The sequence below is a fragment of the Caballeronia choica genome (assembly GCF_001544535.1).
GTDB classification, from domain to species: domain Bacteria; phylum Pseudomonadota; class Gammaproteobacteria; order Burkholderiales; family Burkholderiaceae; genus Caballeronia; species Caballeronia choica.
Window position 1 is genome coordinate 1 of the sequence record NZ_FCON02000009.1, and the last position, 57671, is coordinate 57671.

Annotated in this window: 53 protein-coding genes and 2 pseudogenes (1 of these 55 running past the window's edge); 26 read left to right on the plus strand and 29 right to left on the minus strand. The window is 61.2% G+C overall.

The features are described 5' to 3' along the window. Together AWB68_RS05945 and AWB68_RS05950 are read left to right on the plus strand one after the other, a co-directional pair. Positions 1 to 395: IS4 family transposase (locus AWB68_RS05945; protein WP_268810917.1), on the plus strand; the 395-nt coding region annotated here is incomplete at its 5' end. A gap of 11 nt (positions 396 to 406) precedes the next feature. Beyond that, positions 407 to 1447, plus strand: coding sequence for an MFS transporter (locus AWB68_RS05950; protein ID WP_087643431.1), 1041 nt, complete (start codon positions 407 to 409; stop codon positions 1445 to 1447). A 6-nt stretch (positions 1448 to 1453) separates the two neighbouring features. Here the strand turns inward: AWB68_RS05950 and pdxR are convergent, their stop codons facing one another. After that, positions 1454 to 2932, minus strand: a complete 1479-nt coding sequence (gene pdxR / locus AWB68_RS05955) for a MocR-like pyridoxine biosynthesis transcription factor PdxR (protein ID WP_087643432.1) — start codon at positions 2930 to 2932, stop codon at positions 1454 to 1456. A 139-nt stretch (positions 2933 to 3071) separates the two neighbouring features. On the opposite strand from pdxR, the gene gabT reads away from it, so the two are divergent. Beyond that, positions 3072 to 4355: a 4-aminobutyrate--2-oxoglutarate transaminase gene (gene gabT / locus AWB68_RS05960; protein ID WP_087643524.1), complete on the plus strand. Its 1284-nt coding sequence runs from the start codon at positions 3072 to 3074 to the stop codon at positions 4353 to 4355. 16 nt (positions 4356 to 4371) lie between these two features. Next, the gene (locus AWB68_RS05965) at positions 4372 to 5820 is read left to right on the plus strand and encodes an NAD-dependent succinate-semialdehyde dehydrogenase (RefSeq protein ID WP_087643433.1); all 1449 of its coding nucleotides are present in this window, start codon (positions 4372 to 4374) and stop codon (positions 5818 to 5820) included. A 46-nt stretch (positions 5821 to 5866) separates the two neighbouring features. Here the strand turns inward: AWB68_RS05965 and AWB68_RS05970 are convergent, their stop codons facing one another. Further along, positions 5867 to 6466, minus strand: coding sequence for a hypothetical protein (locus AWB68_RS05970; protein ID WP_087643434.1), 600 nt, complete (start codon positions 6464 to 6466; stop codon positions 5867 to 5869). 284 nt (positions 6467 to 6750) lie between these two features. Between AWB68_RS05970 and AWB68_RS05975 the strand changes: the two genes are divergently transcribed. Next, positions 6751 to 7905, plus strand: a complete 1155-nt coding sequence (locus AWB68_RS05975; protein ID WP_087643435.1) for a metallophosphoesterase — start codon at positions 6751 to 6753, stop codon at positions 7903 to 7905. A 301-nt stretch (positions 7906 to 8206) separates the two neighbouring features. Here the strand turns inward: AWB68_RS05975 and AWB68_RS05980 are convergent, their stop codons facing one another. From AWB68_RS05980 to msrB, 3 genes are all read right to left on the minus strand, one after another. Continuing rightward, on the minus strand, positions 8207 to 8683 hold the full coding sequence (locus AWB68_RS05980; RefSeq protein WP_087643436.1) for a hypothetical protein: 477 nt from the start codon (positions 8681 to 8683) through the stop codon (positions 8207 to 8209). Between the two features lie 336 nt (positions 8684 to 9019). Next, positions 9020 to 9601, minus strand: a complete 582-nt coding sequence (locus AWB68_RS05985) for a hydrolase (RefSeq protein ID WP_087643437.1) — start codon at positions 9599 to 9601, stop codon at positions 9020 to 9022. Positions 9602 to 9659: 58 nt separating this feature from the next. Further along, positions 9660 to 10169, minus strand: coding sequence for a peptide-methionine (R)-S-oxide reductase MsrB (gene msrB / locus AWB68_RS05990; RefSeq protein ID WP_200828641.1), 510 nt, complete (start codon positions 10167 to 10169; stop codon positions 9660 to 9662). Positions 10170 to 10457: 288 nt separating this feature from the next. Between msrB and AWB68_RS05995 the strand changes: the two genes are divergently transcribed. Then, positions 10458 to 11222, plus strand: a complete 765-nt coding sequence (locus AWB68_RS05995; protein ID WP_087643438.1) for a potassium channel family protein — start codon at positions 10458 to 10460, stop codon at positions 11220 to 11222. On the opposite strand, the gene AWB68_RS06000 is transcribed toward AWB68_RS05995, so the two are convergent. Next, entirely contained in the window at positions 11212 to 11973 is a 762-nt protein-coding gene (locus AWB68_RS06000; protein WP_087643439.1) for an ABC transporter permease, read from the minus strand. The genes AWB68_RS05995 and AWB68_RS06000 overlap by 11 nt on opposite strands. Beyond that, the gene (locus tag AWB68_RS06005) at positions 11970 to 12944 is read right to left on the minus strand and encodes an ABC transporter ATP-binding protein (protein WP_087643440.1); all 975 of its coding nucleotides are present in this window, start codon (positions 12942 to 12944) and stop codon (positions 11970 to 11972) included. The genes AWB68_RS06000 and AWB68_RS06005 overlap by 4 nt, the downstream gene beginning before the upstream one ends. A 106-nt stretch (positions 12945 to 13050) precedes the next feature. Between AWB68_RS06005 and AWB68_RS06010 the strand changes: the two genes are divergently transcribed. Together AWB68_RS06010 and AWB68_RS06015 are read left to right on the plus strand one after the other, a co-directional pair. Continuing rightward, positions 13051 to 13521: a 2,4'-dihydroxyacetophenone dioxygenase family protein gene (locus tag AWB68_RS06010; RefSeq protein ID WP_087643441.1), complete on the plus strand. Its 471-nt coding sequence runs from the start codon at positions 13051 to 13053 to the stop codon at positions 13519 to 13521. A gap of 64 nt (positions 13522 to 13585) precedes the next feature. Continuing rightward, positions 13586 to 14584 (plus strand): AraC family transcriptional regulator, encoded by a 999-nt coding sequence (locus AWB68_RS06015; RefSeq protein ID WP_235028227.1) that lies wholly within the window; start codon positions 13586 to 13588, stop codon positions 14582 to 14584. Positions 14585 to 14599: 15 nt separating this feature from the next. Here the strand turns inward: AWB68_RS06015 and AWB68_RS06020 are convergent, their stop codons facing one another. Beyond that, positions 14600 to 16219, minus strand: coding sequence for a 3-(methylthio)propionyl-CoA ligase (locus AWB68_RS06020; protein ID WP_087643442.1), 1620 nt, complete (start codon positions 16217 to 16219; stop codon positions 14600 to 14602). Positions 16220 to 16525: 306 nt separating this feature from the next. On the opposite strand from AWB68_RS06020, the gene AWB68_RS06025 reads away from it, so the two are divergent. Both AWB68_RS06025 and AWB68_RS06030 read left to right on the plus strand, forming a co-directional pair. Beyond that, the gene (locus AWB68_RS06025; RefSeq protein WP_087643443.1) at positions 16526 to 18316 is read left to right on the plus strand and encodes an acyl-CoA dehydrogenase; all 1791 of its coding nucleotides are present in this window, start codon (positions 16526 to 16528) and stop codon (positions 18314 to 18316) included. 107 nt (positions 18317 to 18423) lie between these two features. Continuing rightward, positions 18424 to 19272, plus strand: coding sequence for a 3-hydroxybutyryl-CoA dehydrogenase (locus AWB68_RS06030; RefSeq protein ID WP_087643444.1), 849 nt, complete (start codon positions 18424 to 18426; stop codon positions 19270 to 19272). An 898-nt stretch (positions 19273 to 20170) separates the two neighbouring features. Here AWB68_RS06030 and AWB68_RS06035 read toward each other — a convergent pair. Then, positions 20171 to 21259: a calcium:cation antiporter gene (locus AWB68_RS06035; RefSeq protein ID WP_087643445.1), complete on the minus strand. Its 1089-nt coding sequence runs from the start codon at positions 21257 to 21259 to the stop codon at positions 20171 to 20173. Positions 21260 to 21576: 317 nt separating this feature from the next. Here AWB68_RS06035 and AWB68_RS06040 point away from each other — a divergent pair, with 317 nt between their 5' ends. Further along, the gene (locus AWB68_RS06040; RefSeq protein WP_087643446.1) at positions 21577 to 22560 is read left to right on the plus strand and encodes a GGDEF domain-containing protein; all 984 of its coding nucleotides are present in this window, start codon (positions 21577 to 21579) and stop codon (positions 22558 to 22560) included. Between the two features lie 81 nt (positions 22561 to 22641). On the opposite strand, the gene AWB68_RS06045 is transcribed toward AWB68_RS06040, so the two are convergent. Then, positions 22642 to 23073 (minus strand): OsmC family protein, encoded by a 432-nt coding sequence (locus AWB68_RS06045; RefSeq protein WP_087643447.1) that lies wholly within the window; start codon positions 23071 to 23073, stop codon positions 22642 to 22644. A gap of 406 nt (positions 23074 to 23479) precedes the next feature. On the opposite strand from AWB68_RS06045, the gene ald reads away from it, so the two are divergent. After that, a complete protein-coding gene (ald, locus tag AWB68_RS06050; protein ID WP_087643448.1) occupies positions 23480 to 24595 on the plus strand; it encodes an alanine dehydrogenase in 1116 nt (371 codons plus the stop codon). 247 nt (positions 24596 to 24842) lie between these two features. Here the strand turns inward: ald and AWB68_RS06055 are convergent, their stop codons facing one another. Further along, positions 24843 to 25547, minus strand: a complete 705-nt coding sequence (locus AWB68_RS06055; protein ID WP_087643449.1) for a GntR family transcriptional regulator — start codon at positions 25545 to 25547, stop codon at positions 24843 to 24845. 198 nt (positions 25548 to 25745) lie between these two features. Here AWB68_RS06055 and AWB68_RS06060 point away from each other — a divergent pair, with 198 nt between their 5' ends. Next, positions 25746 to 27020: a glucarate dehydratase family protein gene (locus AWB68_RS06060; protein ID WP_087643450.1), complete on the plus strand. Its 1275-nt coding sequence runs from the start codon at positions 25746 to 25748 to the stop codon at positions 27018 to 27020. Between the two features lie 193 nt (positions 27021 to 27213). Here the strand turns inward: AWB68_RS06060 and AWB68_RS51325 are convergent, their stop codons facing one another. Then, positions 27214 to 27339, minus strand: a complete 126-nt coding sequence (locus tag AWB68_RS51325) for an NAD(P)-dependent oxidoreductase (RefSeq protein WP_374729555.1) — start codon at positions 27337 to 27339, stop codon at positions 27214 to 27216. Positions 27340 to 27542: 203 nt separating this feature from the next. Between AWB68_RS51325 and AWB68_RS06070 the strand changes: the two genes are divergently transcribed. The 6 genes from AWB68_RS06070 to AWB68_RS46335 all read left to right on the plus strand — a co-directional run bounded on the left by AWB68_RS06070 (position 27543) and on the right by AWB68_RS46335 (position 33101). After that, complete coding sequence (locus tag AWB68_RS06070; RefSeq protein WP_087643451.1) at positions 27543 to 28262, plus strand: FadR/GntR family transcriptional regulator; 720 nt, start codon at positions 27543 to 27545, stop codon at positions 28260 to 28262. A gap of 104 nt (positions 28263 to 28366) precedes the next feature. After that, positions 28367 to 29134: an SDR family oxidoreductase gene (locus AWB68_RS06075; RefSeq protein WP_087643452.1), complete on the plus strand. Its 768-nt coding sequence runs from the start codon at positions 28367 to 28369 to the stop codon at positions 29132 to 29134. An 81-nt stretch (positions 29135 to 29215) separates the two neighbouring features. After that, positions 29216 to 30508 carry an MFS transporter gene (locus AWB68_RS06080; protein ID WP_087643453.1) on the plus strand — a complete coding sequence of 431 codons (1293 nt, stop codon included), beginning with the start codon at positions 29216 to 29218 and terminating at the stop codon, positions 30506 to 30508. Positions 30509 to 30552: 44 nt separating this feature from the next. Further along, positions 30553 to 31800 (plus strand): enolase C-terminal domain-like protein, encoded by a 1248-nt coding sequence (locus tag AWB68_RS06085; protein ID WP_087643454.1) that lies wholly within the window; start codon positions 30553 to 30555, stop codon positions 31798 to 31800. A 452-nt stretch (positions 31801 to 32252) separates the two neighbouring features. Beyond that, on the plus strand, positions 32253 to 32633 hold the full coding sequence (locus AWB68_RS06090) for an NUDIX hydrolase (protein ID WP_087643455.1): 381 nt from the start codon (positions 32253 to 32255) through the stop codon (positions 32631 to 32633). A 141-nt stretch (positions 32634 to 32774) separates the two neighbouring features. Next, complete coding sequence (locus AWB68_RS46335; protein WP_125482882.1) at positions 32775 to 33101, plus strand: hypothetical protein; 327 nt, start codon at positions 32775 to 32777, stop codon at positions 33099 to 33101. On the opposite strand, the gene AWB68_RS06095 is transcribed toward AWB68_RS46335, so the two are convergent. Beyond that, entirely contained in the window at positions 33074 to 34369 is a 1296-nt protein-coding gene (locus tag AWB68_RS06095) for an MFS transporter (protein ID WP_235028228.1), read from the minus strand. The two genes, AWB68_RS46335 and AWB68_RS06095, sit on opposite strands and share 28 nt — an antisense overlap. Before the next feature lie 518 nt (positions 34370 to 34887). Between AWB68_RS06095 and AWB68_RS06100 the strand changes: the two genes are divergently transcribed. Continuing rightward, a complete protein-coding gene (locus tag AWB68_RS06100; protein WP_087643456.1) occupies positions 34888 to 35106 on the plus strand; it encodes a hypothetical protein in 219 nt (72 codons plus the stop codon). Positions 35107 to 35333: 227 nt separating this feature from the next. On the opposite strand, the gene AWB68_RS06105 is transcribed toward AWB68_RS06100, so the two are convergent. The 4 genes and pseudogenes from AWB68_RS06105 to AWB68_RS06115 all read right to left on the minus strand — a co-directional run bounded on the left by AWB68_RS06105 (position 35334) and on the right by AWB68_RS06115 (position 38316). After that, positions 35334 to 36158, minus strand: a complete 825-nt coding sequence (locus AWB68_RS06105) for a GntR family transcriptional regulator (RefSeq protein ID WP_087643457.1) — start codon at positions 36156 to 36158, stop codon at positions 35334 to 35336. A 242-nt stretch (positions 36159 to 36400) separates the two neighbouring features. After that, positions 36401 to 36721, minus strand: a pseudogene (locus AWB68_RS46340) (TauD/TfdA dioxygenase family protein); the annotation flags it as partial. 63 nt (positions 36722 to 36784) lie between these two features. Further along, complete coding sequence (locus AWB68_RS06110) at positions 36785 to 37159, minus strand: BON domain-containing protein (protein ID WP_087643458.1); 375 nt, start codon at positions 37157 to 37159, stop codon at positions 36785 to 36787. 35 nt (positions 37160 to 37194) lie between these two features. After that, entirely contained in the window at positions 37195 to 38316 is a 1122-nt protein-coding gene (locus AWB68_RS06115) for a porin (RefSeq protein ID WP_087643459.1), read from the minus strand. A 470-nt stretch (positions 38317 to 38786) separates the two neighbouring features. Here AWB68_RS06115 and AWB68_RS06120 point away from each other — a divergent pair, with 470 nt between their 5' ends. The 3 genes from AWB68_RS06120 to AWB68_RS06130 all read left to right on the plus strand — a co-directional run bounded on the left by AWB68_RS06120 (position 38787) and on the right by AWB68_RS06130 (position 41329). Then, a complete protein-coding gene (locus tag AWB68_RS06120; protein WP_087643460.1) occupies positions 38787 to 39068 on the plus strand; it encodes a 3-keto-5-aminohexanoate cleavage protein in 282 nt (93 codons plus the stop codon). Further along, entirely contained in the window at positions 39055 to 40113 is a 1059-nt protein-coding gene (locus tag AWB68_RS06125; protein WP_087643461.1) for a beta-keto acid cleavage family enzyme, read from the plus strand. Before AWB68_RS06120 ends, AWB68_RS06125 begins: the two co-directional genes overlap by 14 nt. Before the next feature lie 235 nt (positions 40114 to 40348). Beyond that, positions 40349 to 41329 (plus strand): quinone oxidoreductase family protein, encoded by a 981-nt coding sequence (locus AWB68_RS06130; RefSeq protein WP_087643462.1) that lies wholly within the window; start codon positions 40349 to 40351, stop codon positions 41327 to 41329. Between the two features lie 5 nt (positions 41330 to 41334). Here AWB68_RS06130 and AWB68_RS06135 read toward each other — a convergent pair whose 3' ends face one another. The 3 genes from AWB68_RS06135 to AWB68_RS06145 form a co-directional block, all read right to left on the minus strand. Continuing rightward, a complete protein-coding gene (locus AWB68_RS06135) occupies positions 41335 to 41535 on the minus strand; it encodes a hypothetical protein (protein ID WP_235028229.1) in 201 nt (66 codons plus the stop codon). Positions 41536 to 41604: 69 nt separating this feature from the next. Further along, positions 41605 to 41802, minus strand: a complete 198-nt coding sequence (locus AWB68_RS06140) for a carboxymuconolactone decarboxylase family protein (RefSeq protein ID WP_235028230.1) — start codon at positions 41800 to 41802, stop codon at positions 41605 to 41607. Positions 41803 to 41861: 59 nt separating this feature from the next. Continuing rightward, on the minus strand, positions 41862 to 42947 hold the full coding sequence (locus AWB68_RS06145) for an NmrA family NAD(P)-binding protein (protein ID WP_235028231.1): 1086 nt from the start codon (positions 42945 to 42947) through the stop codon (positions 41862 to 41864). A gap of 129 nt (positions 42948 to 43076) precedes the next feature. Between AWB68_RS06145 and AWB68_RS06150 the strand changes: the two genes are divergently transcribed. Then, positions 43077 to 43952, plus strand: a complete 876-nt coding sequence (locus AWB68_RS06150) for a LysR family transcriptional regulator (protein WP_087643463.1) — start codon at positions 43077 to 43079, stop codon at positions 43950 to 43952. Positions 43953 to 44198: 246 nt separating this feature from the next. Here the strand turns inward: AWB68_RS06150 and AWB68_RS50765 are convergent, their stop codons facing one another. The 3 genes and pseudogenes from AWB68_RS50765 to AWB68_RS06160 all read right to left on the minus strand — a co-directional run bounded on the left by AWB68_RS50765 (position 44199) and on the right by AWB68_RS06160 (position 46424). Further along, positions 44199 to 44324: a hypothetical protein gene (locus AWB68_RS50765; protein WP_268810918.1), complete on the minus strand. Its 126-nt coding sequence runs from the start codon at positions 44322 to 44324 to the stop codon at positions 44199 to 44201. Between the two features lie 107 nt (positions 44325 to 44431). Further along, a pseudogene (locus AWB68_RS51330) lies at positions 44432 to 44713 on the minus strand (hypothetical protein); the annotation flags it as partial. Between the two features lie 487 nt (positions 44714 to 45200). Further along, the gene (locus AWB68_RS06160; RefSeq protein ID WP_087643464.1) at positions 45201 to 46424 is read right to left on the minus strand and encodes an acyl-CoA dehydrogenase family protein; all 1224 of its coding nucleotides are present in this window, start codon (positions 46422 to 46424) and stop codon (positions 45201 to 45203) included. A 317-nt stretch (positions 46425 to 46741) separates the two neighbouring features. Here AWB68_RS06160 and AWB68_RS06165 point away from each other — a divergent pair, with 317 nt between their 5' ends. Further along, complete coding sequence (locus AWB68_RS06165; protein ID WP_087643465.1) at positions 46742 to 47461, plus strand: TetR/AcrR family transcriptional regulator; 720 nt, start codon at positions 46742 to 46744, stop codon at positions 47459 to 47461. A gap of 254 nt (positions 47462 to 47715) precedes the next feature. Here AWB68_RS06165 and AWB68_RS06170 read toward each other — a convergent pair whose 3' ends face one another. After that, positions 47716 to 48258 (minus strand): flavin reductase family protein, encoded by a 543-nt coding sequence (locus tag AWB68_RS06170; protein ID WP_087643529.1) that lies wholly within the window; start codon positions 48256 to 48258, stop codon positions 47716 to 47718. Between the two features lie 356 nt (positions 48259 to 48614). Here AWB68_RS06170 and AWB68_RS06175 point away from each other — a divergent pair, with 356 nt between their 5' ends. Further along, on the plus strand, positions 48615 to 49331 hold the full coding sequence (locus AWB68_RS06175) for a TetR/AcrR family transcriptional regulator (RefSeq protein ID WP_087643466.1): 717 nt from the start codon (positions 48615 to 48617) through the stop codon (positions 49329 to 49331). A gap of 79 nt (positions 49332 to 49410) precedes the next feature. Here AWB68_RS06175 and AWB68_RS06180 read toward each other — a convergent pair whose 3' ends face one another. From AWB68_RS06180 to AWB68_RS06200, 5 genes are all read right to left on the minus strand, one after another. After that, positions 49411 to 50481, minus strand: coding sequence for a porin (locus AWB68_RS06180; protein ID WP_087643467.1), 1071 nt, complete (start codon positions 50479 to 50481; stop codon positions 49411 to 49413). A gap of 307 nt (positions 50482 to 50788) precedes the next feature. After that, the gene (locus AWB68_RS06185; RefSeq protein ID WP_235028233.1) at positions 50789 to 51901 is read right to left on the minus strand and encodes an ABC transporter permease; all 1113 of its coding nucleotides are present in this window, start codon (positions 51899 to 51901) and stop codon (positions 50789 to 50791) included. Next, positions 51817 to 54294, minus strand: coding sequence for an ATP-binding cassette domain-containing protein (locus AWB68_RS06190; RefSeq protein WP_087643469.1), 2478 nt, complete (start codon positions 54292 to 54294; stop codon positions 51817 to 51819). Before AWB68_RS06190 ends, AWB68_RS06185 begins: the two co-directional genes overlap by 85 nt. A 938-nt stretch (positions 54295 to 55232) precedes the next feature. Continuing rightward, a complete protein-coding gene (locus AWB68_RS06195) occupies positions 55233 to 56342 on the minus strand; it encodes a Gfo/Idh/MocA family protein (RefSeq protein ID WP_087643470.1) in 1110 nt (369 codons plus the stop codon). 308 nt (positions 56343 to 56650) lie between these two features. After that, positions 56651 to 57671, minus strand: partial view of a homogentisate 1,2-dioxygenase gene (locus tag AWB68_RS06200; RefSeq protein WP_087643471.1) — the 3' portion only. 26 nt of this gene lie beyond the right edge of the window; 1021 of the gene's 1047 nt are visible here — the last part of the coding sequence; its start codon lies beyond the right edge, outside the window; the stop codon is at positions 56651 to 56653.

Genomic DNA, 57671 nt, shown 5'->3' on the forward strand with positions numbered 1-57671 from the left:
TGTTCAACGTTCTGAAGAACGGCTGTCAGGTCGAAGAGCTGCAGTTGGGCACGATTGAACGACTCGAGCGTGCGTTGGCGCTGTTTCTTGTGGTGGCTTGGCGTGTGACCTATCTGATGCGGCTGGGCCGGACCTGTCCTGATTTGGACGCGCATCTGTTCTTCGATCCCGATGAAATTCGGGCCGCCCACTTGCTCACGAAAACGCGTATGCCTGTGCAACCCAAGCTCAACGAAGTGTTGCGCTTGGTCGCTCGCCTCGGCGGTTTCCTCGCTCGCAAGGGCGATGGCGAACCCGGCGCGGAGACAATCTGGAAGGGGCTCACAAAAGTTCATATCGCCGCGGAAACCATGCGCTTATTGCGCGATGACGGTGATGCCGACATTTCTGTATAACGACATGCGTTATGGGACGTTTAGTCGATGCAACACCGCGAAAGAAGGCGTTGCTTTGTGCTGGGCAGTTAACCGTGCTTCTTTTCACCATGACGGCGATCGCCGTACATCATTACGCCATTGCCATTGGCGATTTTTCCATGCTGATCGCGCTGACAATTGCGCTCGCGGGCGCTTCATTGCTCGCGGGCGGCGCATTGGACTATTTTCTGCGCATCTGCATTCCAGACGGCGCGCGCGCCCGGCGCATCGCGTCGATGAACATAGTGACCCAGATCGCGCTCATCACCGGAACCGGGGCGGCGGGTTTCGCAGCCTCCATAATGACCATCGAGACGGCGCTGATTATCCCGTCTCTGTGCGCAGCGACCTGTGCAATTCTCTGCTTGCTTTGCCTGCCGGACCTGCGCGTCGGAAAAAGTGCCGAACACAAGCGGACAGGTTGGGGTGCTATTCACGCGGTACTATATTTTCAATTCCCTGTTCTGTTTTCCATCGCGTGCTGCGGCGCACTGGTTTTTTCAATTGGCCAGGTGACCAATATGCTGTTGCCGGGCCTCATCGCTTTTTTTCTAAAACTGGGTAGCATCAATTATTCGACAATCGAAGCCGCCTGGTCCATTGGCGCATTCAGCGTCAGTGCGTGCCTGGCCATGATGAAAAAAGCCCTGGGCGGTGGCATCGGATGCGACCTGCTGATTATCAGTTCGATGTCCGTCGTTCTCGCCCTGGTCCCGTTCGCGCCTGCATTTTCCGTTCTCATCGCGATGCATTTCGCGCTAGGAGCCGGTTTCGCATTCGTGCGCATTCGCACGGAGACACGTTTTCTCGAAGACTGCCCTGTTCATTTGCTTGGCCGATTTCGCGCGAACAGCATGGCGTTGACAAGCGTCGCCGGCCTTCTCATTTACTGCATTCCGCTTATCTGGAGTGACGCATTGATATCGTCCCTGTACCTGAGTATTGCTGCGGTGATATTAGTCGCTGCTGTGATATTGCTGGCAGTGTCGCCTTCGGTTTTGTTGACAAAGAGTCGCGCGTCAAGCAAATAAACTTATTCACGATACGTTCAGAAACCGGTCGATCACCCCCGCCAGCGTCTCGAAGGCCGGCTCGATTTCCTCGTCCGGCACACACGCATAACCGATCAGAAGCCCGGAGCCCGCATCGTCGCGCCGCGCGAAGTACCCCGACAACGGCCGCACGACGATATTCTCCGCGAGCGCTTCCGCCGCGACCGCGCGATCGTCGACGCCATCCGGCAACCGCAGCACCAGATGCAGCCCCGCGTCGCCGCCGACGATTTCGAGCGTGTCGCCATAACGTTTCGCGATGGTCGCGAGCATCAGTTCCCGCCGCTGCCCATACAGCGTGCGCATCCGCCGGATATGCGACGTGAAATGCCCTTCCGCGATGAATTCCGCGAGCACCGCCTGCTGCAGCAACTGACCTTCGCGATACAACTCCGCCGAAGCCGTCGCGAAACTCGCGGCCAGCGCCTCCGGCACGACGATATAGCCGATCCGCAGACCCGGAAACAGCGTCTTGCCGAAGCTGCCCACATAAATCACCTGCCCCGCCGTATCGAGCCCTTGCAGCGAAGCGAGCGGCCGGCTGCCATAGCGGAACTCGCTGTCATAGTCGTCCTCAATGATCCAGCAGCGGTTTTGCCGCGCGTATTCGAGCAGCATCCGGCGCCGCGCGAGACTCATCACCATCCCGAGCGGATACTGGTGCGACGGCGTGACGAGGATCAGCTTCGGCGGATCGGCCAGGTCGACGGCCGTTGGCGCAATGCCCTCCTCGTCGACCGCAATCGCCTTCAGGTCCAGCCCCGAGACCTGTAACACGCTGCGCACGCCCCAATAGCACGGGTCCTCGGTCCAGATCGTGTCGCCGGCATCGGACAGAAGCCGCACGGCGAGGTCGATCGACTGATGGATGCCCGTCGTCACGACGATCTGCTCCGGCGAGCAATGCACCGACCGCGACGTGCGCAAGTAGTCCGCGAGCGCATGACGCAGCGACGCGAGCCCGCCGCCCGGCGCGTAAGTCAGCAGGTCGGGCCGCAACCGGCGCCAGTATTTCGCGTGCAGCCGGCTCCAGACGCGCGCCGGAAAGCGCGACACATCCGGCACGCCCGGCATGAACGCGCCGCCCTGCCGCTTCGAGACTCCCGCACCCGCGATCAGCCGCGCGCCGCGAGTCGAAAGCACGGCCGGCGCGGCTTCGACGCGCGACGGGATGTCGTCGAAGACGATCTCGTCGGGCGCGCTGTCGGCGACGAACGTGCCGCGCCCCGTCGCCGACGACACATAGCCTTCCAGCGCCAGTTGCTCGTAGACCTGCGTGATCGTATTGCGCCCGACGCCCAGTTCGGCGGCGAGCAACCGCGACGACGGCACCTTCGTCCCCGCCGGCAATTCGCGCGAAAGGATCGCCTGCTGCAACAGCCGATGCAGTTGCCGGTAGATCGGCTGCGCGCTGCCCCGGTCGAGCCGCTGCGCCAGCCAGTCGGACAACACGCTCGCCCGCATCGAATTGGCTCCTATAGATTTATTGAAATGGCTCTGAACTTAAGAGCCAAATCTTACTATAGTCACTACAGTTACTCGACTAGCAACCGCGCCCCGCGCGAAGGAGATCACCGCTGTGACGAACCCCACTCAAAGCACGCTGAAAAACGCCGACCTGCAAGCCCGCAAGAACGCCGCGACGCCTCGCGGCGTCGGCGTGATGTGCGATTTCTACGCCGCGCGCGCCGAAAACGCCGAGTTGTGGGATGTCGAAGGCCGCCGCTTCATCGATTTCGCGGCGGGCATCGCCGTGTGCAATACCGGCCACCGCCATCCGAAGATCGTCGAGGCGATCCGCGCGCAGCTCGACTGCTTCACGCACACGGCATATCAGATCGTTCCCTACGAGTCTTATGTTTCGCTCGCCGAGAAGATCAGCGCCCGCGCGCCCGGCGATTTTCCGAAAAAGACCGCGTTCTTCACGACCGGCGCAGAAGCCGTCGAAAACGCGATCAAGATCGCCCGCGTGGCGACCGGCCGGCCGGGCGTGATCGCGTTTACCGGCGGCTTCCACGGCCGCACGCTGATGGGCATGGCGCTCACCGGCAAGGTCGCGCCGTACAAGCTCGGCTTCGGTCCGTTCCCGTCGGACGTGTTCCACGCGCCGTTCCCGAACCCGCTGCACGGCGTTTCCGTCGCGGATTCGCTGCGCGCGATCGATCATTTGTTCAAGGCCGATATCGAAGCGAAGCGCGTCGCCGCGATCATCTTCGAACCGGTTCAGGGCGAAGGCGGCTTTTATCAGGCGCCGCTCGAATTCGTCCGCGCACTGCGCAAGCTCTGTAACGAGCACGGCATCCTCCTGATCGCCGACGAAGTCCAGACCGGCTTCGCGCGCACCGGCAAGCTGTTCGCGATGCAGCATTACGACGTCGTCCCCGACCTGATGACGATGGCGAAGAGCCTCGCGGGCGGCATGCCGCTGTCGGGCGTCGTCGGCCGTGCGGAGATCATGGATGCCGCCGCGCCCGGCGGCCTCGGCGGCACGTACGCGGGCAACCCGCTCGCGGTGGCCTCGGCCCATGCGGTGCTCGACATCATCGATAGCGAGAAGCTGTCGGAGCGCGCGGTGGTGCTCGGCGACAAGTTGAAGGCGAAGCTCGACGCGCTGAAGAGCGAAGTGCCGCAGATCGCCGACGTGCGCGGTCCCGGCGGCATGGTCGCGGTGGAGTTCTGCCATCCCGGCACGAGCGACGCCGACACCGAATTCACCAAGCGCGTGCAGTCGCGCGCATTGGAACGCGGCTTGTTGCTCCTCGTTTGCGGCGTGTACGGCAACGTCGTGCGCTTCCTGTTTCCGCTCACCATTCAGGACGCCGTGTTCGACGAAGCGCTCGCGATCCTGGAAGACGTGCTGACCGAAACGGTCGGCGTCGCGGCTTGATTGGGGAGCCTTGGCTATGAATCTGAAAGATCAGGCGCTGCTGCGCCACCAGGCATTCATCGACGGCGAGTGGCAATCCGCCGACAACGGCGCCACCTTCGAAGTCGTCGATCCGTCGAATGGCGCGTCGCTCGGCACCGTGCCGCACATGGGCGCGGCCGAAACGCGCCGCGCGATCGACGCCGCCAACGCCGCGTGGCCGGCGTGGCGCAAGAAGACGGCGAAGGAACGCGCCGCGATCATGCGTCGCTGGTACGACTTGATGATCGAAAACGCCGACGATCTCGCGATGATCCTCACGACCGAGCAAGGCAAGCCGCTCGCCGAGGCGAAGGGCGAGATCATGTACGCGGCATCGTTCATCGAGTGGTTCGCGGAGGAAGGCAAGCGCGTCGCGGGCGATACGCTTGCCTCGCCCGCCGCCGACAAGCGCATCGTTGTGACGAAGGAGCCGATCGGCGTGTGCGCCGCGATCACGCCGTGGAATTTCCCGGCCGCGATGATCACGCGCAAGGTCGGCCCGGCGCTCGCGGCGGGTTGCCCGATCGTCGTGAAACCGGCGGAAGCGACGCCGTTCTCCGCGTTCGCGATGGCCGTCCTCGCCGAGCGCGCGGGCGTGCCGAAGGGCGTGCTGAACATCCTCACCGGCGACCCGAAGGCGATCGGCGGCGAGATGACGAGCAATCCGATCGTCCGCAAGCTGTCGTTCACCGGCTCGACGGCGGTGGGCCGTCTACTCGCGGCGCAAAGCGCGCCGACGGTCAAGAAAGTCACGCTGGAACTGGGCGGAAACGCGCCGTTCATCGTGTTCGACGACGCCGATCTCGACGCGGCCGTGGAAGGCGCGGTGGCATCGAAGTATCGCAACAGCGGGCAAACCTGCGTGTGCACGAACCGGTTCTACGTGCACGAGCGTGTCTACGACAAGTTCGCGCAGAAGCTCGCGGCGGCGGTCGGCCAGTTGAAGGTCGGGCGCGGCACGGAAAGCGGCGTCGCGCTCGGGCCGCTGATCAACGAAGCGGCAGTGCTGAAGGTGGAATCGCATATCGAGGACGCGCTGACCAAGGGCGCCTCGGTCGTGACGGGCGGCAAGCGTCACGCGCTCGGCCACGGTTTCTTCGAGCCGACGGTGCTCACCGGCGTCACGCCCGACATGAAAGTGGCGAAGGAAGAGACCTTCGGGCCGCTCGCGCCGCTCTTCAAGTTCTCGTCGGACGAGGAAGTCGTGCGGATGGCGAACGACACCGAGTTCGGGCTCGCTGCGTATTTCTACAGCCGCGATATCGGCCGCGTGTGGCGCGTGGCGGAAGCGCTCGAATACGGTATGGTCGGGATCAATACCGGGCTGATTTCAAACGAAGTCGCGCCGTTCGGCGGTGTGAAGCAATCGGGCCTCGGCCGCGAAGGCTCGCATTACGGTATCGACGATTATGTTGTGATCAAGTATCTGTGCATGGCGGTTTGATTCGAATGATGTAATAAACGCGGCCTGGTAATCACCAGGCCGTTTTTTATTTCGCCACACTTTTTGGCGTGACTTCGACCGCTGCGGCCGAAACGAATACCGCATGAACCATGTCGCCGGGTTTCAGGTTCTTGGTATCCATGTCGTGCGGAATCTCGAAGGTATCGGTGCGCCATGGTCCGCGAAGCGTAATCGTCCCATTCTTGCGATTGATGCTTTCAACGGTCGCAAGCACTTCGACCTGCCGGGCGGATTCGAATCCCGAGACGCCGGAAGCGCCCGAAGCCGGCGTATAAACCGACGTGTCGACGCGCTTGCGAATGCCCTTGTCGGCGCCGGATGCCTTTGCCGCCGTGACGAGCAGCGCGTTTTTATAAAGCACATCGACCCGATCGCCGACTTTCAACTGATCGAAATTCTTGACCTCGTCACTCACGACCGCCGTCGTGACCGTCCCTTTCGTCCCGCGTAGCGTAAGCGTGCGCGTAGCCGCGTCGATACCGATGATTTCCGCCTGGAGGTGAACCGGCTGTGCCGCGCCGACAACTTTTTGCGCGGACGTGGCAAGCGAATCGGTTTGAGCGAAAACCGACGTTGTAATCGCCGATGCCGTGAGAATCAATGCCGCACTCCATTTTGCTTTCATGCAGTTTTCTCCATTGAAATGACACGCAATCGAAATTCCCTACGCACGATTAATCAGCGACATTTATACCGCGCGCATTAAGTCATTGTCCATGATCGAATGGAATTTCATGAAGCGCACGAGTCGCATGATTCGCTTCATCAAGCCGCGACGCAAGCCGGCCGGCATCCGCGAAAGCCGCGCCGGTCATGCGGGGGCAAGGTCGCTGGCGAACCGGTAGAATCGGCTTCGTTCGCGGTGCGGCCGTCATGCCGCCCGCTTCTTTTTTCCCTCTCAGGCTGTCTATGCGACGCTCAGCGTTCTTTCTTCGCGTCATCGGTATCGGCATTCTGTTTCACATCTACGTCGGCATGCGGTTGATTCCGGCCGCACCGGTCGGCGCACCGCTGCGCTGGCTCGCCGTGCTCGTGCTGGTCGCCTCCGTCCTTCTGATTCCACTCGGCATGGCCGCGCGGACGATCGAATCGCAGCCGCTCTCCGATCGTCTCGCGTGGGTCGGCCTGATCGCGCTGGGGTTTTTTTCGTCGCTGCTCGTGCTGACCTTTGCCCGCGACGTAGTGGTGCTGGTGATCCATCTCGTCGACTGGGCGCGCGGCGCGCCGATCGGATCGCCCACGTTCGTCGCGAGAAGCGCGCTCGCAGTGCCGGCGCTTGCGGTGTTGTCGTCGCTGATCGGCTTTTACAACGCGCGGCGGCGCGCGCCAATCGTCACCGTCGACGTGCCGATCGACAACCTCCCCGCCGCGCTGAACGGCTTCACGATCGTGCAGATCAGCGATATCCACGTCGGGCCGACCATCAAGCGTCATTACGTGGAACGGATCGTCGCGGCCGTGAACGGGCTCGCGCCGGACCTGATCGCGGTGACGGGCGACATCGTCGATGGCGCCGTCGCGCATCTCGCCGACCACACCCGCCCGCTCGCGCAGTTGAGCGCGCGTCACGGCGCGTTTCTCGTCACGGGCAATCACGAGTACTACTCCGGCGCGGACAAATGGGTCGCCGAGTTTCGGCGCCTCGGCCTGACCGTGCTGATGAACCAGCATGTCGTGCTCGATCACGACGGCGCGCGCGCAGTCGTCGCCGGTGTGACCGACTACAACGCCGGCAGCTTCGATCCGGCGCACAAGAGCGATCCGGCGGCGGCGCTGCGCGGCGCACCCGCCGACGCCAGCGTGCGCCTTCTGCTCGCGCACCAGCCGCGCAGTGCGCCGGCGGCGGCCGCGGCGGGCTTCACGTTGCAGTTGTCCGGGCATACACACGGCGGACAGTTCTTTCCATGGAATTTTTTCGTGCGACTGCAGCAGCCGTTCGTTGCCGGACTCGACAAGCTCAACGGGTTGTGGGTCTACACGAGCCGCGGCACCGGCTACTGGGGACCGCCGAAGCGGCTCGGCGCGCCGTCGGAGATCACGCGATTGCGGCTCGTAACGGCCTGACGGAACGACAAGGGAAGAGAGAGTGTCCACCCGGCTTGCGCCGGATGGACTGGGGAGAACGACGGATGTTCGCCGAGGTACGACTCGAACCCGCGTCCCGCGCTTGGGGAAGCGCGTTGCCCGACAGGCTTCAGAGGTGCCTGAGGCCTGCCGGACATCCGCCGATCGTCAGGCGGGGACCCGTCGAACGACGGAAGCGCGAAGTTACCGAAGCGCGGACCCGCGCGATACTGGAAAACTCCGACAAATCCGATTGCGGCTTTTATTGATGCGCTTGTTACTGGGCTTGCTGCAGCGCTGATTACGACTGAGCGGCCGACGGGACGATAACCTCGACCGCGACGCGCGCGCCGGCCTTGAGCGCGGCGGCCTTGCCCGCATCGCTCGCCTGGACGGTCATCGATTCGCCCTGCGCGTCCAGCAGCGTGACGACGCCCGACTTTTCGTCGCTGCTCACGACTTGCGCGACATTCGGCGCCTGCTCGCCGTCGGCGAGAACCGTCAGGTGGACGCGGCGCGTCGTCGTGCCGAAGACGCGCGTGCCGCTCGCCAGCTTGTCGAGGTTCGGCACGTCCTGGCCGACTTCGAGCGAGGCGGTGGCGCCTTGCGCGTCGACGATCGTGACCGTGCGCGTTGCCACGTTGACCGATTTGACCGTTCCCGTGACCTTCACCGACGCTGAGCCGTCGACGGTGGCCGCGCCGGGCGCCGGCGAAACAGCGAACGAAGCGGCTGCGAGAACGGCAGGGAAAAGAAGCGAAAGGGATTTGATTTTCATGGAGTTGCTCCGGCTGACGAAAGGATTTTTCGCATGGGTCGACATGACCGCGGTAAATATCGCGAAAGAAGACGAGTCTGTTTTTCGAGATATACCTTGTCAACCGACGAATCCCTTTTGAGTCGCTGCTTATTTTGAGATAACCGGATTAATCGCAGTTTTGTTACGCGATTTACTACTGTTATTCAGCGAGATTGAATTCGGCCTGAATCATATCGATCGATGAAAATCGACGAGATTCGATTCAGGCGATTAACTGGGCGCGGGCCGCGATCCGGCGGCGTGGCCATGAGGAACGCGACGCAACGCCGAGCGCGGTGCGGCGCCCGGCCCGTTTTAAACCAGCGCTGCCAGCACCTGCTCGGTCGAGCGAATCCGTCCGATGCGCGGGAACACATAGCGAAACGTGGACTCGTGCGTATCCCCGTGCAGGTCGCTCATCGCGTCCTCGACGAAGATCTGTTGATAGCCGTGCTCGAACGCAGAGCGCGCCGTGGATTCCACGCCCACATGCGTCGCGATCCCGCCGAGCACGATCGTATCGATGCCACGCCGGCGCAACTGGAGATCGAGTTCCGTGCCGTGGAACGCGCCCCACTGCCGCTTCGTGATGACGACATCCGACGCCGCTACGCCAAGCTCGGGACACAGCTCGCTCCATCCGGCCGGCTCGGCGCCGGGCGGCGCCTGTCCGGCGTCGGTGATCGGACGCAAGCCGCCGGGTGCGCCCGGGAAAGCGACCTTAACCAGCACGACGAGCGCGTCGAGCGCCCGAAAGCGATCCACCAGCGCCCGCGCGTTGGCGAGCACGTCGGCGGCGCTGTTCGGTTGCACCGGCAATGCGACGATGCCCGCCTGCAGGTCGATCAGCACGAGCGCGGTGGAACGGCTTTGCAACTTGAATTCGTCGATATTCATGGGCACTCGGTCCTGAGTCCGGATGAAAGGCAGATGAAAAAGGTAAAAGCCACGCGCCTCACGCCGACTGCGGCGTGAACGTCAGCGCGACACCGTTCATGCAGTAGCGCAGGCCGGTGGGTTTCGGGCCGTCGTCGAAGACGTGGCCGAGATGCCCGCCGCAGCGCCGGCAGTGCACTTCGTTGCGCTCCATGCCGAATGAAGTGTCGGTGCGAGTCGCGACCGCGCCGTCGAGCGGCTGCCAGAAGCTCGGCCAGCCGGTGCCGCTCTCGAACTTGGTCTTCGACGAAAACAGGTCGAGCCGGCAACCCGCGCACGCGAACACCCCCGCGCGATGCTCGTCGTTGAGCGGACTCGTGAAGGGCCGCTCCGTGCCTTCCTGCCGCAGCACCTTGTACTGCGCCGGCGTGAGGAGCTTGCGCCATTCGGCGTCGCTGTGGCTGATTTCGTAGGACGCAGCGATGGCCGCGTGCGCCGAGTTCGAACCCAAACCGCGCCATGCAGCCGTGCTGCCGGCGACCATCGCGGCGAGCGCCCCCAGAAAACTGCGTTTCGTGCGTTCAATCATGTTCGTTCCAGGAAACAAAGCCACGCGCCCAACGCCCGGGCACCGTGCGCGGCCCCGACTTGCAACCCGGGTTGCGCCCGGGGTTGCGCCCTATGTCGCGACGTTGTGACGGGCCGCGCTTCCCTGTTAGGATTGCGGCCCCGATGCCTGGCATCATTGAAAATCATACTCGCCCTGGCTCGTGCGCGCGGTTTGGCCCAGCCCCGGCGAGTTGGCAAAATCCGCGTCGCCGGGCGTGCGTCGTACCGGCTTGCGCATTCATCACCATTCATCACATATGGAGCGGCAATGATCCACGCGCGATGGTGGCGTGACCTGTCGGTGCGCATGCGCATCGGCGGCATGACGGCTCTCCTCGTGCTGCTCGTGCTCAACGTATTCGTCGTCCCCTTTTCCGTCGCGCCGGACGACACCCTGGCGCGGCTGCTGCGCGATGTGTTCCTGACGCTGATTCTTCTGAGCGGCGTGGTGGCGGTGGCCGAGGACCGCACGCACTGGATCGCAATCGCGCTGGTGGCCGCGGTCGCCATGCTCGTCAACTGGACGGGCTGGTTTCTTCCACCCGGACAAACGCCCGGACTGACCGACGCAACGACGCTCGTTTCGCTCGCCATCCTGGGCGCGGTGATCGGCGTGAAGGTGTTCAGCGGGGGCACCGTGACGTTCGACCGGATTCTCGGCGCGGTCACGCTCTACATTCTGATCGGCGTGGTCTGGGCGCAGGCCTATCAGATCGTCAGCTTTCATGTTCCTCACGCCTATGCAGGAAACACGGGTGCGGACGGGGCATTCGACTCGCCGACCGCGATTTATTTCAGCTTCGTCACGCTCACGACCGTGGGCTACGGCGACATCACGCCGGTCGCTCACGCCGCGAAGTCGCTCGCGATCGTCGAGGGGCTGCTCGGCCAGCTTTATCCCGCGATCGTGCTGGCGCGGCTCGTATCGCTGCAGACGGCCGCACCGGCAGCCCCCGCCGATGGCACGGCGAATCCGGCGAGTCCGTCGCGCCGATCCGGACGCAAGGGCTCGCGGACCCGCTCTAGACCTTGAGCCGATAACCCGTCCGGAAGATCCACGCGACGATCACCGTGAACACGCCGAGGAACAGGATCGTCATCGCGAGGCTCACGCCGACGCTCACGTCCGCGAGGCCATAGAAACTCCAGCGAAATCCGCTGATCAGATAAACCACCGGATTGAACAGCGCCACGGTCTTCCAGAACGGCGGCAGGATGTCGATCGAGTAGAAGCTGCCGCCGAGGAACGTCAGCGGCGTGACGATCAGGAGCGGAATCACCTGCAGCTTCTCGAAGCCGTCGGCCCAGATGCCGATGATGAATCCGAGCAGGCTGAACGTCACGGCGGTGAGCAACAGGAACACGATCATCCAGAACGGATGATCGATCCTGAGCGGCACAAAAAGACGCGCGGTCACGAGAATGATCAGGCCGAGGATCACGGATTTCGTCGCCGCCGCCCCGACGTAGCTCACGACGATCTCCAGATAGGAAATCGGCGCCGACAGGAGTTCGTAGATCGTCCCGGTGAACTTCGGAAAGTAGATGCCGAACGACGCGTTCGAGATGCTCTGCGTGAGCAGCGACAGCATCACGAGTCCCGGCACGATGAAGGCGCCGTAGCTGATGCCGTCGATCTCCGGGATGCGCGAGCCGATCGCCGCGCCGAACACGACGAAATAGAGCGACGTCGAGATCACCGGCGACACGATGCTCTGCATCAGCGTGCGCGCCGTGCGTGCCATTTCGAAGCGGTAGATCGCGCGGACTGCGTGGAGGTTCATTGCGTTTCCCTTGTCGGCCCAAGCTGGCGCTTGTTCTGGTCCCGTGTGGCGTTCTTGCTGACAAGGCTCACGAAAATGTCTTCCAGCGAACTTTGCGTCGTATGAAGGTCCTTGAACCTGACGCCGGCTTCGTCGATATGGCGCAGGAGCGCGATGATCCGGCCGGGCTCGTCGTGGGCGTCGTAGGTGTAGGTCAGCTCGCACTTGTCCGACGATAGTTCCATGCCATATCGTTCCAGCGCATCGGGCACGCGGTCGAGCGCGTGATCCAGTTGCAGCGTGAGCTTTTTCTTGCCCAGCTTGCGCATCAACTCGGCCTTTTCCTCGACCAGAATGATCTCGCCGCGATTGATCACGCCGATGCGGTCGGCCATTTCCTCGGCTTCGTCGATGTAGTGCGTCGTCAGGATGATCGTCACGCCGCTCGCCTTCAGCGCACGCACCAGGTCCCACATGTCGCGCCGCAATTCGACGTCGACGCCGGCGGTGGGCTCGTCGAGGAACAGGATGTCCGGCTCGTGCGACAGCGCCTTCGCGATCAGCACACGCCGCTTCATGCCGCCCGAGAGCGTGATGATCTTGTTGTCCTTCTTGCTCCAGAGCGACAGCGACCGCAGCACCTTTTCGATGTGCGCCGGATTCGGCGGCTTGCCGAACAGGCCGCGGCTGAACGACACGGTCGCCCAGACGGTTTCGAAGGCGTCGGTGGTCAGCTCCTGCGGCACGAGGCCGATCATCGCGCGCGCGGCACGATAATCGGTCACGATATCGTGGCCGTCCACGATGACGCTTCCTTCGCTCGGGTTGACAATCCCGCAGACCGTGCTGATGAGCGTCGTCTTGCCCGCCCCGTTCGGGCCGAGCAGCGCGAAAATCTCGCCGCGCCTGATCGTCAGGTTGATGTCTTTCAGGGCCTGGAAGCCCGACGCGTAGGTCTTGCCGAGATTCGATACGGTGATGATTGTTTGCATGGCGTGGACGATATCAGATACCGCCAAATCCGGCTCAACCCACTGTCCGCTGTCACAATGACGCGATGCAGCAGCCGGAAACCAGCCTCAGAAAAGGAGATGCGCCATGCTGTTCGAACAGATCGAGACCGCCTGCATCAACGATGCGGACGTCCCGTGGGTTCCGTTCACGCCGTATAGCGACAAGGTGTTCGTCAAGTATTTCAAGCTCGACCCGATTCGCGGGGAAGTGATCGCGCTGCTCCGCGCGCCCGCGACCGGGCAGATGCCGATCCATCATCACACCGGCACGGTGATCGTCTACACGGTCCAGGGACGATGGAAGTACCGCGAGCACGCGTGGATTGCCGACAAAGGCAGCGTGGTATACGAAGTGGCGGGATCGAGCCATACGCCGCAGGCGCTGCCCGGCGACGAGGACATCGTCACGCTGAACATCATCCAGGGCGAATTGCTCTACATGAACGAGCGGCAGCAGGTGATCGCGATCGAGAACTGGCGCAGCGGTTGGGATCGCTACGCGGCGTACTGCGAGAAGAACGGCATCGAAGCCCGCGACCTGACGGCTTTCCGCTAGGCGCCCCGCCGTGCGTACACTGTGACAAAATACGCCACGCTACGGCCCACTCAACGATCCGTCCTTGAACCTGCTCTCCGCTACCGTCCCCATCTCGGTCGTCAACGGCTTTCTGTCCGGCGCCGACCGAAACGCCATGGCGAGGCTCGCCGAGCGCTCGGGCATCCCGCATGAACTGCTGCGCCAGCCGGCTGCGCGCGTCACGCAGGAGCAGTTCTCGACGCTTTATCGCCTGCTCGCCATGGAGCTCGACGACGAGATGCCCGGCATTTTCAGCCGCCCGTTACGCAACGGCACGCTGAAATACCTGTGCCTGAGCCTGCTCGACGCCCCGAAGCTCGAGATCGCACTGCATCGCTTCGGCCAGTTCTTCCATCTGGTCCTCGACGATTTCCGCCTGCAGTCGCAGCGCGAAGGCGCGCTGGGCCACGTGCGGATGGACGCGAATCCGCACGGCCCCGCCGTCAGCATGCTCGGCCGCGAACTGATGCTCAAGCTCGTGCACGGCGTGGCGTCGTGGCTCATCGCTCAGAAGATTCCGCTCGCCGAAGTGGACTTCGATTTCCCGCGGCCGCCGCAGGCGAACGACCATCTCTACCTCTTCCCCGGACCCGTGCGTTTTGGCTGCGAGACGACCCGCATCGGCTTCGATGCCGCGTATCTCGACATGCCGATCCGGCAGCGCAAGCCCGACCTGAAGAAATTCCTGTCGCGCGCGCCGGAGGACTGGATCTTCGTGTCGTTCGCCGAGCAACTGGTCTGCCACCGCGTGCGCCAGTACGTGGCCGAATGCCTGCCGGGGGCGCCGACCATCGACGCCGTCGCGCAAAACCTGCACTACTCCGTGCGCACGCTGTGCCGCCGCCTCGCCGCCGAAGGCACGACCTTCCAGGCGATCAAGGACGAAGTGCGGCGCGACATCGCGATCCAGCGGCTCACGCGCTCCGGGGACGCCATCGCGGAAATCGCTTACGACGTCGGCTTCGACAACTCGACCGCGTTTCACCGCGCGTTCCGGCACTGGACCGGCAGCACGCCGAACACGTATCGCAGGACGGCGTGAGCGCGGCATGGCCGCTCAGGCCAGGAAATAGCCGCCGAAGCGCTGCCGCAAGGTGAGCTTCTGCACCTTGCCAGTCGCCGTGAGCGGCAGGTCGTCGACGAACACGATATCGTCCGGGACGCACCACTTCGCCACCTTGCCGGCGTAGAAATCGAGCACGTCCCGCGCGCTGACCGAACTGCCTTCACGCCGCACCGCGACGATCAGCGGCCGCTCGTCCCACTTCGGATGCGCGCACGCGATACACGCCGCCTTCTCGATCTCCGGATGCGACATCGCGATGTTCTCCAGTTCGATCGACGAGATCCATTCGCCGCCCGACTTGATCACGTCCTTGCTGCGGTCGGTGATGTGCATGTAGCCGTCGGGGTCGATGGTGGCGACGTCGCCGGTCGGGAACCAGCCGTCGTCGAGCGCCGAGTGCTCCGCGCCGAAGTAGCGGTCCGCGACCCAGTGGCCGCGCGCCATCAAGTCGCCTGCCGACTGGCCGTCCCACGGCAGTTCGGCGCCGTCCGAGCCGACGATCTTCAGGTCGATGCCGGGCACCGCGCGCCCCTGCTTGGCCTCGATCGCCGCCTGCTCCTCGGCGCTTTTGCCCGCATAGCCGCGCGAGCCCGAGCACACCGTGCCGAGCGGCGACAGTTCGGTCATGCCCCACGCGTGCACGGCCTTGACGCCGACTTCGGCCATCGCCGCGGCGAGATGCGGCGGGCACGCCGCGCCGCCGACGACCGCACGCCTGAACGTCGTGCTCGTCTTGCCGGTGCGCCGCATGTAATCGACGAAACCGAGCCACACGGTCGGCACGCCGGCCGACATCGTCACGCCTTCCTGCTCGAACAGAGAGCACAGCGATTCGCCGTCGAGCTTCGCGCCCGGCAGCACCAGCTTCGCGCCGACCAGCGTCGCGGAGAACGGCAGGCCCCACGCGTTCACATGGAACATCGGCACGACGGGCGCGATGGTTTCGGTCGCGGAGAGCGCGAGCGTATCGGGCAGCGCCGAGCCGTAGCACATCAGCGTGATCGACCGGTGCGAGTACAGCACGCCCTTCGGATCGCCCGTCGTGCCCGACGTATAGCAAAGCAGCGCGGCCTGCCGCTCGTCGAAGCTCGGCCAGGTGAAATGCCCGTCGTGGCCCGCGATCAGCGTCTCGTAGCTTTCGAGCGGCACCGCGAACGCGTTCGGCAGCGCGGCCTCGTCGCACAGCATCACCCACTTTTCGACGTGCGGGCAAAGCGCCGCGATCTGTTCGACGAGCGACGCGAACGACGCGTCGAAGAACACGAACCGGTCACGTGAGTGATTGATGATGTAGACGATCTGCTCGGGAAAGAGCCGCGGGTTGATCGTGTGGCACACCGCGCCGATGCCGCTCACGCCGAAGTACAACTCCATGTGCCGGTAGCCGTTCCACGCGAGCGTGCCGATGCGGTCGCCCGCTCCGATGCCGCGCGCGTCGAGCGCCTGCGCGAGTTGTTTCGAGCGCGTATGGCAGTCGCGATAGGTGTAGCGGTGCACGTCGCCCTCGACGCGCCGCGACACGATTTCCACCTCGGCGGAATGGCGTGCGGCCTGTTCGAGTATCGATGACAACAGCATCGGCGCGTACATCATCTGGCCCGGCAGTTCCATGAGCTTGTCTCCTGACAGTGTGTTTCGTAGAGGGCGGCCTCTTCGCGGACCTCTTTCGTTGGCCCCGATTCTAGGCAAGGCGCCTGGCATCGCGCACTGGCAGGCTCGGCCGATTGATTGACAAAACACGCCAATCGTCCGGGCGTGTAAGGGCTATCCCCGAGCCGGCTGAAAAGCGGCAGTTTTTGTCAATCAAAGGGCAGATTCGGATATCGTAGATCGCGCGGCGGGGCGCTAGGATGCGTCAATCGGATTCTGCGGCGCGCACCGTTCACGCGCCAAAACCCAAATTACGGAGACACCCAAATGAGCTATACCGCGCCGCTGAAAGACATGTTGTTCGTTATCGACGAACTCGCCGACATCGAAAAAGTAGCCACGCTGCCGGGCTTCGAGGACGCCACGCTCGAAACCGCGCAGGCCGTGCTCGACGAAGCCGCGAAATTCAACGGCGAGGTGCTGGCGCCGCTCAACTTCGAAGGCGACAAGAACCCGAGCACGTTTTCCGACGGCGTCGTCACGACGACGCCCGGCTTCAAGGACGCGTTCCGCCAGTTCGGCGAAGGCGGCTGGCAAGGCGTGATGCATCCGGCCGAGTTCGGCGGACAGGCGCTGCCCAAACTGATCGCCGCGCCCTGCATCGAAATGATGAACGCCGCGAACATTTCGTTCGCGCTGTGTCCGCTCCTGACCGATGGCGCCATCGAAGCGCTGCTCACCGCGGGTTCCGACGAACTGAAGCAGCGCTACCTGCCGAAGCTCATCGCAGGAGAGTGGACCGGCACGATGAACCTCACCGAGCCGCAAGCCGGCTCCGATCTCGCGCTCGTCCGCACGCGCGCCGAGCCGCAAGGCGACGGCTCGTTCAAGGTGTTCGGCACGAAGATCTTCATCACCTACGGCGAACACGATATGGCGGAGAACATCGCGCATCTCGTGCTGGCCCGCACGCCGAACGCCCCGGAAGGCGTGAAAGGCATTTCGCTGTTGCTCGTGCCGAAGTTCATGGTCAATGACGACGGTTCGCTCGGCGAGCGCAACGACGTGCATTGCGTCTCGATCGAACACAAGCTCGGCATCAAGGCGAGCCCGACCGCCGTCCTGCAATACGGCGACCACGGCGGCGCGATCGGCTATATGATCGGCGAGGAAAATCGCGGGCTCGAATACATGTTCATCATGATGAACGCGGCGCGCTTCGGGGTCGGCGTGCAGGGCATCGCCGTGGCGGACCGCGCGTATCAACTGGCCGTCGCCTATGCGAAGGACCGCGTGCAGAGCCGCCCGGTTGACGGCTCGGCGAAGCAATCCGTGACGATCATCCACCATCCCGACGTGCGCCGCATGCTTGCCACGATGCGCGCCCTGACCGAAGGCGCCCGCGCGCTGGCCTATGTCGCGGCCGCATATTCGGACATCGCGCATCACGCAGCCGATGCCGACACGCGCGCACAATATGCGGCCATCTACGAATTCCTCGTGCCGGTCGTCAAGGGCTGGAGCACGGAGATGTCGATCGATGTCGCGAGCCTCGGCGTGCAGGTGCATGGCGGCATGGGCTTCATCGAAGAGACGGGCGCCGCGCAGCACTATCGCGACGCGCGCATCCTGACGATCTACGAAGGCACGACGGCGATCCAGGCAAACGACCTGATCGGCCGCAAGACCGTGAAAGACGGCGGCGCGGCCGCACGCGCAGTTCTTGCGCAGGTCGACGCCACCCTCGCCGCGCTCAAGGAGCACGAAGGCGCGGCATTCGACGCGATGCATCGTCGCCTTTCGGCGGGACGCGACGCGCTCGCGAACGTCGTCGAGTTCGTGCTGGCCAACATGAAGAGCGATCCGAACGCCGTGTTCGCGGGCAGCGTCGCTTATGTGAAGCTTGCGGGCATCGTGTTGTCGGGCTGGCAGATGGCGCGCGCACTGATCGTGTCGACGCAAAAGCGTGCGGACGATCCGTCGTTCCACGGTGCGAAAATCGCGACCGCGCATTTCTTTGCTGACCACATCCTGCCGCAAGCGCTCGCGCTGGAAGCGTCGATCGTCAGCGCGAAGGGCGATGAGGGCGTGCTCGCACTGGCTGTTGACCAGTTCTGATTTTCGCTGGTTACAATGGGACAGCCGGAGACGGCGGCCAGCACGAGGCCGTCTCCGGAATCCTACAACCAGCGAGGTGCGAGGCACCGGCAGCAAGGAGTAACGCAATGAAAATCGAAAGCGTCGGGATCGTGGGTGCAGGGACGATGGGCAACGGCATCGCGCAGATCGCGGCCGTCGCGGGCTTGAAGACCATCTTGATCGACGTCACCGACGCGGCGCTCGCCAAGGGCGTCGCGACGCTCACGGGCAGCCTCGAGCGGCTCGTCTCGAAGGACAAGCTCGACGCCGCCACGCGCGATGCGGCGCTTGCGCGCATCGAAACGTCGACCGATTACCAGCGCCTTGCCGCCGCCGACATCGTGATCGAAGCGGCCACCGAGAACGCCGAGCTCAAGATCCGCATCCTGAAGCAGATCGAAGCGGTCGTGCGGACCGAGGCGATCATCGCGTCGAATACGTCGTCGATTTCGATCACCGCGCTTGGCGCCACGCTTGAGCGCAGCGAGCGTTTCATCGGCATGCATTTCTTCAATCCGGTGCCGTTGCTGCCGCTCGTCGAAGTGATTCGCGGCGTGCAGACGAGCGATGAAACCGCCGACAGCGTTCGCCGGTTGACCGAGCAGCTTGGCAAGTCGCCTGTCGGCGTGAAGAACTCACCGGGATTCGTCGTCAACCGCATTCTCGTACCGATGATCAACGAGGCGTTTTTCGTGCTCGCGGAAGGCGTCGCGACGGCCGAGGAGATCGACGCGGGCATGCGGTTGGGCGCGAATCATCCGATTGGGCCGCTGGCGCTGGCCGATCTCGTGGGGCTGGATGTTTGCCTGTCGGTGATGGATGTGTTTCTCAAGGACTTCGGGGATTCGAAGTATCGGGCATGTCCGTTGTTGCGGGAACTGGTCTCGGCGGGGCATCTGGGGCGCAAGACGAAGCGTGGCGTGTACCAGTATTGATCGCTGGCGCTTGGGGGTGGTTTGGTTTGGGGTTACACCGTTTGATGCTTTTGCGCTTCCATGGAACTTGTTTTGTTTTTGGTTTATTTGCTCTGCCCCTGTCCGGGGCGAGGAGGGTGATCGCTAGCGCTTGGGGTTGGGGTTCGGGTCGGGCTTCAACCGTTTGATGCGCTCAGGCTCCTATGGAACTTGTTTTCTTCGTGGTCTATTTGCTCTGCCCCTGTCCGGGGCGGGACTCACTTTCTTTGCTGCTGCAAAGAAAGTAAGCAAAGAAAGCAGCTTTCCAACGCCAATCCTTGCCATGCCCCGCTAGCCCGTTCCCTCGGAGTGGTCCAACCGGGGGAGTGTCGTTAGCGGGGTTTCTTCGTTGTTGGCATATAGAAAAGGCGCGCGCGTCATACCGCTACAGGGAGTGGATCAGCAGTCATTCATCCATCCTGGCACTGCGTGCCCGACGACAGGTTTGCCAATCGTGGTGAATTGAAGCAAGCGGCAGCACGAACGTAGGACGTAGATTCAGCGATGGGTTTTCGTTTTCCCTGACGGGTGAGCGCGTAGCGCAAAGCCGGATGTATGACTGCTGGTCCACTCTGTATCGCGGTGCGATGCCCGTACCTCTTCTACATGCCAACAACGATCAAACCCCGCTAACGACACTCCCCCGGCTGGACCACTCCGACATAACGGGCTAGAGGCGACTGGCAAGGATTGGCGTTGTGAAGCTGCTTTCTTTGCTTACTTTCTTTGCAGCAGCAAAGAAAGTGAGTCCCGCCCCGGACAGGGGCAGAGCTAATAAACCAACACGAATACACGTTCCGTAGAAGCCTGAGCGCATCAAACGGTGTAAATCCACCACCTCCAACCCACCCCCAACCCAACCCCAAGCGCCAGCGCCCCCCTACGGTACGACCGACAAAAACAAAAAAGCCGCAAAAATCACAAGATGCACGACGCCCTGAAGCACCGTCGAGCGCCCGGTGCCAAGCGTAATGACACTCACGATCAGCGTAAGCGAAAGCATCACGATTTCCTTCGGATCGAGCCCGAGCACGATCGGCTGCCCGATCGCAATCGACACGACCGCCACCGCCGGAATCGTCAATCCGATACTCGCAAGCGCCGAACCCAGCGCAAGATTCAAGCTCGTCTGCAACCGGTTCAACCGCGCCGCGCGCAACGCAGCAAGCCCTTCGGGCAGCAGCACGAGCGCTGCAATCACCACGCCAACCACCGCCTCCGGCGCGCCGGCCTTCGCAACCCCCGCTTCCACCGCCGGCGACAGCAGCTTCGCCAACCCCACCACCGACACCAGCGACAGCAGCAACAACCCGACCGCCGCCCAGGCGTGACCGGCTGTCGGTAGCGGCGCATGCACTTCGTCGTCGACGGCGCCCGGGTCCTGCGCTGGCACGAACGGCAAAAAATAGTCGCGATGGCGCACGGTCTGCACGAACACGAACACCACATAGAGCACGAGCGAAATCACGCCGACGAACACCAGTTGCGACATCGACAACACCGGCCCGCTCACCGTGCTCGTGAAATTCGGCAACACGAGCGTCAGCACGGCAAGCGCGCAAAGAATCGCCAGCGATGCACTCGCGCCCTGCAACTGGAAATCCTGTACATGGTGCCGCATCCCGCCGACCAGCAGGCACAGTCCGACGATGCCGTTGCTCACGATCATGATCGCGGCAAATACGGTGTCGCGCGGCAGTGCGGCCTTCTCGGGACCGCCCGTCAGCATCACCGACACGATCAGCGCCACTTCGATGACCGTCACCGCCACCGCAAGCACCAGCGTGCCGAACGGCTCGCCGACCCGATGCGCGATGACTTCCGCATGGTGAACGGCCGCGAACACCGCGAACGCAAGGGCGATTGCCGCCAGCACGAGCACCACGACGTTCGACATGACGATCGCGAGGCCCAGCACCGCGAGGGCGACGATTGGCGCGACTACGGTCCAGTCCAGCTTGAGTTTCATCGGCCCTCCCGGGCATGCGGTTGTTCGGACAGTCCTTGCCGCCCGCCTGCAACACAGGCGCGGGCCGCTGAATACGCGGACACCGGGGCAATCATAACGAAAACGATGCGTCACCGCGCCCTGCTTGTGCTTCTGCACGCTCTCGACCAATCGCAAACGCTTCGGGCACTTTTTGCCCTATCATCGATCAATCCGATACAGATATGACGAAATCGCCGGCGATCGCCAGGCGCTGCGCGCCCCGAAAGCCGCGGCGTGCCGGATGGCATGCCGTCATTGTCGTCAGGAGTCAATCAAGCCAAGGAAGCCCCACACGCATGATCGTCCCGCCCAAGCCCGCAAACGAGCGCGCGCGCCTTGCCACATTGCGTTCGCTCAACATCCTCGATACGTCGTCGGAAGAACGCTTCGACCGTCTCACGCGCCTCGCCAAGCGCCTCTTCGGCGTGCCGATCGCGCTCGTGAGTCTCGTCGATGAAAACCGGCAGTGGTTCAAGTCGTGCGTCGGGCTGAACGCGACCGAGACGTCGCGCGACATTTCGTTCTGCGGCCACGCGATCGCGCACGACGACATTCTGATGATCCCCGACGCGCGCGCCGACGAGCGCTTCCACGACAATCCGCTCGTCGTCGGCGAACCCGGCATCCGCTTCTATGCAGGGTGTCCGCTCGCCGTGCCGGACGGCTCGAAGCTCGGCACGCTATGTTTGATCGACGTGCGTCCGCGCGAACTCGGCGAAGAGGATCGCGCGCTGCTGCGCGACCTCGCGCACATGGCGGAACAGGAGATCGCGGCGGTCCATCTCGCGACCATGGATGAATTGACGGAACTGTCGAACCGGCGCGGCTTCGAGGCGCTTTCACAGCATGCGCTGAACGTCTGCAAGCGCCTCGACAGGCACGCGACGCTGCTCTTTTTCGACCTGAACGATTTCAAGCAGATCAACGATACTTTCGGTCACGCCGAGGGCGATCGCGCGCTCGCGACCTTCGCCGATGTCCTGCGCCACGAATTGCGCGAAAGCGACGTGATCGGGCGGCTTGGCGGCGACGAGTTCGTCGTGTTGCTCACCGAAGCCAACGGCGACCAGACTTCGAAAGTCGTCCAGCGTCTGCATGACGCGCTGGCGCAGCGCAATGTGCAAGGCAAGCGCGGCTACGAGATCCGCTTCAGCGTCGGGCATACGGAGTTCGACGCGCAACGCCACGCGTCGATCGCGGATCTGCTCGCGTCGAGCGACAGCAGGATGTATGCGCACAAGCAGTCGCTGAAGTCTGCAAGCCGCAACGCGCGGTTTTGATGACGGCTCGTCGCTGGCGCATGATAAAAAAAAGCGCAGCCCAATACCTGGCCGCGCCCTCGTCCATTCAATTGCAACCGATCAGGATTCGAGTTCCGCGTTCAGCGTGATCTTGGCATTGCCAGCGAAGAGTTTCGATACCGGGCAACCCTCCTTCGCCGCTGCCGTGGCCTTGTCGAACGCCGCCTTGTCGGCGCCCGGAATCTTTGCCTTCAGGTCGAGATGGCAGGCCGTGATCGAGAAGCCGTCGCCGTCCTTTTCGAGCGTGACCGTCGACTTGGTCTCCATGCTTTCGGCCTTCATGCCGGCCTGTTCGAGTTGCAGCGATAGCGCCATCGTGAAGCAGCCCGCGTGCGCCGCGCCGATCAGTTCTTCCGGGTTCGTGCCCGGTCCGCTTTCGAAACGCGATGCAAAGCCATACGGCGCGTCCTTCAGCACGCCAGTCTGCGTCGAGATGGAACCCTTGCCGTCCTTGATGCCGCCGCTCCATTTTGCCGATGCTGTCTTTTGCACGAGTGTTCTCCAGAAAATGTAAGGGGTTGAGCCGCGACTGAGTGCCGCGCAGCGCTTCTCGGGCAACGCGCGATGCTGAGAGCCTGTAGCACGCGCGATGCCCGCACGGTCGGCGGTCGTTAAGCGAACACTTATCATTCGAGTTTTCGCCATGACGGCGAAGCGCGACCGCCGCCCTCTTCATCCTAGCGGATCAGCGTGCGGCGCGCAGACATCGAAACGGGTGAGCGCTCTGCAAGCCCTCTCTGCAAGCCCTTTCAAGCAGCGCTCGTGCACGAAACCGCCGGTTTTCGCGTTTGAAGTACGATATCCACCAGCCCCATTGCGACTACGTCGACGGCCCTGTACGGACCGGCAAAACGACCCACGGCCGCTTGCGGAGTCCAATACAAGATGAGGAGACGTCATGCGAATCGGTGTGCCCAAGGAGATCAAGAATCACGAGTACCGCGTGGGGTTGACGCCGGCGAGTGTGCGGGAACTGGTGTCGCGCGGCCACGAAGTCGTTTTGCAGACCGCGGCCGGAGCGGAAATCGGGCTGAGCGACGACATGTATACGGCCGCGGGCGCACGGATCGTCGCCACCGCCGCGGATGTATTCGCCTTCGCCGAGATGATCGTAAAGGTGAAAGAGCCGCAGCCGGCCGAGTGCGCCATGCTGCGGCCCGGCCAGATACTCTATGCGTATCTCCATCTGGCGCCCGATCCCGTCCAGACGCAGGCATTGATCGCTTCCAGAGCGGTGTGCATCGCGTACGAAACGATCACGGCCGTGGGCGGCGGTCTGCCACTGCTCGCGCCCATGAGCGAAGTGGCGGGCCGCATGTCGATTCAGGCGGGCGCCGCGCATCTCGAGAAATCCAAGGGCGGCATGGCGCTGCTGCTCGGCGGCGTGCCGGGTGTCGCGCCGGGGCACGTCGTCATCCTCGGCGCGGGCGTGGTCGGGACCAACGCGCTGCAAGTCGCCGTCGGCATGGGCGCGCGCGTGACGATCATCGACAAGAATCTCGATCGGCTGCGCGCGCTGGACCTGATCTACGGCAATCGGGTCTGCACCTTGTTCTCCAATACGCAGGCAATCGAGGATTCCGTGCACGCCGCCGACCTGGTCATCGGCGGCGTGCTCATACCGGGTGCGGCGGCACCGAAGCTCGTCACGCGCGACATGATCTCGCGCATGAAACCCGGCGCCGTCGTGGTCGATGTCGCGATCGACCAGGGCGGCTGCTTCGCGACGTCCCATCCGACGACGCACACCGATCCGACCTTCATCGTGGACGGCGTGGTGCACTATTGCGTCGCCAACATGCCGGGAGCGGTTGCAAGGACTTCGACTTTTGCGCTCAACAACGCCACCATCGGTCCTGCCATTGCGATCGCGGATAAAGGCTGGCGCCGCGCGCTTGCCGATGATCCGCACCTGCGCGCCGGCCTCAATGTTTGCGATGGCCGCGTAACGTATCGGGCGGTCGCGCGCGAACTCGGTTACGACTACGTGTCGGCCGAGGAGGTTCTTTCCTGACGGGATTAGCGATCGCTGCGAGTGGACTGAAGTGAAGCTGCTCAACGCAGATCAAAATTTCGGACGATATTTTGGACGCGCCCTAGATGACAAGCCCATGCTCTACATCGTCATCCAGCAGCAACGCCGCTCTTCTGAACGGCCCGTGAATGATTCGTAAGGGTTCCGACATGGTGATCGGACGCAATTCAGTTGCAAAGTCGCAGATTCGCGATTACCTCTTGAACAGCGCGGTTCGGAGCGTTGTTCAGTCCTCCGTGAGGAAGTCGGGATGACGCGTGCGGATCTGATCGACCTGGTTCAACGTGCCCGAGAGATGCTTGCGCAGCGCCGCCTGCGCAGCTTCGGCATCGCCCTTTTCGATTGCATCGACGATCTCGGTGTGATCGCGAACCACCGCCATCGTCTTGCCCTCCGCCGGCAGGTGCAGCCGACGCAGCCGGTCGATATGGCCGCTCAATCTGCGCACCAGATCCCAGAGTTGCGGCACGCCCGCCGCTTCATACATCTGGCGATGAAAGGCCTGATCGAGCAGCGAGAACTGCTCGTAGCTCTTCAGGTCGCGCAGTTCCATTTGCCTGGCGATCGTGGAACGCAACTGACCGACCAGTGCGGCATCGGTGTGCTCGGCCAGCGTGCGCACAATCTCCAACTCGATCGAGCGGCGCAGGAAGTGCGCCTGCAACGCTGAAGTCACGTTGATCTGGCTGACGACCGTCGCGTGCTGCGGAAAGATGTCGACGAGTCCTTCTTCGCCGAGCTTCATCAGCGCGTCGCGCACTGGCGTCTGGCTCAGGCCGTATTGAGTCGCCAGATCGGCGCGAGAGAGCACCGTGCCGGGCGCCAGTTCAAGGGACAAGATCATTTCGCGCAGCCGCTCGAAAACTTGCGGCGCTGCATGGCGGGTTCGGTCGAGCCGCGTGCTCGCCGACGGAGAAGCGTTGGTTTTCATGGCGAGAAGTGAGGCCTGGGCGCAGGCGGAGTCTGGGTTTCAGCACGCTGAGATACTAGTACTATAGCTGGCGCTTGAGTCGTCGCGCACCCTTTCCCGGCTCATATGGGTGTGAGTACTTTCCCCAGTAACACACTAATATATTAGTGCTTTAACATGTATCCGACAATCGACTCACCCACCTTTCGGATCACCCCCATGACTCGCGACATCACCGTCACCCAAGTGCGAATTACGCCAATCGCCTTCCGCGATGGCCCGCTTCTCAATGCTGCCGGCATCCACGAACCCTGGGCGCTACGCGCCATCGTCGAACTGGAAACGAGCGATGGCCGCGTCGGCATCTCCGAGACCTACGGCGACGAGCCCATGCTCCGGGTGCTCGAGCAGGCCAAGGCATTGGTGATCGGCCTTTCGCCGTTCGACCTGAACCGGATGGAAGAGCGAGTGCGCGCCGCGATCAAACCGAGCCCTGGCGCGGTCGAATTCGAACTGGCGCCCGGCTCGCACACGGCAAAGAACGCGGCGAAGGTCATCAGCACGCTCGAAGTCGCGCTGCTCGACTTGCAAGGCCAGATCGTCGGCGCGCCCATCGTCGACCTGCTCGGAGGCAAGGTTCGCGACGCCGTGCCCTACAGCGCCTATCTCTTCTTCAAGTACGCCGAGCACATCGATAAGCCCTATGCGCCCGATGCCTGGGGCGAAGGCCTGAGCCCGGAGCAGATCGTCGCGCAGGCGCGCCGCATGATCGACCTTTACGGCTTCCAGAGCATCAAGCTCAAGGGCGGCGTGTTCGAGCCGGCGCACGAGATCGCTTGCATGCGCGCGTTGCATCAGGCCTTCTCCGGCCTGCCGCTGCGCCTCGACCCGAACGCCAACTGGTCGCTCGAAACCAGCATCAAGGCGGCGCCCGAACTCGACGAGTTGCTCGAGTACTACGAAGACCCTTGTCCGGGGCTCGAAGGCATGGCCGAGCTGGCGAAGCACACCCGCTTGCCGCTCGCGACCAACATGGTGATCACGACCATGGAGGATTTTCGCCGCGGCGCCGAGATGGGTTCGGTCAAGGTGCTGCTCTCGGATCACCACTACTGGGGCGGTCTGCGCGCCACACAGACGCTGGCTCGCATGTGTGCCTTGTGGGATCTGGGCATGTCGATGCATTCCAATTCGCACCTTGGCATCAGCCTGATGGCAATGACGCACGTAGCGGCGAGCATCCCCAATCTCACCTATGCCTGCGACACGCATTACCCATGGCAGGAAGAAGAAGTCATCAAGGGTGGCCGCGTGGCCTTTGAGAACGGCGCGGTACGTGTGCCGACCGCACCGGGCCTCGGTGTCGAGCTCGACCGCGACCGGCTGGCCGAACTGCATGCGCAGTATCTCTCGTGTGGCGTGCGCAATCGAGATGACCTGACGCAGATGCGCAAGTACGAGCCGAGCTTCAGCGGCAAGAACCCGCGCTTCTGAAGTGCGCAGACACTCAAGGGGATAACGATGGCGAGCACCTCAAGCAGCGCACGCTCTGGTACGCGTTGCCCATTTTCCTAGGTGCGGATAGCGTCGCGCGGCCCAACAATGTCGAAATGTCTTGCCAGCGCGTCGACCACGTTTTCCCCCATGCCCCGGAGTGTCTCCTCGGTCCCTGATCCGAGGTGGGGCGTCAAGACAGCCGGGAATCCCCTCCTGGCCGCTCTGGAACGGCAGGCTCGTGCTCGAAGACATCGAGCGCAGCGCCCGCGATCCGGTCTTCCGCAAGTGCAGCGATGAGTGCAGCCTCGTCGACCACGAGACCACGAGACCCCGTGAGACGTTGACGAGAAGTCCCCTCGGCCCAAGCGCCTCAAGCACGCGAGCGGCCAACACATCGAAGAAGCGCAGCGCTCGGCGCACCTGCCCGGCTGAACCCGGTCGTCGGGTGAACCCGAATTGCGGCGTTAGCTCTTCGTGATTATCCTCTCTACATCATACGTATGACCTAGAGAGGAAATCGTGGCGACACTGCACCGGCAGGTCCTCAACCAGATGGGCGAACAGATTTGCGCAGGCAAGTTCGCGCCGGGAGACATCCTTCCCGCCGAGCCCGTGCTCGCCGAACAAATGAACGTCAGCCGCATCACGATCCGGGAGACGATGAAATCGCTCTCTGCGAAAGGCATGCTGGAAGTGCGCCGCCGCTACGGCACGATCGTGCTGCCGCGCTCGCAATGGCAATTGTTCGATCCCGATGTCATCACCTGGCGCGCGCGGGCGGGCACACTCGATCCGGGTCTCATCGAAGACCTGATGGAACTGCGCCTGATCATCGAGCCGAACGCGGCCAAGCTCGCCGCGAAGCGCGCCACCGACGACGATCGCAAGGCCGTGCGGCGCGCGTTCAAGGCGATGGAGCGCGCCGTCGCAGGCCACGGCGAATATGTTCCCGCCGACCTCGCCTTCCACGGCGCGATCCTCACGGCCTGTCACAACCAGTTCGTGCAGCAGATGCAGAACGCGCTGTCGGCGATCCTGCGCACCAGCTTCGAACTCAGCTCCGAGATCGAAGGCGGCCCGGCTCGCTCGCTGCCGATGCACGAGGCACTCTGCATCGCGATCGAGAAAGGCGATCCGGTGGCGGCGGAAGCGGCCGTTCTCACGCTGATCCACCGCGCCGAGAAAGACTTCGAGGACCGCGCCGCGCTCAATCAGGTCGCCAACGACAAGCCTGTCTAACGCCGCCATCGGCGGATCAACCATCGACATCATCGCGACCGGCTAACCGGCCGCGAGGGGCGCATTCGCGCCTCGTTCCTGAAACATTGGCACAAGGAAAACGCATGACACAGCTATTCGATCTGAGCGGCCGCACGGCGCTCGTTACAGGTTCGGCGCGGGGCATCGGCTTTGCGCTCGCCGAAGGGCTTGCCACGGCGGGCGCGGGCGTGATCCTGAACGGCACGCGCGCCGACACGGTGGAGGAAGCGGTCGACCGTCTGCAAAGCCGAGGCTTCAAGGCGCAAGGCCGCGCGTTCGACGTGACCGACGAACCAGCCGTCGCCGACGCATTCGCTCAGTGGGACAACGACGGCGTGCAGGTCGACATCGTCATCAACAACGCGGGCATTCAGTTTCGCAAGCCGCTCGTCGAACTTGAACTCGCCGACTGGCAACGCGTGATCGACACCAACCTGACGAGCGCGTTCATCGTCGCGAAACAGGCGGCGCGCCGCATGATCGCGCGCGGCACCGGCGGCAAGATCATCAACATCGGCTCGCTCACGAGCGAAGCGGCGCGCGCGACGGTCGGGCCTTACACGGCGGCGAAGGGCGGCATCAAGATGCTGACCCGCGCGATGAGCGCCGAATGGGCGGCGTCGAATATCCAGGCGAACGCGATCGGCCCGGGCTACATCCTGACCGACATGAACCAGGCACTCGTCGACAACGCGGCCTTCGATGCGTGGGTCAAGAGCAGCAATCCCTCGCAGCGTTGGGGAAAGCCCGAAGAACTCGTCGGCACGGCGGTGTATCTGTCGTCGCAGGCATCCAGTTATGTGAACGGCCAGATCATCTACGTGGACGGCGGCTGGCTCGCCGTCCTCTGAATCCAGGCTTTACCGGCGATATCAAGAAAACAAGAACGACGCCATCAAACCTTACACGCCCGTACCGATCCCGGAGACATCATGGAAAGCGTCAAACCCGTAGCACCCCAGAGATGGTGGTATCTGATGCCCATCATCTTCATCACCTACAGCCTTGCCTATCTCGACCGCGCGAACTACGGTTTCGCGGCTGCTGCCGGCATCGACAAGGATCTCGGCATCACGCACGGGATGTCATCGCTGATCGGCTCGCTGTTCTTCCTCGGCTACTGCCTGTTCCAGGTGCCCGGCGCGATCTACGCGCAGCGCAACAGCGTGAAGAAGCTGATCTTCTTCAGCCTGATCCTGTGGGGACTGTGCGCGGCGGCGACTGGCATGGTCAGCAACATTCCGATGCTGATGGTGCTGCGCTTCGTGCTCGGCGTGGTGGAGGCAGCGGTGATGCCGTCGATGCTGATGTACATCAGCCGCTGGTTCACGCGCACCGAGCGCTCGCGCGCCAACACGTTCCTGATTCTCGGCAACCCGGTGACGGTGCTGTGGATGTCGGTGGTGTCGGGCTATCTGGTGCACAGCTTCGGCTGGCGCGAGATGTTCATCCTCGAAGGCCTGCCGGCGATCGCATGGGCGATCGTGTGGTGGTTCACCGTCAAGGACCGTCCGGCCGATGCGCCGTGGATGAGCGACGCCGAAAAGATCGAACTCGACGCGCGCCTGAAGGCCGAGCAGGCTCACATCGCGCCGGTGCGCGACTACAAGACCGCGTTCCGTTCGTCGATCGTGCTCAAGTGCTGCGCGATCCATGCGCTCTGGAGCATCGGCGTGTATGGCTTCATCATGTGGCTGCCGTCGATCCTCAAGCAAGCCTCGACGATCGATATCGTCTCGGTCGGCTGGCTCGCCGCCGTGCCGTATCTCGGCGCGATCATCCTGATGTTGCTCGCGTCGTGGCTTTCGGACAAGACGCGCAATCGCAAGCTCTTCGTGTGGCCGCTGCTGCTGATCGGGACGATCGCGTTCGTGGCGTCGTACCTCGTCGGAGGATCGCACTTCTGGATCTCGTTCGCGCTGCTCGTGGTGGCCGGCGCGACGATGTATGCGCCGTACGGTCCGTTCTTCGCACTCGTGCCGGAGCTGATTCCGAGCAACGTGCTCGGCGGCGCGATCGGCCTCATCAATGCGTGCGGCGCGCTGGGGGCGTTCTGTGGATCGTGGGTAGTCGGGTATCTGAACGGCGCGACCGGCAGCCCGGCTGCCTCGTACATGTTCATGGCGGGCGCCCTGCTCCTGTCGGTCATTTTGATGATCACCGTGCCCGCGCGTTCGGACGAGCGCTCTAAGGACGACGCACGGCTCATTGTCGGTCGCACGTAAGCGACGCCGATCCGAGAACTCACTTACTTTTTTGCAGGCATCACATGGCAACCATCATTACCGATGTAAAGGTCATCCTGACCGCGCCGGAAGGCATCAACCTGATCGTCGTGAAAGTGGAGACGAATCAACCCGGTCTTTACGGTCTTGGCTGCGCGACGTTCGCGTACCGGCATGTCGCGGTGAAGTGCCTGATCGAAGAGTATCTGCGACCTCTCCTGATCGGGCGCGACGCCGAGGCGATCGAAGAACTCTGGCAACTGATGCACCAGAACGCCTACTGGCGCAACGGCCCGATCGAGAACAACGCGATCTCCGGCGTCGACATGGCGTTGTGGGACATCAAGGGCAAGCTGGCGAACATGCCGCTTTACCAGCTTTTCGGTGGCAAGTGCCGCGAGGGCGTGCCGATCTATCGCCACGCCGATGGCCGCGATCTCAACGAGCTATGCGAGAACATCCAAAGGTATCGCGAGCAGGGCATCACGCATATTCGTTGCCAGAGCGGTGGCTATGGTGGCGGTGTGTACGGCAAGGCGCCGGCGGGCGCACCGCAGCGCGCGCAGGACGGCGTCTATCTCGACAGCCGCAAGTACATGCGAGACACGCTCAAGCTCTTCGACGGCATCCGCAGCAAGCTCGGCTTCGATGTCGCCTTGTGTCACGACGTGCATGAGCGGCTAAAGCCAGTCGAGGCGATCCGGTTCGCGTGCGAACTGGAGCAGTATGACCTGTTCTTCCTCGAAGACGCCATCGCGCTGGAAGAAGGCGAATGGATGCGCCAGCTCCGGGCCAAGACGACGACGCCTCTGGCTCAGGGCGAACTCTTCAACAACCCGTCGGAATGGCGCTTCCTGATCACCGAGCGGCTAATCGATTTCATCCGCGTTCACTTGAGCCAGATTGGCGGCATCACGGCGGGCCGCAAACTGCAGATCTTCGCGGAGCAATTCGGTGTCAGGACCGCATGGCACGGTCCGGGCGACATGTCGCCGCTCGCGCATGCGGCGAACATCCACATCGATCTCGCTTCGCGCAACTTCGGCGTGCAGGAATGGTCAGGCACGGAGCCGCCGAATTTCGTGATCCAGGAACTCAAGGGGCCGCGGGCGGCGCTGCTCGACGTATTCCCGGGCCTTCCGGAATTCAGCAACGGGCACGTCTACGCAAACGACAAGCCAGGCCTCGGCGTCGATATCGACGAGACCGAAGCGGCCAAGTATCCGTGCGAGAACACGATCACGACGTGGACGCAGACCCGGCTGAAGGATGGCACCCTGCAGACTCCGTAAGCAGGTCAGCTTTGCGTCTCGATGGCTTGGCCCGTACCCGCGCAGTCGACGAATGGATGGACGTCTTTCGGTCGTCGCCAAGGGCGATGTTCCGATCTTCTCGCACCGTTCGCAGATTGCCCGGTCGAAGGAAGAAGTGGATCGACATACAGGTCCTGGGTCCATTGCGACCAACATGACCCCCGCGCATACCGTCGAGCAGCATGATTGTCCACAGCACGCCCAGTGACGCCTGCATGAAGGCTTTGTGTCAACCCGTGTGGCGTATGTGCTGCCTTCGATTCGCCGCGGCATTACCGATCGCGCGGTGCTTTCATATATTAAGATTCTTAGCTATATTCGATCGTCAGCAGAAGGTCTCGATTAGGCCGCACTGAGCCTCGCCCAGGTTGCAAGATCGGCGCGAGAGGTGATCAAGCCGCACCTCGAGCACACAATAACGGGAGATTGGTTTGAAGAGACGCGCCACGGTAATCTGCCGCAGAGGTAATCGAATTCTTCTGGTGGCACGACGTCAATCGAAATGGGCACTGCCGGGTGGGCTTCTGAAACGCGGTGAGCATCTGTCGGATGCCGCACTTCGAGAACTCAAGGAGGAAACCCGCCTCGCGGGTAAGTCAGCGAAGTATCTCTTTCAGTACCGTGGCGCGCAAAAACTCCATCACGTCTTCTTCTGTGACGTTTCGAAACGCGCCAAGCCTCGTGCCAGCAACGAAATCTCCAGATGTCGCTGGGTGCAGGTCGAGGACATTCCTCGCCTAACGACCAGCGCGCCAACGAAAGTGATCGTGAAAATCTCGGGCGAGAAGCGCAACAGTTCGCGGGGCAAATGAAACTGCTCTTGCAACTCATGCACGAGGATCGACGCGGCGGAAGACGACCCATCGGCTGACCGCGTATGGCGCCGAACGATTAGACAACCAAGAGGATCACCCGCGTGCTGGGCGCCGGAGCAACGGGGCTTCGACGACCGCATGCACGATCCGCCGCCGGTTAAGTTGAAAGGTCACAGTGAGTTCTTGCTCCGACGAATCTCCGGTGCCAAGGTGCGTCACGACGAGACGAGCCGGCAACGTATAGGAGGAAAACTGAACCTCACCATTCGCGAAAACACCGGCGACAAACTCAAGTCGCCTTCCGTTGGTGTCGTGAACGAATTGAGAACCATGAAATGGCCATCCTCGCCATACCGCACGTTCCGGATGCTCTCCATTGTGCACGTCTGCGCTTCTGCAACAGGCATCGAGCTGGATCCCATTGATCGGCGGCACACTCAGTTGCGCCGCGCTTCCGCGATGTAACACCACCGGCCAATGAGGTACACCGTGAAAGGCAAAACTGCCGCGAGCGGAAGCCAGCGCAACGCGTCTTGAAGACCCACTGCGTCTGCTATCACACCGGTGAAAAAGGGACCGGCCGCGAGGCCCAATATGTTGTTGAACAGCGTCAGTGTGGCAAATGCCGAGCCATGGATAGCTGGCGGAGTGGCGCCAGCAATAATCGCGCTGCATGTGCCGAACGAACTGGCAAGGAAAAACACCGCGGGCGCAAGCAGCGCGAGTTGCAGATTGCCCGGTGGCAAGCGGAACGCGATCGCCAGCAGGATGGCCAGCACGAGGCAGTATGCGATAGCCATGTTCCACCTCTTAAGCGACGAGTCTCCACTGATCCGGTCGGTGATCACACCGCACAGAAGTTGGCCCATGCCGCTGACAAGGACAAGGCCGGCTGCCACCACGGCAGCCTTGCTGACAGGCATATTCCAGTAGCGATTCAAGTAGCTGGGTAGCCACACGAAAAGCGTGCCCTGAATGAAGATCTGCAGGGCGCTCCCGAGGTACGCACAAAAGACAGAACGGGACGGAAACAGGCTAGAGAAAAGCGCTCTGGGCGTCAGTCTCACACGCCCGTATGTCGGAGTTCCGCTCGCCTCGCCCGGACGCGTACGCGCGAGCCTTTTTTCCGTGACTACGAAGAAGTACATGATCACCAGCACAAACCCAAAGATCGCCATCAGACTCATCGACCAGCGCCAGCCAAAGTGGGTCGCAATGATGCCGGAAAGCGAGACACCGAGCACGGACCCAAAGGCAGCGGCAGACGTAAAGCCGCCGGCAATGGTAGACCGCAGATGCCTTGGAAAGATGCTCATGAGCATCGCGAGCCCGACACTTCCGTAGGCCGCCTCACCGACACCAACGAAGATGCGTGCGACGAACATCTCGTGGTAGCTACTGGCAATCGCGCACCCAAGCGTGGCAACGCTCCACAGCGCTGCCATCAGTGCAATGCTTTTGACACGTCCCCAACGGTCCGCGATCAAGGAAAATGGGAGGGTCAGCACGCCGACCGCCAATGGCACCACGCCGCTAATCGAACCGAGCTGTGTATCGGACATCTGCCACTGCACTTTCAAGATCGGGAACAAGGCATTGAGCGCCTGCCGCGACATGTAGTCAGACAGCAAAAGGCAAAACATCAATGCAAATACGATCCACGCGTAGGCTCGGGCCCCACTGGTAGCCGACGCCGACTCGGCCGGCACTACGTTACTTGTATAAAGATTCAATTCTGTCTCCTCCAATGATTCACTAAATTCATATTGAATCGTGCCGCTTGATCGCGTGGCCCCTGTGAAGCAAGACCTCTACGCCAAGACCGGCAGTATTTCTGCTAGCCGTCAGCATCGCCGGACGCTTTCTGCGTGTCGCCGTGCGCGCTTTGGATTTCGACGCTTATCTCAAGCCTCTTGTGACTCGTGTGATGAAGTTGAAGTTCGCTCCGGACAAGGAGGCGTACATCGGCTCCGCTAGTCGCGTGCTCCGCGCAGGAGACTTCGACGATAGACCGCACACACGGACCAGGAGGCGTTTGCCAGCATGAACAAGGCCGTATGAGTGTCGCGCCAAAGCTTCCCTTTGTGGCCGCAAAGCACCAGACGGCGGGCATCGATTTCAGGATAGCACCGAGCGCAATTTTTGGCGACATTAATTATTACCGGCACAAAAAAACGTCACGCCAGCGCGCGGAGACAACTTGCTGCGAACCGGCGCAATCCGGAAGCGAAGGTAAGGCTCGCAGTATTGAGTGGATGACGAGACGGTCATCGGCAAGGATTGCTCGCACTGGATTGGGCTGATCCGGTGCAAGTACAGTTGGAACGTGCTTGGCCTGATCAAAGGGATCAGCATGGTGAACTGTGTGTCCGCGAATCTGCTGATGCGCGAGCACTGGATCATCGACTATCGCATCCAGGATCCAGATGACGACGGCAAGGCAAAACGTATTACGTGCGCGACATGCTGACAGCCGGCCGTTTCATCGGGTCCTGATGAACGTCTGGTATTGCCCGCTACGCGCCAATCAACAGGTGGACGACTCGCGCAAGATCCTCGCACCGGCGCGTAACAAACAATCGGACGTACGGGCATATGGTATTTGCTCTTAGGTGAGCCTACCCAGCGTCAAGCGTCCCAACTCGACGCGGTGTTTCAAAACGGGATTCAACCGTCCTGAACACGCAAGGAAGCGATTCACTCTACAGAAGCGGCCGCTGCATCGGGCTGCACTTCCTTTGGGGCACGTACACGCCGACTGCCTGCTGGTTTTGCGACGATTGCACGAATGGCGGCATCCCTGGCGTCGTCCAGGCGCGAGGCTGCAAGGGAAAGCAGTAGTTTGTTGTCCCGCTTGACCGCGGCTTTCTGCAGCGCGCGCCAGACTTTTAAAGATGCGCGAACCGATTGAGGCGCAGCCGCAAATCCTAGCCGGACATAGCGCAGGGTTCGCAATGAGATGGAGTGCAGCACATCGACCAGAACCCGGTTGCGGCACAGATCGACCGTGTTGAAATTCAAGAGGAAGCTTTCCACGGCATAGGCGTCTACCGACTCCTCGGCCGCCTTGGTTAGCTTGGGCATGTGCCCGGTCAGTAAGGCCTCGAGCTCGGAAGGGTTCTCGCGCGCCACCTGCTCCAACATCGTGACGTAAAGCACACTGCGCACGCGGAATATGTCCCGAAGCTCATTCTCGTCGGGCGCCGTAACGATCGCCCCGCGCCTGGCCTGAAACTCAACCAGACGGTCCCGCTCCAGTATTCGCATCGCTTCGCGCACCGGAGCGCGGCTGACGTGTAGCACTTCGCTGATATCTTTCTCCAGCAAGCGTTGCCCCGACTTCACCAGGTCAAGCGTAATGACCCCGGCCAGCCGGGCAGCGATCTGTTCGGCAATCGGCACCGAGGCATACGCCCAGTCCTGCCCGCGCAGCACCGCCCGCTCGACTGCCAGCATCAGTGAATTCTTGGGCGTAAGAAGCGCGGAAAGATCGGGAAGGTTTTGCGTTTTATTTCGGGCCATGGCAAATAGCGGAAGTAGCTTTCCTCGAACTTGATCCTTTGATCATTATAGTCCACAGGATTGTAATGTCGACAAAAACTCGGCGCCGCTTTGTGAGGACTCGAGGCCGCTTCGGGTTATTCGTCATTCGCTAAAGCGCGCACCTGGCCGACGCCCGTGTCGAGCACTCGGCGGGGTATCAAGTCCGACAGCCACGAAGACGCTAACCAACCACCTCGAACCTCGCGAGGACATGCGAACTGTCAATGTGGTCTATTGCCTTCGATTCCTGCTCGCTCCATCCTGCGCGGAGCCGGCCAATAACCCATTGCCGCGTAGTGCTGCGTCGGCCGGTTGTCCCACACAGCAATACTATTCGGCTTCATCGGAAACGAACCTGATACTCAGGGTGTCGATGCCTGGCTCTGAAGATAGTTCAGCAGAAGGCTGGCACCTGGCGTCTTCTCCAAACCGAAGCGCACATTTTCTACTGTATGGTAGTTGACGAAATGCATAGGAAAGCTACTGACGTATAGAATCTTTTCGCCAGTCTCTGGGTGCGTCCGCACGACAGGGTGCTCCACCTACGGATTCTGCTTCGGTGAAGCAGTCATGGCGCGCCGATCAATCGAAGCCTGCGCGACGCCCTACTGGCCGAACGGCCGCTGCACCGCGAGTTTGCTGGTAACTGACGTCACACCCGCGACGCCCTTCGCGACCTCGGCGACGGTGTTGATCTGCGACGCGTCCGGGACCGTGCCGCTGATCATCACCGCGCCGTCTTTCGCGGTGATGCTGATGTCGCCCGCGTCGATCTCCTTGTGCTTCGCGAGCGCCGCGTACACCTTGCGTCGCAACGCGCGATTCGCCTGCCGTTCGGCTTTGGGCGTCATGCCGCCAGAGGCAGTGCTCGCCGTGCCAGCCGATGCACCCGCCGACGCACCGCCCTGCGCCCACGCACTGATCGACGTCACCGCGATCGCAATGCCGAGTGCCACCCTGAATCCATTCATCGCTTTCATCGTTGTTCTCCGTGCAGATTTCGAATTTCGAATTATCAGAAGCTGTGACGCAGGCCGATCATCGCGGCCGTGGTCGACACGCCCGGCGCGACGGGCTGTCCGTACATGATCGTCTGGTTCATGGCCCCCCGGTTCGCGACGTATCCGACCTGCGCAGAGACTATCGTGCGCTTCGACAGGCTGTATTCCGCGCCCATCGCGTATTCACTCGAATGGTTGGCCGAGTTGTTGCGGTCCTTCAGATAGTAAAAACCGGACGTGATCTTTAAGAACGGGGTGAACTGATAGCCGAGACCGCCCGAAATCATCTCGTAGTCCGCCAGGCTCGTGTTCGACGGATTCCTGCCGATCCCGTACGACGCCGACACCGATATGCCGCGGAACGTGTACTTCGCACCGAAATAGTAGAGGCGGTTGTTGTCGAGCCCGCTCGGCGCGGCCGCCGCGAGGTTCGTGTCGTGGGCGTTGTAGTAGACGGCGGAGAGATTGAGGCCGTAGTTCGAATACCTGAGCACCGCCGATTCGCGCGTACCGCCCTGAATCTGGCCCGGCACGCCGCCCGGCGCGTACTCGAGCGCGACCGATGCACCGTAGAACTTCGGCGACTGGTAGACGAGCGCATTGCTGTCGTATAGCGCGCCGATCGGCACGTTGGTGTTCGTCCCCGGCCAACCCGCAGCCTGGTTCAGCCCGAGCCACGCGCCCAGGATGCTGCCGAAGTACTCCGCCGCGCGGACGTCGGTATCGGCCATCGCGTAGATCATCGGCGTGTACTGCCGTCCGGCGTCGAACGTGCCGAATGGTCCGGAGAGGCCGACAGTCGCCTGCTGGTTGAACACCGCGGTACCGCCCGTCGTGTCGGCCAAGCCGAGCTTTCCGTTGCTGCTGTTGAACACGCCCTGCAGCCTGAAGTTGACCTTGTAGCCACCGCCGATGTCCTCGGCCCCCTTGATGCCCCAGAAACTCCCATAGAGGCTGCCGTCCTTGAGGCCGTACACGTGCCCGTTGTTGCGCGCGGCCGGTGCGAACGACGACGCCGCCGTGCTCTGATAGAAGACGCCCGAATCGATTGCGCCGTACAACGTGACCGATGACTGCGCCTGCGCTGCACTGGCGACTACTACGAGTATCGCTGCTCCGCTCCACCTCAGTTTCATTGAGTCTCCTTGGCTTTTTTGATGGCCGGGCAAGCCCGGCGGATACCCGCCTGTTACCGGACGGCGCGAGGTCGCCAATCCATGCTGCCGTCGGCTGTCGGCGGGTGTGCACGTCCTTGTAACGAAAGCTCCTCCCGGCACCAGGGCCGCAGAACCGAACGATGTTGCCGACGACTTCCGACACAGGAACATTGACGATAGCGATCATCCTCCATAATTGTTTTGGTCGACATTAATACTTATACTTAGTCGACCTGGCGGGCAGAAGGGTGCGCGGCTACACATCCGCCCCCCGGAGTTGCGTCGGCGCGGAGTCAATTGGCGTCTGCCCTATCCACAGAAATCACACGCTTTCGATTGTTGTCGACATTATTAATTAATGGAAGTACACTGTGAGTCACAGTGGCGATGCGCCGCCGCGACCGATCGAAGGTCAATGAACGGAGGAATTCCAATTTTGTCGACGCTGTCTGCCCAGCGATACGGACGAGGTACCAGTGACGACCGCCCATCACGTGCAAAAGGCCGTGGACTTCTGCGACGCCGGTGCCACCGTTTTGCACGTGCATGCGCGCGAAGTCGATGGCAAAGGCTCCAGGCGCAAGTTCATGTTCAGAGATGCTGGGGATCGCCTGCGCACCGTCGTGCCGAAGATGGTGCTGAAAAGGGAGATTTCAAAGCTTTATCATCTAGTTCGGCATTCTAAATATTTACGTTTCAACCTGGAGATCCATCATCATGAACTTCCTTGACGGCCACCTGTATCCCGAGAACCAGCAGCCTCTGATCATCACCGCCGCTCCCTATGCGCCGGGCTGGATTCCCGCGGACTTTCCTGAAGATATTCCTATCACAATGGAAGAGCAGATTCAGAAGGCGGTGGATTGCTACGAAGCCGGTGCCACCGTGCTGCATCTGCATGTACGCGAACCCGATGGCAAAGGCAGCAAGCGCCTGTCCATGTTCAATGAGCTGATCGCCGGGGTGCGCGCCCGCGTGCCGGAAATGGTCATCCAGGTGGGCGGCTCCATCAGCTTTGCGCCTGAATCCGAGGGCGAAGCCGCCCAATGGCTAAGCGATGACACGCGGCACATGCTGGCCGAACTCGATCCGAAGCCCGACCAGGTGACTGTCACCGTCAACACTACGCAGATGAATGTGACGGAGCATGCCGGCATCGACGACTTCAGGGGAGTTTCGCGGGGATTTCCGCAGCTCTATGCCACCTACAAGGACATGATCGTACCGTCGAATCCGAGCTGGGCCGAAGAGCACATCCGACGCCTGACGGCTGCCGGAATCCAAAGCGAGTTTCAGTGCTACAACATCAACAGCTTTGAAACGATTGAGCGGATGATTCGCCGCGGTGTCTACAAGGGGCCGCTGGTGATGAACTGGGTGGCCATCAGCGGCGGCATGGACCAAGCGAACATCTACAACCTGGCCAACTTCCTGCGTGCTGCGCCTGACGGCGCGGTGATCACGGTGGAGAGCTCGGTGCTGAATGTACTGCCCGTGAATATGATCGGCATGGCTCTGGGCCTGCATGTGCGGTGCGGCATCGAGGATGTGCTCTGGAATCAGACCCGCACCGGCAAGATGAGCTCCGTCGAGCAGATTAAGCAGTTGGTGCGTATCGCGGGCGAATTTGGCCGACCCATAGCGACAGCGAAACAGGCACGAGAGATCATGAAGATCGGGGTCTTCTACGACACGGCGGACGAGACGCTTCAGGCCAATGGCTTCGCGCCCAATCGTAACGGTGGGAACCAGGGATTCCTGCGCAAGCCGACCTAAAGCCTCTCGGCGATTGACATCATATGCTGTATGACACACCCAGCATTGATAGAGCCGGACTCAAGGTTGAAGTTGAAGCTAACCCTGCATCCGCCGAAATCTTTTGGCGAGATCAAAGGTGAAGTAAGGGCTAGCGAGCCGCAGGTGAACCGCGGCAGTCGATACGTGACAGCAATCATTTTGCATGGGATCGGAGTAAGCGCTAGAGCGCCAACTCCGATCGACAGGAGACAACATGGCGAAAGTCGTTAAATTCTACGAAACCGGCGGTCCCGAGGTCCTTCGTTTTGAGGACGCTGACGTTGGAAAGCCGGGACCGGGCGAAGTGCGCGTCCGCCACGTGGCAGTGGGCCTCAACTTTGCCGACACCTACTTCCGCGGAGGCACCTACGCGGTGCCGCTCCCCAGCGGCCTCGGCAACGAGGCAGCCGGCGTGGTCGAGGCCATCGGTGCCGGCGTGACCCATCTGGCAGTCGGCGACCGTGTGACCTACACGGGCTTCATCAATACGCTGGGCGCCTACAGCACCGAGAGGCTGATCTCTGCCGCGCTGCTGATCAAGCTGCCGGAGGCCATCAGTTGCGAGGCTGCAGCGGCCATGACCATGCGGGGCTTGTCCGCCGCCTACCTGGTGCGCCGAATCTACCCTTTCAAGGCGGGCGACGCCGTGCTGCTGCATGCCGCAGCAGGCGGTGTTGGCCTGATCGTTTCACAGTGGGCAAAATTGCTCGGGCTGACGGTGATTGGCACGGTTTCGACTGACGCCAAAGCCGAGGTGGCGCGCGCCCACGGCTGCGATCACACGATCAACTACAGTCATGAGGACGTGGCCAAGCGCGTGCGGGAACTGACCGAGGGCGTGGGCGTGTCCGTGGTCTTCGACAGCGTGGGCCAGGCCACCTTCATGTCCTCGCTAGACTCCCTCAAGCGCCGCGGCCTGATGGTCTGCGTCGGCACTGCTTCTGGCAAAATCCCGCCGTTCGATCCGCAAATTCTGGCCCGCAAGGGCTCGCTGTACCTGACCCGCCCGGGACTCGCCGATTACATCGCCGATCCGGTCGAAAAGGCGGAACTGGTCGATGAGCTATTCGGCCACGTGGCGGCAGGCCGGATTCGCATCGAGATCAATCAGCGGTATGCCTTGCAGGACGCGGTGCAGGCACATCAGGACCTGGAGGCTCGAAAAACTACGGGATCCTCTATTTTCGTGATCTGAGTGTTCTATTTCCCGAGACCCTGTTGGCCAATCGCCTCTTGCGTATCGACGAAATCAAGAAATACGAACGGCTTGATCATCTTGCCGACGTCGGACGAGCTGACCATGCGGACGACCGGCCCGTGCGCATAGCCGCGCGTGCGGAAGAATACGTTGCGGCCGCCACCGACGGCGGGGCTGGGTGGAAATTGGACGACGACATTCATGGGGCGCACTCCAGGTATCTGACTTGCCATCGATGAGATGCCTGGTCAGATCTCTGCATCAGTTTGCGCTTAGTTGAGGAAGTATCCCGTGAACATCGTCAACCCCAGGAACGCGAATGCCTCAGTCAGGTGCTCGTCGCTCCAGCCGGCTTGTTGAGCGGCCTTCCACGTGGCGTCGGTGACGTTTCCCGTATTTGCCGCCGCTTCCCTGACCACGCGGGTCAGTGCGTCGATCCTGGCGTCACCTGTCGTTGTGCCTGTCCGCAAGGGCGGCGATCTGTGCTTCGGCCCAACCGTTCACGCGGGCGAATTGACTGGCGATACCTTCAGGTGGCTGCCGGGATCGCGAAGTTCGCTTTGGCCCATGCGGCAAACTTCGTCGGCTGCTGGCCGGCGATTTTGTTGGCGAGCACGATGGCGTCGCGCGAATCCGAGCCGAGATACGTGTGCGCTTCGAAGTAGGCGAGCATCGCCGCGATACCGTCCGCGTGTGGAAACCAGCCGGCAAAAACCTCGCGCGGAACTTGCTTGAACGACAGCGAGTTTCCTTGTTGATTCAGGGTGGCGATGATCTCGTTGAAGCTCAGGAAATCGCCGACCAGCGCCAAATGTTCGCCCCGCCCTGCAAGGTCCGGCTGAGCAAACGCGCCGGCCACGAGGCGGCCGAGTTCAGTGATGTCGCCCATATGGATGACGCGCCGCTCAGGGTCAAGCGGCAATGCCCAACCCACGGCGCCGTCCGGTTGTTTCTGCGGAGCCATTAGGCCGATCAGGTTTTGGTAATAGAACGGCGCGATCACGAACGTGTGGTACGCGAACCCGGCGTCGCTCACGATGGGTTCGACTTTCGCCTTGGCCGTGAAGTGCGGGACATCGATTGTGCCGCCGCTGATCGTCTCCACATTGGGAAGCGTCGACCAGATGAAGTGCTGTACGCCGGCTTCTTTCGCCGCGTTGACGGCCGCGAGCGCCTGCCTGGGCTCATCTGCTTGCGCTTCCCAGGAATTAGTCACCAGGAAAACGCCGTGTGCTCTGGCAAATGCGGCTTTAAGCGTTTCCGGACGATTGAAATCCGCTAGAACGACTTCGTCACCCAGCTTCGGATGCGTGGCCGGATTGCGCGTCAACGCGCGCACTTTGAATTGACCGCTCGCCTGCAGCGCGCGCACAACGGCGCCGCCTTGCTGACCGGTTGCGCCGACGACGGCGATGAGCTTCTGGGTATTCGACATGGATGCTCTCCAGTGTGTATTTTGTTGGGGCGGTGCTGCCTTACGCAGCGAGCCCAGCGGCCGCTTCGCCGCGGCGATGGCGCCGCTGCGTGCCTCCGGACCCATCGCCACACCTTCCGCGCGAATGAAGGTGATGTCTGCGATGCGCAAAAAGCCGACGGCCGCCTTATCAGGATGCAACGCCACCTTGGAGGGAGAGAACGGCTTTTTGTGGCCGCCTCCTGTGCGACACATCAAGTATGGGGATCAAAGGCGTCTCACACTAGATGGTAAAATAGGATTTTATTAATCCATTTCTGGAGGAATAGCATGCTTGATCTGAATGATCTGGTGATGTTCGTCCAGGTCGTCCGCGCAGGCAGCTTTTCCGAAGCGGCGCGGCGTCTGCGCATGCCGGCAAATACGCTGAGCCGACGCATCGATCAACTCGAAGGGCAACTCGGCACACGTCTGCTGCATCGCTCGACTCGCAAACTCGCGCCGAGCACGGAAGGTCAGGCGCTGTTCGAGCGCTACGCGCCGGCGCTTGACCAGATCCTGGAGATCGGGCGGCTCCATGCAGATGAGCAGGCACCGTCCGGCTCGGTTCGCGTCGCCGCGATGGCCGGCCTGTTCGAACTCATCGGCATGGAATGGCTGGTCGAGTTCTACACGCGCTATCCACACATCAGCCTTGAGTTCCTGCTCGACGATACGCCGACCGATCTGATCTCCGAGCGCATCGATCTGGCCTTGCGCATGGGCATCGAGACCGGTAGCGGCTTTAAGGTGCGTCGGCTGGCACCAAGTGCAATGATTCTCGCGGCGAGTTCCGCTTATCTGGAGCGACGCCCTGCACCACGCACGCTGCGTGAACTGGCCGAACACGACTGTCTGACGATTTCCAATCGACAGGGTCGCAACACGTGGCGTCTGCAGGGTCCACGCGGTAGCCAGGAACTGTCGATCAACAGCCGGTTCGCGGTCAACGACATGCGAGTGCTGGCGCACGCTTGTGTAGCTGGACTGGGTATTGCGCTGCTGCCGCAGTTGATGGTCGAGCCGATGCTCGCGCAGGGGAAGCTGGTACGCGTACTGCCGAGCTATCGGCGCGCCAGCAGCGGCCTCGGCCTGCAACTCGTCTATACGAGCCGCCCACCAGTGCCGCCTGCGGTAGCGGTCTTCGCCGAGTTTCTTTTGGAGTAACTCGGCGATGCAATGACAAACCCCTCACAGAACCATGCCAGCCGATAAGTTCGTCACCTTGCACAAGGCGTGCGAAAGCGTAAGCGTCGATTCACCGCCGAGCACGTCATCGCACGCTCATGTCAGCGACACGACGAGTCAAGCTTGTGCCGACCAGAGCTAATCGTCCCTTCCGTGCAGCTTTGCTTCCACAGGTAGCACGTAGCGTCCCTGATGCCCCGCTTGCGGCACATCTTTGGTCTACGATCAAACGCTCGTGCTGTCCCACAGCGGGGCAAGTCCGGGGAGATCAACAATTCGGCTACCTTCCGTAGCCAACGCGTGTATCGCCGCCATGTCCGCACCATCCAGTTCGAAATCGAATATCGCCATGTTCTGTTCCAGTCGATCGATCCGGGAAGTCCTGGAAAGCGGCTCTCTGGATAGTTGCTCACCCAGACCTTTGTTGTCAGAAAAATTTCGCTTCCTGGAATGCCGGACGCCGCGACGCATTGTCCGATTTCGCCCTCGTTGCGATAGATTTGCGCGGTATCGATATGACGGAATCCGGCATGAAGGGCGGCGGGGATCAGAACATGACAAGCTCGTCGTCGTTCCAGACGATCAGATGCCCCAAGGCGGCGTGCGCGGGATTCTCGTTGGCGCTGGTAACGAAATGGTGTTTCGCTCGCAGACCACTGCCTACTTAACGGGAGAACTGACGAGATCAAGTCCAGCGAACAGATTCCGTGTGGAATAACCCTGTCACCGCGATTGCTCAAGTCAAGCCTGGTCTTTCCGGCATCACTTCCTAACCACCCGCTAGGGAGATTCCATCGTGTTCTTGACTTCGTCCGGCCTTAAACTCATTATTCCATATACGGCTATTCTAAACACGATGATACGTCATCTAATAATCTTTCGACGAGAAATCGAGAAAGCGGTACCCGCTCTGCATCGGACAAGCTCGGGGCTTTGATCGGACCGCGAAACTCACCAACCTATCCCATACTTGATAACGGTAAGGAGGAGGACGACATGCACACCTACAAGCATGAACACGAGAACGACCCGAGGGTGTTCTTCGCGCTGGATTCAGCGTTCAGCCCCGTCGATAACGTCCTCCCATGTAAAGCAAATTGATACGTCAACGGGTTGCATTACCTTGAATCTCGCGAGATGCCGATGTGACAGCAGGCAGGGAAATTCTGACCTGCCGTCACGCTTTGATCTCGCGGACAGTCGACAGGAAAACCGCGCAATCAGCTGCTAAACCAGCGGCGTTACCGTGTTTTCCACATTGAGCAAGGCTTTACCGTACAACTCGGCTCCAATAGCCGGAAGGACAATCGCATGACGAGCCGCGGTATTCGAATCGCGCCACCAGCGTTGCACTGGACTTGCCTCTGCGAAGCTTCCCGCGCCGTGAGCGAAAATCAGCGTGTTCAAAGCGTCCGTGATGTCCGACACGACGACACCCGCATCGGCCCGGACGCGAGTACGTGTAAGGTAGTCTGGAAAGACATTCAGGCGTGCCGAATCGTCAATCTCGTCAGCGGCCCGGAAAGCGCGCAAATGTGCGCTGTCAATTTTCAACGCCGCCTCGGCCACTTGCATCTGGAATACCGTCGAATCGGTTTGCCTCGTGAAAGACGTGTACGCAATCGCACGCTGAGGAGCCTTTTCGATAACATGCTTCAGCGCCGCACGGCCGAGGCCCAACTGCGGACCGATGAGCAGAAGAGACGATACGGGTCCGAATGCGGCGCGATAAGCGACCTCGTCTTTGAACGGGGTCGGATATTCGCCACGGACCGCTGCCATGATATCCAGCAGCCGATGGTCCGGCACGAACACATCGCTACCCACGATACAGTTACTACCGGATCCACGCATGCCCGTGGTGAACCACGTGTCCTCAACCGTCAGTTCGCTCATGGGTACGAGCGCAAGATATTGAGCCTTCAGTGCACCATTCTCGTCACGCTCGGCACAACCCAGAATTGCCCATTGAGAGTGCAGCGAACCCGATGAAAAGTACCACTTGCCCGACATGACCAATCCGCCAGCGACGCGACGTACCTGCATGGTGGGCGTGAAGACCCCCGACACCCGCGCGTCAGGGTTTGCTCCGTATACATCGTCCTGGGCCTGTTCGGGAAACAGACTAATAATCCACGCACTACCGTTGATAAGGGACGTGACCCATGAAGTTCCTCCGCATGCCTCGCCCAACGCTGCCGTGACTTCCAGATGCGATCGCATTGTGCCCTCGTAACCGCCATAGCGCTTTGGAAGCATCAATTTGAAAAGACCCGCATCCGCGATCGCTTCTATGTTTTCTTCACTGGCTCGCCGGTTTCTATCCGAATCCGGTGCATTCTTGAACAGTAACGGTTGCAAGCCTTGAGCGCGCTTGACAAGCCCCTTCAGATCCGGTGACATTTCATTGCGGCGCGGGATCTCAAAATTACCGATAACGTTTCCCATCATGCTTCCTCTTCTCTGGATTTAGGTGACTACGACTTGAGGCTAGTATCGTTTTCGAGCCTCTGATTAGTACGCGAACTCAATCGCGCAAAGAACGTTTGTTTCAGAAGGCCTATGGTCAACCCGTTTGCACATAAAATATCCATGCGCACCCGCCTCGACGTGATTGAATACGACCTCTTCTTGGCTTTCACTATAAGTTGATGACTTTGCACTCTCAAGAGAATTGCAGCCTCCTTCGGGTTATCGCTAGCTCGTTTCGTCATTCTGACAAACCGTCACCGTCAACCTGAAAAGGCGAGCTAAAGGAGCGTTGTTTCATGAATCACCGAACCAAGGTCGCGGAAAGCAAACGCGCTGCCACACGCCATAAGTTGCTGGACGCTGCAATGCGGCTGTTTTCGGACCATACAGGTCCGACGCCTGTTATCGACGACGTAATTCGAGAGGCGAAAGTTTCGCGCGGAACTTTCTATAACTACTTTGATTCTTTGGACGAGGTGCTTGCCGCCATCAGCCACGAACTGAGCGACCAGATGACCACAGACATTCTTCCTGTCCATGACGTCCTGCTCGAACCGTGGCAACGCCTGGCAGTGGGATTTCGTCTCTTCATGGTTCGCGCAATGCTGGATCGCAAATGGGCCGGCTTCGTCACACGCGTGGATGCATGGCAACACAACACGCTCGTGGCAAAGAACATCAGATCGGATTTAGAGCAAGGCAAAGCACGCGGTCAGTTTTCTTTTGACCGCGTCGATGTCGCGACCGACTTTATCGCGGGCGCATCGGCATATTGCATTCAGACTATTCGTCATGGCGTCCCTGAGCCCAACCTCTATATGGATGCGCAGGTGAGGATGGCGCTGACCTGCGTGGGTTGCGACAGAGAGACTCGCGAGCAAGGCGTCGCGTTCTCGTTGTCGCACCTTCAGTCGTGGGCGACCGGCGAAGGAATGCGTACGCCGGCGTGGGCCCTGTATCTGAACACGGAGGATGGGAAACTGTTCCTGTCTCACTCGCCGGTCTCGAATCGATAACCGGCGTACGCATCAAGCAATTGGCCACCCTCGTGAAGCACGTATCGCTGCTGGTCGCTTGGATCCAGATACCGGTCGCAAGGTATAAACCCGTTTCCCCTCCCACTGGCCTTGAGCACCCGGTCAAGCACGGAATCTAATTCGCTTTCTTTCCCACGCTTGACACGAAGAACGGCAAGTTGAGACGGACACACCAAATTTTCACCCACAGGCTAGACTTTCCAAACGCGTAACAAGACATTGCCTAACCACTGCTACCACCCCTCAACCGAACCGTTTGCCCACACCAGGGGAAGGTGGGTAAGAATCTGTCGATATTTCCCGCTATAGAACACCAGCGGACGTTCATTCTCACCGAACCGGACGTATTCGACCTCTCCGATGAAGAGGTAGTGATCTCCGGCCGGATGTACATCTACAGTGCGCAAAACAATCTGCGCTAGCGACCCATCCAGAATGGGAGTTCCTCCCTCATCTGCAAACGGCACCTCGAGTCCATCGTCCGGACTTCCCCCGAAATGCATGCTTAGCGGTCTCTGGCTTTCCGTGAGAAAGTTGATCCCATATCGAACACCGGGTCGCACCCAATTGTTGAAGCGTGAGTTGGCTCTAACCGAAACCAGAACCAGTGGTGGATCAAGCGAGACGGACATGAACGCGTTGGCGGTCATACCGGTCGGCACTCCATCCGCCAGATACGTGACCACTGTTACGCCGGTTGCGAAAAGACCCATACATGCGCGAAGCGTCTTTCCATCATGGAGCTTTTTATCTTTGGATATCACAGTATCTTCCATTATGAGAATCATCTTTCAAATCTGTTGAGGAATATTCCGTTAGCACCGTTCAATTGAATGTTTCCACGCAATCGGCCAGTAGGGCATTTTCGATCTGCTGCCAATCTTTCGCATACGACCACATGTACTGAGCTTGAGCACGCAGAGAGTTTGGAACTGGCTGATCGATACACATATCATTTCCAGACGAGTAAAATATAAGTTGACGGCGTTATCCAGGCAAGCCGAACCAGTGAATGTAGGGGTTTTCGATACTCATCTTTGTCAGTATGACGAAGTGTCAATAAGGCAAGCACCCACAGACAGGAAAGACAGTGGACCCTCAAACCAGGTCATCTGAAAGGAAACGCTTCTTGATGCGGACCAGGCTGCTGGACGCCGCAATGCGGGTTTATGTTCGACGTGGCGGACCGAGGCCCGTGATCGATGACGTCATTCGCGAAGCGAAGGTATCTCGAGCGACGTTCTACAACCACTTCACCTCACTGGACGAAGTGATGGCAGCGATCGGAGAAGAGCTAAGCAATCAGATGACCACGGATATTTTGCCCCTCTACAGCGAGCTCGTAGAACCGTGGGAGCGCGTCTCCGTGGGATGCCGGCTTTTTCTGTTACGTGCCCTTCTGGACCAAACGTGGGCCGCCTACGTAACGCGAGTTGACGCTTGGCCTCAGAATACATTGGTCGCACGATACATGACACTCGACCTGCGGAACGGAAAAGCAGCCGGTCAGTTTCACTATGAGCGAATCGATGCTGCCAGCGACTTCCTAAGAGGAGCAACAGCGCATTGCATTCAGGCAATCATGGAAGGGGTGGACGACCCCAATCCCTATATGGACGCCAGCGTGCGCATGGCTTTCGCTTGCCTGGGCTGTTCGGTCGGTCTCCGCGAGAGAGCCGTCACGTTCTCGCTCGACTACCTTCAAGCTTGGGCGGTGGGCACGACTGGCGCACAAAAACCAAAGTGGATCGACAAGATCAATACAGAGGATGGGCAACGCTTTCTGTCATATCAGTTGCCAAACAGAAGTTCCCCGCGTCCCGCAGACCCAACCGCCCTGCGTATCTGATCGTCGATGGTGTAACCCATGGCCTTCGCCCCGGGTTATCGGTCAGCGCCAAGCATCCTTTCCCTGCCATCAATTGCACTCAGAAGAAGTGCATGATGCCAAAGTAGCCGCCTTGCTGGTTATGGCCAGGCAGCGGCTGGGAGTCGGCCGTTTCCACCGGGAACGCCGACGGCTTGCCGTTGAACATCGCTCCAACGGTCATGTAGAGGAACGTCCGTTTGGACAGGTAGTAGGTGGTGTCGATGGCACCGAGATTCCCGGTGCCGCCGCCATGATTCACGTTCCCGTGATACCAACCGGCCTGCAGGGCGAGAGCGTCGGTTGCCTGATAAGTGGCGCCAAGCCACTCTTGCTGGGCCCGGGTCGCCCCGTAGGGGTTGAAGGAATCGGCGACCGTGTCTTGCCCTGACGAGACAAGCTGCTGGTAGCCGGCGTAAAACTTCACAGGACCGATTACGTAGGTGGCGCCAGCCATGTATTCGCGCGATGCGGCATAAAGGCTCGAGAATTTTCCGTTCGCGTCGCGAAGTTCTTCGTACACTCCGTATGCAGCGAAACTCGTGAGGGTGTACTGTGCGCTCACACTGAACTGACGTCCGCCCTGGAAATTACCTGGCACATTGCCGAAGCCGTCTTGTACCCGGAACGAGAAGCCAGCCCAGGTGGGCGAGTTGTAAGTAATGACGTTCGATCGCGGACCCCACGCGCGTCCGAAAGCGAAGTTTGCAATGCCTGTCCCCACCTGTTCCCCTAGCGGATCAAGGTACCAGCCGGTTTCGTCGGTGAGACTCATCGCTCGTCCGAACCAGATACTTCCGTATTTATCGTTGGACAAGCCTACATAGGCATCGCGGGTAAAGATCGTGTCGGGCGGGATCTGACCCGTTCCTGACGTGAAAAGGCTTTCGAGTTTGAAGACCGCATGAAATCCCCCTCCGAGGTCTTCGTCACCTTTCAGGCCGAACCAGCTGTATCCGTACTGGTTGCTTCCGAACCTGAGATTGTTGTTTGACTGGCCGGTCGGTGTCGCTACGTTTGTCACGTAGTCGATGCCAGCCGCAACGCGCCCGTACAGAGTCACAGAGCTCTGAGCATTTGCATTGCAGATCCCGATGGCCGCCAAAGCGACGAGTAATGTCAGTTTCTTCACTTTGCAATCCTTAACGAAAAATTATCTCCATGAACAACGCGGAGCCCTCTTTCGGGGCCGCACCTTATAAAGGCCTTGCCTTACCACTGATTCGCACAGACAGACCGTAGGCTTTCAATTGCCTCGATCTACTTCGCTCTGCCACAAGCCATAAGCGAACAAAGCGAACCATTGCATTACTAATTGCAAACCGACATTGTCCAGATCTGATCAATTCGCATCCGCCAGCCGCATTGCGGACGCGCATTCCTGCATACCGCCCCGCACAACCCTCGACGATCGTCAGCGCGGACAGAGCGCAAAACGACTACGCCCTTGACGTGCGAAGCGTTCGCAGGAATCCCGGAAGATGACGTACCGTCGTCGCCAACAGAATCGCGCAGGCCTGGACGAGAAGCTGAACCGCGGGGCCTGCGCCAAGCGCCAGCACGAGCTGACCGAGTTGCGCCATGAACAGCGCGGCCACGGCACTCGCGACGACACTGCCTCGGCCGCCGGTGAACGGCGTGCCTCCGACCACCACCGCCGCGATCGCCGGCAGCAGGTAGTCGTTACCCGAAGTCTGCGACCCACTTCCGATGAATCCGGCGAGCAGCATGCCCGCCGCGGAAAAGCAAACGGCGGAGGCAACGTAAGCCCCGATCCTGTACTTCAGCACGTTGACGCCTGCGGCTTCGGCCGCGCGCGGGTTCACCCCCACGGCGACGAACCTGCGCCCTACCGTGGTCTTGCGGGTAATGATCCACGCGGTCGTTACGAACGCGAAGGCAAACCAGACGTTGGCCGGGAGCCCGAGGAACTGGGCGTGCGAAATGGTTTGCATGACGGTCGGGACGTCAACCGGAACGTTACCGGTCAACGAGCGTGCACAGCCAATCAGCAGCGCGTTGACGGCAAGCGTCGCCACCAGCGGCGTAATCGCGACCCTCGAGATGAGCGCACCATTGACGATTCCGACGATCGCGCCGACGCAGACGGTAAAAATGATGGCAAGGACAATTGAATTGAACCCGAACCCCGTTCTGGCCATGACAATGCCCGCGAGCGAAACCATACCGATTGCCGACATATCCAGCCCGCGCTGCTGGATGACCAGCGTTTGGCCCGTCGCGACGATCGCAAGAATGCCGGCGAACGGCAGCATGGCCAGGATCGAGCCTCGCGTCATCGTGCCCGGCGCAACGATGGAACTGCACACGAAGAGCAGGATCAACCCGACCCAGATCCATGAAAATTCATCAATCGCAGGTAGCCGTGCCGGCTTTGCTTTTGAATTCGACTTAGAGGGCTCAAGGAATTCCGACATGACTTCCGCCTGATTGTGCATTACGTTTTTCATTTCGCCACCACCATTTCTCTGCTCTTGGAATAGAGCGCGACTGACGCGAGGATCATCCCGCCCAAGAGGTACGATTGCCACGAGTCGCCGATATCGAGGAATGAGGTGACGACGTTCACCTGAATGATGAGTAGCGCACCCAACAGCGAACCGACGAAGGACCCGCGTCCGCCAAACAGGCTTGCGCCGCCGATCACCACCGCTGCAACGCTTCCGAGCGTGTAGTTGATGCCAGCGCTGGGGTCGCCAGAGCCGGCCTGCGCCATCATGGGCACGGCAGCGACGCCCGCAAGGAACGAACACCCCATGTACGCGGCGAGCGACGTCAGTTGCGGGCGGGCGCCGGACATGCGCGCCGCTTCGACGCGGGAGCCCACGCCGCGCAGTGTGAGACCGGCCCTCGACTTGAACAACGCGATTTCGAGTACCACGGCAAGCACGATTGCCACGATCGCGACAATGGGTATGAAGCCGATTTGGGCACCGATCGACTCCACGATGGAATCCTTGATCAGGCCGCCAGGAACCGGGCGCAGAAGCAGTGACACCGCTTGAAGCGCCATGTATGTTGCGAGCGTCGCCACCATCGGATGCAACCGGAACGGGTTGACCAGCATCCAGTTCACGAATCCGACGGCGAGGGTGACGAGCAACACGATCAGCCATCCTGAGAGCTGATGACCCAGCGAGGCGCCATCATTAAGGAAGAACGACTGGATGACGACGATCAGTCCCATGAGCGGCCCGACCGAAAGATCGATCCCGCCGACCAGCATGAGCATCTGCTGCCCGTATGCGACGATAGCCAGTGTCGCCACGAGCGCCAGCACGCCGCTCAAGTTTCGCGCAGAAAGGTAGGCCGGATTGACGTGCGCCGCATACAGGCCGAGCGCACAGACTGCAACGGCAAGCATCATGAGCGGCGCCCAATCCCCCGCAGCCCACTTCCAGAGCCCGGAGGTCCGGGAAGCGCCCTTCTCCCGTTCAGTCGTCGAAGTCAGGACGGCAGACGTGATGTTGTTCTCACTGACGGCGTTCTCGCCCAATTCCTTGACGACATGGCCGCGCGAGAAGATAAGCACGCGGTCACAGAGTCCCGCCACCTCGTGCGCATCCGACGAAACGACGATCACGGCGGTGCCTGCAGCTGCGGCCTCGCGAAGCACCTTGTAGATTTCCATCCGTGCGCCAATGTCCACGCCCTGGGTCGGCTCGTCGACCAGCAGCACCTTGGGACGACTGGCGAGCACACTCGCCAGCACAAGCTTCTGCTGGTTACCGCCCGACAGGGTACGAATGGGCGTGTCGATGGACGGCGTCTTGACAGCGAAACGCGTCACTGCGTCCCTGGCGCGCTTGGCTTCGCTGCGCTGGCTCACCCAGCCCTTGATGGAATCGAACGGGAGACTGCGGATCGAAAAATTTTCGCGCACCGACAATTCGCCGAAAATGCCCTCGCGATGACGGTCGCCCGGCAGATAACGGATGCCCGAACCGGCGGCAGCCTGCGCGTTATGAAGCTTCGCGCGAACGCCGACCACCGCGACGCTACCGCGGCTTCGCGTCTGTCCCGCGAGGGCCCGCATGAATTCTCGCTGGCCGTTGCCGTCGATCCCCGCGAGGCCGACAATCTCGCCTTTCTTGACCCGAACCGATATGTCGGTAAAGCCGGCACCACGCAGTTCTGTCACGTCGAGAATGACGTTTGCGCCGCCATTGTTCCCCTTGGCCGGGAACTCGCGGTCGAGCGCACCGCCAACGATCAGTTCGACGATTTCCTGTTCGCTAAGGCCTGCGGCCTCATAGGTGCCCTGGCCCTGACCGTCGCGAAGAACCGTCAGGCGATGCGCAATTCTCTGCACCTCGCGGATCCGGTGCGAGATATAGACGACCGAACAACCCGACGCCGTTATCTTGCGGATGCGCTCGAACAAACGGTCGACGTCTTCCGCCAACAGATGTTCGGTCGGTTCGTCGAGGACCAGAACCTTGGGCTTTGCCGCAAGTGCCTTGACGATTTCGACGATGAACCGCTGCTCGGGGCTCAAGCTCACCACGCGCTCGTTCGCATCGATCGCGACATCGTCGCTCCATTGATTCAGGAGCCCGCGCGCCCATTGCGCAACTCCCATCAAGGACGGCCGCTGCTCGGCAGGCACGCCGAGATAAAGGTTTTCCGCTACGGTCAGGTCGGGCATGAGCGCCGGTTCCTGCCGTACGATTGCCAACCCCAACTGGCGAGCCTGCTCCGTGTCGCCTCGCGTTTCCGTGCCGTCGATCAGGACGCGCCCTTTCTCCGGAACGAGGGCGCCGGATGCGACGGCCATGAGCGTGGACTTGCCTGCGCCATTCTCGCCAACGAGACCGTGTACCTCGCCCTCGACCACCGAGAACGTCACGTTGTCGAGCGCCCGGACTCCGGGGAATATCTTGGTGACACCATCGACCTGCAGCAGCGTTTTATGGTCATTCATGATTCGTCTCGAACAATTACTGTGCAATGACTTCCTTGAGCTTGTCTGCAGGAAGCGCGGAGAAATTCGGATTGATAGCTTCGACAGCGGAATTCGATAGCGCGAAAATAAACAGATGGAATGAGGAGGCGGTGACTTGCCGGCATGGCCCAGAATTCGACTGCTGAATTGCATTACTTTTGCCTCCACACGAAGCCCTGCAAGCACGGAGACCAATAGGCCGTCCTCCGCTCGCGCCATCCGACAAAGCATCGCCTGCAGGAATACCGTCACATAAGACGACCGACGGCAGTGGGCCAACAAGACAGCGTCGAAAGCGAACCACCCGATTCGAGTTTTCGTGCACATCATCTTGCACACGATCATTCAACATCAGATCGCTCTATATAGCATGATGTGTTTTGGAATTAACAAAGTCAAGGACCCTCGGGAATCTCCCTATCCATGTCGCGCGGGCCACGGATGTCACATGGGAGTCCGTCTCAAAGCGGACGTGCCTGCGATCGGCGATGTCGCAGCTGACTGCGTGGCGCTTCTTCGCTGCAATCAGTGGTCGCCTGATTCTTCTTGAGCGTGGTGCAATGCAACGACGGACGAGCCTGCCAGCCGGCTGACTCGCGAGTCGACGCGCAGATCGCAGAAGATGTGTAAGTCGTAACTGGACACGCTCCGCGGGATCGGTGCCTGTCGGTCGCGGAGGGATGAGGAACTAGACGGCGGCAGTGTTCGGCTTGCCGTCGATATCGTTCAGGGCGGCTACGCGCTCAATGCCATTTCAAGGCGAGCCACCTCTTTTCAGGGCGCCGCATCGTGCCATTTTCTCTGGGATTACCTTGATTGAAAGTCGCCTATAGAGCTACCGGTGCGAATCCGTTGGCAAGCATATCGAGCTGCCCCTCTTTATCAACCGCTCAACGAATCCACGATCCGGACGCCGATCAGTCGACTCGCACGCGCTTGCGTGTCCGATCCGATCTCTCAATGGCATCAATCACCTTGTGAAGGGCTACCGCGTCATCGAAATCAGGGGCAATGCTGGTTCCCTGAACCAGGTCCTCGGCCATCTGCCGGTAGATGGCGGCCACATTTCGCGCAAGGTCCGTATCCACGAAATCGACGTGGTGCGACTTCGCTACCTCAACCTCCCTATACCCCTGTTCACCCCTCCGGCCAGCCTCCACGCGCAATGGCGAGATATTGATGACGGGAACCTGGTCATTCGTCGCGGTAATGCGCAGATCGCCCAGCGTTCCGTTGATCTCCCACAGCAGCCGCGTGCCGCGCGGCAGGCCGCCGCGAAGCTCCAGCGACAACGGTGCTCCCGACTTCAAAACGGCATTCACCATCACATGATCGTGTGTTTGCATCGGGATCGTTTCGCCCGTCTCGACGATACGCACGGTCTTCCGACGCTGCGACAGCACGCTCCCCACCTCGTCGACGGGGCCGAGCACACTTTGTATGGCAGCGAGTGCATGCCCACCAATGATCGACAGCATGGTTGCGCCGGTGCGCGAATCCATGACGTAGGAGTCGCCGCGCGTGACTTCGTCACTCCAGGTAGGACCGCTGCCAAGGTAGGTCGACGACAACACATCGCCCAGGTATCCGTCAGCCACGATCTTGCGCACGAGTTCTACCTCGGGCGACGCGGTGGCCTGGGTGCCCACCACTGCCCGTACCTTGCTCCGCTTGGCGAGTTCTGCAAGCTCGATGGCTTCTGCAAGGCCGTTTCCGAGCGGCCATTCACAGTAGACATGCTTGCCCGCCTCCAAAGCCGCAGTGACAACTTCGCGATGGTAGGGAACTTTGACCGTTACGGCCACGACGTCGATATCCGGGGAGGCCACTAACTCCGCCACGTTCTCGAACGCGCGCGGAATGCCAAAGGCAGCAGCCGCCGCCTTTGCGCTCGCGAGACTCGTGTTTGCCACGCCGGCGATCTCGAATACATCGGACAGCGCACGCAACGCAGGAATATGAGCTGTCGTACCCCACCCGCGCTCCGTGCTCACTCCTACGATACCCACTCGAAAACGTTTCTTCATCGCATCCTCGAAACCATTGAGTCATTTGTATCAAAAGGCCGCCGCCCTTTGCCAGATACGGCCAGAAGCGAATTCCGCTCGCGGGACGCCATCCGACCTGGCCCGCACGCTGACGTGAAGCCCGGACAACGCGGTGGCCACAGCGCATCGTCCGAGCCGCTCGATGCGGCCCGGAAACGGCGGAATAAAGGCTTGACGAACTAACTTCACTCACTCAAGACTGCTGGCGATGCCTGGAATGGTGCATCGCTTGTCTGAGCGTCTGGGCCATTACGCCTGAGGTACATCGACGCGTAACGTCACGCCGATCATTTGCCCGCACTCGGATGCGGCCCGTATTGGCCCGTCTCCATCAGCTCTGACGCGGCAATGGCCTTCGGTGTCCAACGCAGCGTCGCGCGTGTTTCCAGCAACCAGGCCTGATAGCCCTCGGGAACGTCCTCCGACGGCCCATGGTGGATGACCCCCTTTGGCACACAGGTCAACGTGCCGGGCTCCGCACACCCGCCCCAGACACCGGGTCCCCGCACGTAACAGATCACTTCGTCGAAGTCGGCGTTGATGTGAACCGGTGGCCGCCCACCAGGACGCGCGCTGAGGTTGAACATCAGAAGGTCGCCTGCGCTCGATGACAGAAACTGGCTCGGCGGACCGCCCTCAGGCAGGTAGGCGTGAACCTGGATATGGGCCAGATTCAGCTTCCACACCGGGACGGACTCCGACAAGCGCAGGCCGAGCGCAAGCGGATCATGCGGCATCGTGAAGACCGTGTTCTCGGGGTCGAGGGTTTTCAGCACCAGCCGCGTCGGGCCGCCGGCCGGCATGGAGGAGTCGACCTCGGCATACTTCAGATCGCGCGCAACGTTGAGCAGGCCACTTGGCGCGGGCGGCGCGAGCTTCAGGGCCGAAGGACTCTCGACGATGATGCTTCGCATGGCATCGCCCGTCGGTGCATATCGATACGCGACGGATCGGGGAATGCAGACGAAGTCCCCCTCCGTCGCCGAGAGACAGCCCACGTCCGTTTCGAATCTGACCGTGCCGGACTGGATGAAATGAATCTCGTCCGCTTCGACATTGCGCACGACGTACGGCATGGGCTTGCGCCGTCCCGACACATGCAGTTTGACGCCGACCCTTGAAGTCGCCACGGTGGTCGGAAGAGCCTCAGGGTCGTCCTGATCGTCAGGCGTCAAGCGGTCAAGCACGGCTCGCCGCGGTGCGTGCGGCCCCTGCACGGAAAGATAATCAGGCGCGTAGGTCGGCCGGGTCACGACGGACAGCGCCCCCTGGAATCCGTCACGGCTCCAGAGTTGCACCAGGGGGGGT

Excerpts from the sequence above, each read along its gene's own strand:
- AWB68_RS05985 (WP_087643437.1), bottom strand. The coding sequence starts at position 9,601 with ATGAATATCGACGAATTCAAGTTGCAAAGCCGTTCCACCGCGCTCGTG.
- AWB68_RS06115 (WP_087643459.1), bottom strand. The coding sequence starts at position 38,316 with ATGAAACTGAGGTGGAGCGGAGCAGCGATACTCGTAGTAGTCGCCAGT.
- AWB68_RS05995 (WP_087643438.1), top strand. The coding sequence starts at position 10,458 with ATGATCCACGCGCGATGGTGGCGTGACCTGTCGGTGCGCATGCGCATC.
- AWB68_RS06160 (WP_087643464.1), bottom strand. The coding sequence starts at position 46,424 with ATGATGGGAAACGTTATCGGTAATTTTGAGATCCCGCGCCGCAATGAA.
- AWB68_RS06165 (WP_087643465.1), top strand. The coding sequence starts at position 46,742 with ATGAATCACCGAACCAAGGTCGCGGAAAGCAAACGCGCTGCCACACGC.
- AWB68_RS05970 (WP_087643434.1), bottom strand. The coding sequence starts at position 6,466 with ATGAAAGCAAAATGGAGTGCGGCATTGATTCTCACGGCATCGGCGATT.
- AWB68_RS06035 (WP_087643445.1), bottom strand. The coding sequence starts at position 21,259 with ATGAAACTCAAGCTGGACTGGACCGTAGTCGCGCCAATCGTCGCCCTC.
- AWB68_RS06170 (WP_087643529.1), bottom strand. The coding sequence starts at position 48,258 with ATGGAAGATACTGTGATATCCAAAGATAAAAAGCTCCATGATGGAAAG.
- msrB (WP_200828641.1), bottom strand. The coding sequence starts at position 10,169 with ATGATTGAACGCACGAAACGCAGTTTTCTGGGGGCGCTCGCCGCGATG.
- AWB68_RS06020 (WP_087643442.1), bottom strand. The coding sequence starts at position 16,219 with ATGGAACTGCCGGGCCAGATGATGTACGCGCCGATGCTGTTGTCATCG.
- ald (WP_087643448.1), top strand. The coding sequence starts at position 23,480 with ATGCGAATCGGTGTGCCCAAGGAGATCAAGAATCACGAGTACCGCGTG.
- AWB68_RS06040 (WP_087643446.1), top strand. The coding sequence starts at position 21,577 with ATGATCGTCCCGCCCAAGCCCGCAAACGAGCGCGCGCGCCTTGCCACA.
- AWB68_RS06060 (WP_087643450.1), top strand. The coding sequence starts at position 25,746 with ATGACTCGCGACATCACCGTCACCCAAGTGCGAATTACGCCAATCGCC.
- AWB68_RS06190 (WP_087643469.1), bottom strand. The coding sequence starts at position 54,294 with ATGAATGACCATAAAACGCTGCTGCAGGTCGATGGTGTCACCAAGATA.
- pdxR (WP_087643432.1), bottom strand. The coding sequence starts at position 2,932 with ATGCGGGCGAGCGTGTTGTCCGACTGGCTGGCGCAGCGGCTCGACCGG.
- AWB68_RS06030 (WP_087643444.1), top strand. The coding sequence starts at position 18,424 with ATGAAAATCGAAAGCGTCGGGATCGTGGGTGCAGGGACGATGGGCAAC.
- AWB68_RS06010 (WP_087643441.1), top strand. The coding sequence starts at position 13,051 with ATGCTGTTCGAACAGATCGAGACCGCCTGCATCAACGATGCGGACGTC.
- AWB68_RS06075 (WP_087643452.1), top strand. The coding sequence starts at position 28,367 with ATGACACAGCTATTCGATCTGAGCGGCCGCACGGCGCTCGTTACAGGT.
- AWB68_RS06105 (WP_087643457.1), bottom strand. The coding sequence starts at position 36,158 with ATGGCCCGAAATAAAACGCAAAACCTTCCCGATCTTTCCGCGCTTCTT.
- AWB68_RS06135 (WP_235028229.1), bottom strand. The coding sequence starts at position 41,535 with ATGAATGTCGTCGTCCAATTTCCACCCAGCCCCGCCGTCGGTGGCGGC.
- AWB68_RS06150 (WP_087643463.1), top strand. The coding sequence starts at position 43,077 with ATGCTTGATCTGAATGATCTGGTGATGTTCGTCCAGGTCGTCCGCGCA.
- AWB68_RS06025 (WP_087643443.1), top strand. The coding sequence starts at position 16,526 with ATGAGCTATACCGCGCCGCTGAAAGACATGTTGTTCGTTATCGACGAA.
- AWB68_RS06195 (WP_087643470.1), bottom strand. The coding sequence starts at position 56,342 with ATGAAGAAACGTTTTCGAGTGGGTATCGTAGGAGTGAGCACGGAGCGC.
- AWB68_RS06085 (WP_087643454.1), top strand. The coding sequence starts at position 30,553 with ATGGCAACCATCATTACCGATGTAAAGGTCATCCTGACCGCGCCGGAA.
- AWB68_RS05950 (WP_087643431.1), top strand. The coding sequence starts at position 407 with ATGGGACGTTTAGTCGATGCAACACCGCGAAAGAAGGCGTTGCTTTGT.
- AWB68_RS06130 (WP_087643462.1), top strand. The coding sequence starts at position 40,349 with ATGGCGAAAGTCGTTAAATTCTACGAAACCGGCGGTCCCGAGGTCCTT.
- AWB68_RS05965 (WP_087643433.1), top strand. The coding sequence starts at position 4,372 with ATGAATCTGAAAGATCAGGCGCTGCTGCGCCACCAGGCATTCATCGAC.
- AWB68_RS05980 (WP_087643436.1), bottom strand. The coding sequence starts at position 8,683 with ATGAAAATCAAATCCCTTTCGCTTCTTTTCCCTGCCGTTCTCGCAGCC.
- AWB68_RS06000 (WP_087643439.1), bottom strand. The coding sequence starts at position 11,973 with ATGAACCTCCACGCAGTCCGCGCGATCTACCGCTTCGAAATGGCACGC.
- AWB68_RS06110 (WP_087643458.1), bottom strand. The coding sequence starts at position 37,159 with ATGAAAGCGATGAATGGATTCAGGGTGGCACTCGGCATTGCGATCGCG.
- AWB68_RS06125 (WP_087643461.1), top strand. The coding sequence starts at position 39,055 with ATGAACTTCCTTGACGGCCACCTGTATCCCGAGAACCAGCAGCCTCTG.
- AWB68_RS06055 (WP_087643449.1), bottom strand. The coding sequence starts at position 25,547 with ATGAAAACCAACGCTTCTCCGTCGGCGAGCACGCGGCTCGACCGAACC.
- AWB68_RS46335 (WP_125482882.1), top strand. The coding sequence starts at position 32,775 with ATGCACGATCCGCCGCCGGTTAAGTTGAAAGGTCACAGTGAGTTCTTG.
- AWB68_RS50765 (WP_268810918.1), bottom strand. The coding sequence starts at position 44,324 with ATGGCGATATTCGATTTCGAACTGGATGGTGCGGACATGGCGGCGATA.
- AWB68_RS06005 (WP_087643440.1), bottom strand. The coding sequence starts at position 12,944 with ATGCAAACAATCATCACCGTATCGAATCTCGGCAAGACCTACGCGTCG.
- AWB68_RS06175 (WP_087643466.1), top strand. The coding sequence starts at position 48,615 with ATGCGGACCAGGCTGCTGGACGCCGCAATGCGGGTTTATGTTCGACGT.
- AWB68_RS06080 (WP_087643453.1), top strand. The coding sequence starts at position 29,216 with ATGGAAAGCGTCAAACCCGTAGCACCCCAGAGATGGTGGTATCTGATG.
- AWB68_RS05975 (WP_087643435.1), top strand. The coding sequence starts at position 6,751 with ATGCGACGCTCAGCGTTCTTTCTTCGCGTCATCGGTATCGGCATTCTG.